Origin of the sequence: Streptomyces sp. NBC_01803 (genome assembly GCF_035917415.1) — a bacterium.
Classification (GTDB): domain Bacteria; phylum Actinomycetota; class Actinomycetes; order Streptomycetales; family Streptomycetaceae; genus Streptomyces.
Genome location: NZ_CP109073.1, coordinates 5,365,918 through 5,421,095, shown reverse-complemented (window position 1 = coordinate 5,421,095; position 55,178 = coordinate 5,365,918). Strand labels below are relative to the sequence as shown.

General features: G+C 73.2%; 54 protein-coding genes and 2 pseudogenes (1 of these 56 running past the window's edge). 23 read left to right on the top strand and 33 right to left on the bottom strand.

Translation table 11 applies throughout. The features are described from left to right. On the top strand, positions 1–253 hold the 3' portion of the coding sequence (locus OIE51_RS24760; protein WP_442812011.1) for a hypothetical protein. 218 nt of this gene lie to the left of the window's left edge; 253 of the gene's 471 nt are visible here — the last part of the coding sequence; its start codon lies beyond the left edge, outside the window; the stop codon is at positions 251–253. A 30-nt stretch (positions 254–283) separates the two neighbouring features. On the opposite strand, the gene OIE51_RS24755 is transcribed toward OIE51_RS24760, so the two are convergent. Together OIE51_RS24755 and OIE51_RS24750 are read right to left on the bottom strand one after the other, a co-directional pair. After that, positions 284–784: a GNAT family N-acetyltransferase gene (locus tag OIE51_RS24755; protein WP_326600056.1), complete on the bottom strand. Its 501-nt coding sequence runs from the start codon at positions 782–784 to the stop codon at positions 284–286. Between the two features lie 187 nt (positions 785–971). Beyond that, positions 972–2,141, bottom strand: coding sequence for a glycerophosphodiester phosphodiesterase (locus tag OIE51_RS24750; protein ID WP_326600055.1), 1,170 nt, complete (start codon positions 2,139–2,141; stop codon positions 972–974). Between the two features lie 237 nt (positions 2,142–2,378). Between OIE51_RS24750 and OIE51_RS24745 the strand changes: the two genes are divergently transcribed. Next, the gene (locus tag OIE51_RS24745; protein ID WP_326600054.1) at positions 2,379–3,059 is read left to right on the top strand and encodes a lysophospholipid acyltransferase family protein; all 681 of its coding nucleotides are present in this window, start codon (positions 2,379–2,381) and stop codon (positions 3,057–3,059) included. A gap of 287 nt (positions 3,060–3,346) precedes the next feature. Here the strand turns inward: OIE51_RS24745 and OIE51_RS24740 are convergent, their stop codons facing one another. Next, positions 3,347–4,321 carry an aldo/keto reductase gene (locus OIE51_RS24740; RefSeq protein ID WP_326600053.1) on the bottom strand — a complete coding sequence of 325 codons (975 nt, stop codon included), beginning with the start codon at positions 4,319–4,321 and terminating at the stop codon, positions 3,347–3,349. 332 nt (positions 4,322–4,653) lie between these two features. Between OIE51_RS24740 and OIE51_RS24735 the strand changes: the two genes are divergently transcribed. The 3 genes from OIE51_RS24735 to OIE51_RS24725 are packed head-to-tail and all read left to right on the top strand — an operon-like array spanning position 4,654 to position 8,028. Beyond that, positions 4,654–6,213 (top strand): circularly permuted type 2 ATP-grasp protein, encoded by a 1,560-nt coding sequence (locus tag OIE51_RS24735; RefSeq protein ID WP_326600051.1) that lies wholly within the window; start codon positions 4,654–4,656, stop codon positions 6,211–6,213. A gap of 14 nt (positions 6,214–6,227) precedes the next feature. After that, positions 6,228–7,178, top strand: coding sequence for an alpha-E domain-containing protein (locus OIE51_RS24730; RefSeq protein ID WP_326600787.1), 951 nt, complete (start codon positions 6,228–6,230; stop codon positions 7,176–7,178). A gap of 4 nt (positions 7,179–7,182) precedes the next feature. After that, positions 7,183–8,028 (top strand): transglutaminase family protein, encoded by an 846-nt coding sequence (locus tag OIE51_RS24725; RefSeq protein WP_326600049.1) that lies wholly within the window; start codon positions 7,183–7,185, stop codon positions 8,026–8,028. Here the strand turns inward: OIE51_RS24725 and argH are convergent. Both argH and OIE51_RS24715 read right to left on the bottom strand, forming a co-directional pair. Further along, positions 8,025–9,449 carry an argininosuccinate lyase gene (gene argH / locus OIE51_RS24720; protein WP_326600048.1) on the bottom strand — a complete coding sequence of 475 codons (1,425 nt, stop codon included), beginning with the start codon at positions 9,447–9,449 and terminating at the stop codon, positions 8,025–8,027. The two genes, OIE51_RS24725 and argH, sit on opposite strands and share 4 nt — an antisense overlap. Further along, on the bottom strand, positions 9,446–10,642 hold the full coding sequence (locus OIE51_RS24715; RefSeq protein WP_326600046.1) for an argininosuccinate synthase: 1,197 nt from the start codon (positions 10,640–10,642) through the stop codon (positions 9,446–9,448). Before OIE51_RS24715 ends, argH begins: the two co-directional genes overlap by 4 nt. A 94-nt stretch (positions 10,643–10,736) precedes the next feature. On the opposite strand from OIE51_RS24715, the gene OIE51_RS24710 reads away from it, so the two are divergent. The 4 genes from OIE51_RS24710 (at position 10,737) to OIE51_RS24695 (ending at position 13,598) form a co-directional block, all read left to right on the top strand. After that, positions 10,737–11,339 (top strand): pyridoxamine 5'-phosphate oxidase family protein, encoded by a 603-nt coding sequence (locus OIE51_RS24710; RefSeq protein WP_326600044.1) that lies wholly within the window; start codon positions 10,737–10,739, stop codon positions 11,337–11,339. A gap of 14 nt (positions 11,340–11,353) precedes the next feature. Then, complete coding sequence (locus tag OIE51_RS24705) at positions 11,354–12,202, top strand: TIGR02452 family protein (RefSeq protein WP_326600043.1); 849 nt, start codon at positions 11,354–11,356, stop codon at positions 12,200–12,202. 197 nt (positions 12,203–12,399) lie between these two features. After that, positions 12,400–12,540 carry a hypothetical protein gene (locus tag OIE51_RS24700; RefSeq protein WP_326600041.1) on the top strand — a complete coding sequence of 47 codons (141 nt, stop codon included), beginning with the start codon at positions 12,400–12,402 and terminating at the stop codon, positions 12,538–12,540. Beyond that, a complete protein-coding gene (locus OIE51_RS24695) occupies positions 12,537–13,598 on the top strand; it encodes a polyprenyl synthetase family protein (protein ID WP_326600040.1) in 1,062 nt (353 codons plus the stop codon). The genes OIE51_RS24700 and OIE51_RS24695 overlap by 4 nt, the downstream gene beginning before the upstream one ends. On the opposite strand, the gene OIE51_RS24690 is transcribed toward OIE51_RS24695, so the two are convergent. After that, positions 13,595–14,116, bottom strand: coding sequence for a hypothetical protein (locus OIE51_RS24690; protein WP_326600039.1), 522 nt, complete (start codon positions 14,114–14,116; stop codon positions 13,595–13,597). The two genes, OIE51_RS24695 and OIE51_RS24690, sit on opposite strands and share 4 nt — an antisense overlap. A 245-nt stretch (positions 14,117–14,361) precedes the next feature. Further along, a complete protein-coding gene (locus OIE51_RS24685) occupies positions 14,362–15,177 on the bottom strand; it encodes a phosphotransferase enzyme family protein (RefSeq protein ID WP_326600038.1) in 816 nt (271 codons plus the stop codon). Between the two features lie 158 nt (positions 15,178–15,335). Here OIE51_RS24685 and OIE51_RS24680 point away from each other — a divergent pair. The 4 genes and pseudogenes from OIE51_RS24680 to OIE51_RS24665 all read left to right on the top strand — a co-directional run. Continuing rightward, positions 15,336–15,476 (top strand): annotated as a pseudogene (locus OIE51_RS24680) (NF041680 family putative transposase); the annotation flags it as partial. Between the two features lie 716 nt (positions 15,477–16,192). After that, positions 16,193–16,597, top strand: a complete 405-nt coding sequence (locus tag OIE51_RS24675; protein WP_326600037.1) for a hypothetical protein — start codon at positions 16,193–16,195, stop codon at positions 16,595–16,597. A 501-nt stretch (positions 16,598–17,098) separates the two neighbouring features. After that, the gene (locus OIE51_RS24670) at positions 17,099–17,413 is read left to right on the top strand and encodes a hypothetical protein (RefSeq protein ID WP_326600827.1); all 315 of its coding nucleotides are present in this window, start codon (positions 17,099–17,101) and stop codon (positions 17,411–17,413) included. A 145-nt stretch (positions 17,414–17,558) separates the two neighbouring features. Then, on the top strand, positions 17,559–18,260 hold the full coding sequence (locus OIE51_RS24665) for an ATP-binding protein (RefSeq protein ID WP_326600036.1): 702 nt from the start codon (positions 17,559–17,561) through the stop codon (positions 18,258–18,260). A gap of 85 nt (positions 18,261–18,345) precedes the next feature. On the opposite strand, the gene OIE51_RS24660 is transcribed toward OIE51_RS24665, so the two are convergent. From OIE51_RS24660 to OIE51_RS24635, 6 genes are all read right to left on the bottom strand, one after another. Beyond that, positions 18,346–18,915: an arginine repressor gene (locus tag OIE51_RS24660; protein WP_326600035.1), complete on the bottom strand. Its 570-nt coding sequence runs from the start codon at positions 18,913–18,915 to the stop codon at positions 18,346–18,348. A 16-nt stretch (positions 18,916–18,931) separates the two neighbouring features. Continuing rightward, the gene (locus OIE51_RS24655; RefSeq protein WP_326600034.1) at positions 18,932–20,248 is read right to left on the bottom strand and encodes an acetylornithine transaminase; all 1,317 of its coding nucleotides are present in this window, start codon (positions 20,246–20,248) and stop codon (positions 18,932–18,934) included. Then, positions 20,245–21,183, bottom strand: a complete 939-nt coding sequence (gene argB / locus OIE51_RS24650; RefSeq protein WP_326600033.1) for an acetylglutamate kinase — start codon at positions 21,181–21,183, stop codon at positions 20,245–20,247. Before argB ends, OIE51_RS24655 begins: the two co-directional genes overlap by 4 nt. Before the next feature lie 32 nt (positions 21,184–21,215). Beyond that, on the bottom strand, positions 21,216–22,367 hold the full coding sequence (gene argJ, locus OIE51_RS24645; protein WP_326600032.1) for a bifunctional glutamate N-acetyltransferase/amino-acid acetyltransferase ArgJ: 1,152 nt from the start codon (positions 22,365–22,367) through the stop codon (positions 21,216–21,218). Beyond that, entirely contained in the window at positions 22,364–23,392 is a 1,029-nt protein-coding gene (gene argC / locus OIE51_RS24640; RefSeq protein WP_326600031.1) for an N-acetyl-gamma-glutamyl-phosphate reductase, read from the bottom strand. Before argC ends, argJ begins: the two co-directional genes overlap by 4 nt. 109 nt (positions 23,393–23,501) lie before the next feature. After that, positions 23,502–24,947 (bottom strand): phytoene desaturase family protein, encoded by a 1,446-nt coding sequence (locus OIE51_RS24635; protein ID WP_326600030.1) that lies wholly within the window; start codon positions 24,945–24,947, stop codon positions 23,502–23,504. A 141-nt stretch (positions 24,948–25,088) separates the two neighbouring features. Between OIE51_RS24635 and OIE51_RS24630 the strand changes: the two genes are divergently transcribed. Next, complete coding sequence (locus OIE51_RS24630; protein ID WP_326600029.1) at positions 25,089–25,598, top strand: DinB family protein; 510 nt, start codon at positions 25,089–25,091, stop codon at positions 25,596–25,598. A gap of 12 nt (positions 25,599–25,610) precedes the next feature. Here the strand turns inward: OIE51_RS24630 and OIE51_RS24625 are convergent, their stop codons facing one another. Continuing rightward, positions 25,611–26,171: a histidine phosphatase family protein gene (locus OIE51_RS24625; RefSeq protein ID WP_326600028.1), complete on the bottom strand. Its 561-nt coding sequence runs from the start codon at positions 26,169–26,171 to the stop codon at positions 25,611–25,613. A 182-nt stretch (positions 26,172–26,353) separates the two neighbouring features. On the opposite strand from OIE51_RS24625, the pseudogene OIE51_RS24620 reads away from it, so the two are divergent. Further along, positions 26,354–26,619 (top strand): annotated as a pseudogene (locus OIE51_RS24620) (hypothetical protein); the annotation flags it as partial. Between the two features lie 103 nt (positions 26,620–26,722). Continuing rightward, positions 26,723–26,923: a DUF1918 domain-containing protein gene (locus OIE51_RS24615; protein WP_326600027.1), complete on the top strand. Its 201-nt coding sequence runs from the start codon at positions 26,723–26,725 to the stop codon at positions 26,921–26,923. Positions 26,924–27,466: 543 nt separating this feature from the next. Here the strand turns inward: OIE51_RS24615 and OIE51_RS24610 are convergent. Beyond that, a complete protein-coding gene (locus tag OIE51_RS24610; RefSeq protein ID WP_326600026.1) occupies positions 27,467–28,741 on the bottom strand; it encodes a glycoside hydrolase family 10 protein in 1,275 nt (424 codons plus the stop codon). Between the two features lie 257 nt (positions 28,742–28,998). Between OIE51_RS24610 and OIE51_RS24605 the strand changes: the two genes are divergently transcribed. Next, positions 28,999–29,868, top strand: a complete 870-nt coding sequence (locus OIE51_RS24605; protein ID WP_326600025.1) for a 3-hydroxybutyryl-CoA dehydrogenase — start codon at positions 28,999–29,001, stop codon at positions 29,866–29,868. 234 nt (positions 29,869–30,102) lie between these two features. Here the strand turns inward: OIE51_RS24605 and ku are convergent, their stop codons facing one another. Then, positions 30,103–31,107: a non-homologous end joining protein Ku gene (gene ku, locus OIE51_RS24600; protein ID WP_326600024.1), complete on the bottom strand. Its 1,005-nt coding sequence runs from the start codon at positions 31,105–31,107 to the stop codon at positions 30,103–30,105. Between the two features lie 30 nt (positions 31,108–31,137). On the opposite strand from ku, the gene ligD reads away from it, so the two are divergent. Further along, positions 31,138–32,025 (top strand): non-homologous end-joining DNA ligase, encoded by an 888-nt coding sequence (gene ligD, locus OIE51_RS24595; protein WP_326600022.1) that lies wholly within the window; start codon positions 31,138–31,140, stop codon positions 32,023–32,025. Positions 32,026–32,104: 79 nt separating this feature from the next. Here ligD and pheT read toward each other — a convergent pair whose 3' ends face one another. From pheT to infC, 7 genes are all read right to left on the bottom strand, one after another. After that, positions 32,105–34,630, bottom strand: coding sequence for a phenylalanine--tRNA ligase subunit beta (gene pheT / locus OIE51_RS24590; protein WP_326600021.1), 2,526 nt, complete (start codon positions 34,628–34,630; stop codon positions 32,105–32,107). Further along, positions 34,630–35,754, bottom strand: coding sequence for a phenylalanine--tRNA ligase subunit alpha (gene pheS, locus OIE51_RS24585; RefSeq protein WP_326600020.1), 1,125 nt, complete (start codon positions 35,752–35,754; stop codon positions 34,630–34,632). Before pheS ends, pheT begins: the two co-directional genes overlap by 1 nt. 125 nt (positions 35,755–35,879) lie before the next feature. Beyond that, a complete protein-coding gene (locus tag OIE51_RS24580; RefSeq protein WP_326600019.1) occupies positions 35,880–36,959 on the bottom strand; it encodes a sensor histidine kinase in 1,080 nt (359 codons plus the stop codon). Positions 36,960–37,032: 73 nt separating this feature from the next. Next, on the bottom strand, positions 37,033–37,884 hold the full coding sequence (locus tag OIE51_RS24575) for a TrmH family RNA methyltransferase (RefSeq protein ID WP_326600018.1): 852 nt from the start codon (positions 37,882–37,884) through the stop codon (positions 37,033–37,035). A 124-nt stretch (positions 37,885–38,008) separates the two neighbouring features. Continuing rightward, positions 38,009–38,395, bottom strand: coding sequence for a 50S ribosomal protein L20 (gene rplT, locus OIE51_RS24570; RefSeq protein WP_326600016.1), 387 nt, complete (start codon positions 38,393–38,395; stop codon positions 38,009–38,011). A gap of 115 nt (positions 38,396–38,510) precedes the next feature. Continuing rightward, positions 38,511–38,705, bottom strand: coding sequence for a 50S ribosomal protein L35 (gene rpmI, locus OIE51_RS24565; RefSeq protein ID WP_326600014.1), 195 nt, complete (start codon positions 38,703–38,705; stop codon positions 38,511–38,513). Positions 38,706–38,764: 59 nt separating this feature from the next. Beyond that, the gene (infC, locus tag OIE51_RS24560) at positions 38,765–39,397 is read right to left on the bottom strand and encodes a translation initiation factor IF-3 (RefSeq protein ID WP_326600785.1); all 633 of its coding nucleotides are present in this window, start codon (positions 39,395–39,397) and stop codon (positions 38,765–38,767) included. A 340-nt stretch (positions 39,398–39,737) separates the two neighbouring features. Here infC and OIE51_RS24555 point away from each other — a divergent pair, with 340 nt between their 5' ends. Further along, positions 39,738–40,085, top strand: a complete 348-nt coding sequence (locus tag OIE51_RS24555) for a DUF1844 domain-containing protein (protein WP_326600012.1) — start codon at positions 39,738–39,740, stop codon at positions 40,083–40,085. Here the strand turns inward: OIE51_RS24555 and OIE51_RS24550 are convergent. Both OIE51_RS24550 and OIE51_RS24545 read right to left on the bottom strand, forming a co-directional pair. Next, on the bottom strand, positions 40,063–40,791 hold the full coding sequence (locus tag OIE51_RS24550) for an MIP/aquaporin family protein (RefSeq protein WP_326600011.1): 729 nt from the start codon (positions 40,789–40,791) through the stop codon (positions 40,063–40,065). The two genes, OIE51_RS24555 and OIE51_RS24550, sit on opposite strands and share 23 nt — an antisense overlap. A gap of 122 nt (positions 40,792–40,913) precedes the next feature. Continuing rightward, entirely contained in the window at positions 40,914–41,639 is a 726-nt protein-coding gene (locus OIE51_RS24545; protein WP_326600009.1) for an SseB family protein, read from the bottom strand. A gap of 132 nt (positions 41,640–41,771) precedes the next feature. Between OIE51_RS24545 and OIE51_RS24540 the strand changes: the two genes are divergently transcribed. After that, complete coding sequence (locus OIE51_RS24540; protein ID WP_326600008.1) at positions 41,772–42,722, top strand: serine hydrolase; 951 nt, start codon at positions 41,772–41,774, stop codon at positions 42,720–42,722. Here OIE51_RS24540 and mycP read toward each other — a convergent pair. The 6 genes from mycP to OIE51_RS24510 all read right to left on the bottom strand — a co-directional run bounded on the left by mycP (position 42,682) and on the right by OIE51_RS24510 (position 49,695). Further along, positions 42,682–43,917 carry a type VII secretion-associated serine protease mycosin gene (mycP, locus tag OIE51_RS24535; protein ID WP_326600007.1) on the bottom strand — a complete coding sequence of 412 codons (1,236 nt, stop codon included), beginning with the start codon at positions 43,915–43,917 and terminating at the stop codon, positions 42,682–42,684. The genes OIE51_RS24540 and mycP overlap by 41 nt on opposite strands. Beyond that, positions 43,914–44,765, bottom strand: coding sequence for a hypothetical protein (locus OIE51_RS24530; protein WP_326600005.1), 852 nt, complete (start codon positions 44,763–44,765; stop codon positions 43,914–43,916). The genes mycP and OIE51_RS24530 overlap by 4 nt, the downstream gene beginning before the upstream one ends. A 132-nt stretch (positions 44,766–44,897) precedes the next feature. Then, positions 44,898–45,893, bottom strand: a complete 996-nt coding sequence (locus OIE51_RS24525; protein ID WP_326600003.1) for a DUF2510 domain-containing protein — start codon at positions 45,891–45,893, stop codon at positions 44,898–44,900. 105 nt (positions 45,894–45,998) lie between these two features. Next, complete coding sequence (locus OIE51_RS24520) at positions 45,999–46,784, bottom strand: 3-oxoacyl-ACP reductase (protein WP_326600002.1); 786 nt, start codon at positions 46,782–46,784, stop codon at positions 45,999–46,001. A 143-nt stretch (positions 46,785–46,927) separates the two neighbouring features. Further along, complete coding sequence (locus tag OIE51_RS24515) at positions 46,928–48,328, bottom strand: aldehyde dehydrogenase family protein (RefSeq protein ID WP_326600001.1); 1,401 nt, start codon at positions 48,326–48,328, stop codon at positions 46,928–46,930. Next, a complete protein-coding gene (locus tag OIE51_RS24510; RefSeq protein ID WP_326600000.1) occupies positions 48,325–49,695 on the bottom strand; it encodes a glutamine synthetase family protein in 1,371 nt (456 codons plus the stop codon). The genes OIE51_RS24515 and OIE51_RS24510 overlap by 4 nt, the downstream gene beginning before the upstream one ends. A gap of 74 nt (positions 49,696–49,769) precedes the next feature. Here OIE51_RS24510 and OIE51_RS24505 point away from each other — a divergent pair, with 74 nt between their 5' ends. From OIE51_RS24505 to OIE51_RS24495, 3 genes are all read left to right on the top strand, one after another. Then, complete coding sequence (locus OIE51_RS24505) at positions 49,770–50,531, top strand: FadR/GntR family transcriptional regulator (protein ID WP_326599998.1); 762 nt, start codon at positions 49,770–49,772, stop codon at positions 50,529–50,531. A gap of 103 nt (positions 50,532–50,634) precedes the next feature. Next, entirely contained in the window at positions 50,635–52,077 is a 1,443-nt protein-coding gene (eat, locus tag OIE51_RS24500) for an ethanolamine permease (protein ID WP_326599997.1), read from the top strand. Between the two features lie 21 nt (positions 52,078–52,098). Then, positions 52,099–52,800, top strand: coding sequence for a gamma-glutamyl-gamma-aminobutyrate hydrolase family protein (locus OIE51_RS24495; RefSeq protein WP_326600784.1), 702 nt, complete (start codon positions 52,099–52,101; stop codon positions 52,798–52,800). A 456-nt stretch (positions 52,801–53,256) separates the two neighbouring features. On the opposite strand, the gene OIE51_RS24490 is transcribed toward OIE51_RS24495, so the two are convergent. Beyond that, positions 53,257–53,988, bottom strand: a complete 732-nt coding sequence (locus OIE51_RS24490; protein ID WP_326599996.1) for a helical backbone metal receptor — start codon at positions 53,986–53,988, stop codon at positions 53,257–53,259. After that, positions 53,985–55,157, bottom strand: coding sequence for a cation:proton antiporter (locus OIE51_RS24485; RefSeq protein ID WP_326599995.1), 1,173 nt, complete (start codon positions 55,155–55,157; stop codon positions 53,985–53,987). Before OIE51_RS24485 ends, OIE51_RS24490 begins: the two co-directional genes overlap by 4 nt. Between the last annotated feature and the right edge of the window lie 21 nt (positions 55,158–55,178).

Below are 55,178 nucleotides of genomic sequence, written 5' to 3'. Positions count from 1 at the left end.
GGTGTACGCCTTCATCACGGTCTGCCTGGTGCGCGGCGGCGAGGGGGCGCGGCGGATCGCGCTCGTGTGCTGCGCGGCGGAGCTGACCGGCGTGCTGGCGGTCGGCACCTGGACGCTGGCCGACCCCTCGGCGTTCCCGGACGCGACGGTGTGGTCGGACTACGGCGTCGGCTATCTGTTCCTGCCCCTCGTGCTCCCGGTGACCGGCCTGCTGTGGCTGCGCCGGTCGCGCCCCGCCGCCGCCCGGGCCTGAACCGGACGGCGTGCTCGGCGACGGGCCCCGCTACGCGCTCGCGGCGAGGTCGCGGGAGATCTCCTTCTCCATGGTGACCAGGCTGAGGTGGCGGGAGACCTCCTCGGTGCTCACCGGCGCGTAGCCGAGACGGCGGTACAGGCGCAGGTTGCCCACGCTGCGGTGCCCGGTGAAGAGGCGGTAGCGGGCGGCGGCGCGCTCGGCGGCCAGCCGCGCCTCGATCCCGGCCAGCAGCCGGCCGCCGAGGCCGTGGCGCTGCATCCGGGGGTGCACGAAGAGCCTGCCGATGCAGGCCGTGCCGTCGGCGTCGACCGATCCCCGTACGGAGCCCACGACTTCGGTGCCGAGCCTGGCCACCAGCACGGTGGTACCGGCCATTTCGGCGCGCAGGGCTTCCAGGGACTGGGTCAGCGGATCGATCGCGTAGTCCCCGTACAGCTCCGCCTCGGACTGGTAGCAGAGGTACTGGAGCTTCAGGATCTGCTCGGCGTCCTGCTCCGCCGCCCTGTCGATCGTGACGCTCATGCCCATGTGCACACGCCTCCCAAGCGAGGTGTCGGACCGGCCCGGCGTGCGGTGAGGGTCGCGGGTCCGGCCGACGATTGCCCTGACGGCGCAGGTCAGCCCCGCGCCGTCAGCATTGTGCAAGGGAGCCGGGACCCAGGGCTACGGCCCTGGGCCAACTGCGTTGTGAGATTCCCGACTCGCGCTCCGGGTGTCAGCGGCGGAAGTCCGCCGCGGCGAGCAGCGCGGTGTCGGGCTGATCGGCGAAGACTCCGTCGATACCGGTCTCGAAGTAGGCGCGGAGCGCGCCGAACACGTCGCCGTATCCGTTGGGCGAGTCGCCCCGGCGGAAGTCGGCGGGCAGGTACCGGTTCTCGTTCCGCGCGGTGTACGGGTGGATCAACAGGCCCGCGTCGTGGGCGTCGTCGACCAAGGTGGTGGGCGTGCCCAGCGTGCCGTCCGGGCGGCGCGGGATGACCAGGTCGAGGGTGGGGCCGATGCCCTGCGCGTACCCGGCGATCTCCCGGAGCCCGTCGCGGGTGATGAGGTCGGCGACGGTGCGCGGGTCGTCCGAGTCGGTGAAGTCGTAGGGGCGGGAGCCCGCCGAGGAGAGGAGGACGACCCGCGGGGTGTCCACGAGACCGGCCAGGCGTTCCATGCTGGACGGCTCGAACGACTGGAGCAGGACACGGGAGTTGGCACGGTGCAGGCCGTGCTCGCGGAGCAGGCGGGCCAGGGGCTCCTCCAGGCCGAGACCGACGGAGCGGAAGTACGTCGGGTGCTTGGTCTCGGTGTAGAGCCACACCGGCTCGTTCCGCTTACGGCCCTGGTCGGCCGCCCAGCGCAGCACCTCTTCGTACGTGGGTATCGTCCAGCGCCCGTCGTACAGCGTGTTGTCGGGCCGCTGGTCGGGCACCCGCTCGATGGCGCGCAGGGTCTTGAGCTCGGCGAGCGTGAAGTCCTCGGTGAACCAGCCGGTGATGGACTGCCCGTCCACCGTCTTGGTGGTGCGGCGGCCGGCGAACTCGGAGTGGTCGGCGACGTCGGTGGTGCCGCCGATCTCGTTCTCGTGGCGGCAGACCAGGTGCCCGTCGCGGGTGGGCACGAGGTCCTGCTCGATGACGTGCGCGCCGAGGTCCAGACCGAGCTGGTAGGAGCCCAGGGTGTGCTCGGGGCGGTAGCCGGAGGCGCCCCGGTGGGCGATCACCGTCGGCCTGGGCAGCTCGCGGGCGGCGGCGCCCGCGGCGGGTCGGCCCGCCGCCTGGCCCGCGGGGGCCGCGGCCCCGAGAAACGTGGCGGCTCCGGTGCCCGCCACCGCCACGCCGAGCACGGCCCGTCTGCCGGGTCGCGCCGATTCCCCGCCTGCCGCCTGCTGAGCTGCCATGGTCCACTCCGTAGGGCTCGTTGCTGTGGGCCCGCGCGGTCCTCGCGGGCCGGCCGATAGCGTCCCGATCCTGGTGGGCGGCCCTGTACACACCGGTACGGGCGAGGAAACGCATGAGGAATCCGCGTCAAAACTGAGTATCGGTGGTGTGAACCCGGTGCGCGACGCGAAGGAAGGGACGAGTATCGTCCCTAGACGTACGGGCGCACGCATGCCCATGACCGACCGGAGGGGAAGTTGTCCCGATTCGTGCTGCTGAAGGTGCTGGTCGGCCCCTTGCTGAAGCTCTTCTTCCGCCCACGGGTCGAGGGAGGCGAGCGGATTCCGGGCGACGGGCCGGTCATCCTGGCCGGCAACCATCTCACGTTCATCGACTCGATCATCCTGCCCCTGGTCATGGAGCGGCAGGTGTTCTTCATCGGCAAGGACGAGTACGTCCGGGGCCGCAGCCTCAAGGGCCGGCTCATGGCGTGGTTCTTCACCGCCGTCGGCATGATCCCGGTGGACCGGGACGGCGGGCACGGCGGCGTCGCGGCGCTGATGACCGGGCGGCGGGTGCTGGAGGAGGGCAAGGTCTTCGGGATCTACCCCGAGGGCACCAGGTCACCCGACGGACGCCTGTACCGGGGACGCACCGGCATCGCGCGGCTGACGCTGATGACCGGGGCGCCGGTGGTCCCGTTCGCCATGATCGGCACCGACCGGGTCCAGCCGGGCGGCCGGGGGCTGCCGCGGGTGGGTCCAGGCCGGCGGATCACCGTCCGTTTCGGGGAGCCGCTGGACTTCTCGCGGTACGAGGGCATGGACCGGGACCGCTATGTGCTGCGGGCCGTGACCGACGAGGTGATGACCGAGGTCATGCGACTGTCCGGCCAGGAGTATGTGGACATGTACGCGACCAAGGTGAAGGCGGCCTAGCCGGCCGGGGCCCGGCCCTCCCCCGACGGACGCGCCGCCCGTGCCCCGAGCCACCCCCGCGCGGGCCGCGCAGCCCCGCCGCCCCACCACCGCGAAGCGCCGCACAGCCGCGCCGCCGCCACCGAACGTGACGGCTCCGGCCGGGAGCAGGCCACCCCCGCGCGGGCCGCGCAGCCCCGCCGACCCACCACCGCGAAGCGCCGCACAGCCGCGCCGCCGCCACCGAACGTGACGACTCCGGCCCGCGCGACACCGCCGGGACTCCGTCCGCGCGGGTCGGCGTGGGCTCACTGCCAGGGGAGTGCGGAGCGCTGTCGCCAGTAGGCGGCCGGGGGCTCCGCGAGGGCCGCCAGGGCCGCCCGCGGGGTCTCGTCCAGCTTCAGGGTCGCCGCGGCGAGGTTGCCGTCGAGCTGCTCGACCGTGGCCGCGCCGGAGAGCACGACGCCCGCCCACGGCTGGTGGAGCACGGCGGCCAGCGCCACGGCGTCGGGGCCGGTGCCCGTCTGTGCCGCGATCCGGCGCAGCGCGGGCGGGGCGGTGTCGGCGGCCAGCCGGCCGTTGGCCATCGCCTCCTTGACGATGACGGCCAGCCCGGCCGCGTGCGCCTGGGCGAGGGCCGGGCCGGCGGAGGTCTCCAGCACGTTGAACGTGGACTGCACGGTCCGGAACAGCGGTCGGCCGTCCACCGTGACCTCCAGGGCGGCCCGGATGGCGGCGGCCTGCGCCGGGCCACTGGTGGACAGCCCGACGCTCACGCCGGACGCGGCGAGCCGGGCCAGCCGGCCGAGCACCTCCGGGTCGGTGAGGGCGGGGCTCTCCAGGGTGACGGAGTGGATCTGGTAGAGGTCGAGCCGGTCGCCGAGCAGGGCCCGGCTCTCGGCGTACTGGCGGTCGAACGTGGCCGCGCCGTGGTCCTTGACCTCGTGCGTCTCGGCGTCGGACCGCCAGTCGGCGGTGTAGGTGTAGCCCCACTTACTGCCGACGACCATGTCACCGGCGGCGTCCGGCCGGTCGCGCAGCCACGCGCCGAGGAACTCCTCGGCCCGCCCGTATGACCGGGCCGCGTCCACGTACCGCACGCCGCGCGCGTGGGCGGCGTCGAGCAGCTGGTGCGTCCGGTCGCGCAGTGCCTCCCGCGTGCGGTCGGCGGGCAGGTCGCGCGCCCGGCCGAGATTGATGTACCCGGGCCGCCCGACGGCGGCGAGGCCGAGTCCGACACGGGCGGCGGGGGTGGCCTCGGGGTGGAAGCGGGAGAACGGCATACGGGGACCTCTGGGCATGTCGTACGGGGTGGAACGGCCCTCACCGTACCGGGCGTGACCGGCACGGCGGCCGGCCGCGGCGGCCCCGGTCCTGTGAAGACGTGCCCGGATGCGGTGGCGACGGGCTCGCCGGGGAAGGCTGTTGCCGAGCGCGGGGCCGTGGCCCGGCGAAGGCCAGGCCGGGCGGGGCGACTTGAGCGCCGCACGGCCGGGCGTGGGCCGCGATCGCGCAGGTCCACGCCGTTCCGGCGCACCGCGGACGGACCAGGGGAGGCAAGTTTTTGAAGCACTGGCGACATGACGACGAAACTCCTCACTCATACGGTCAGGACATGGCGGACGTTTTCGACTCGTACACGATGGCGGACGCGTGGGACGAGATGTTCGAGAGACCAGGGGTGGTCCGTGCCCCGTATGAGCCAGTTTTCGCCGCTTTGCAGCCGCTGGACGCCGCGGAGTTGTCGTTCCGGGCCGAGCAGATGGCCCGGTCCTTCACCGACCGGGGGGTGACCTACGCGCACGCCGGGGAGGAGCGACCCTTCCCCCTGGATCTCGTGCCGCGCATCCTCGACGCGATGGAGTGGGACGCGATCACCCGCGGCGTCCGGCAGCGCATCCAAGCCCTGGAGGCGTATCTCAGCGACGCGTACGGCCGTTGCCAGGTCTTCGAGGACGGCGTGGTGCCCTACCGGCTGCTGCACTCCTCGCCGCACTACCACCGGGCGGCGAACGGCGTGGAGCCACCCAACGGGGTGCGCGTCCACATCGCGGGCATCGACCTGGTGCGCGACGTGGACGGGGGATTCCGGGTGCTGGAGGACAACGTCCGCATCCCGTCGGGCGTTTCGTATGTGATCGAGAACCGGCGCGCCATGACCCGGGTCTTCCCCTCCCTCTTCGCGGAGGCCCCGGTCCGGCCGGTGGACGAGTACCCGCAGCGGCTGCTCGCCTCGCTGCGGGCCGGGGCGCCCGAGGGCGTGCACGACCCGACCGTCGTGGTGCTCAGCCCCGGTGTGCACAACGCCGCCTACTTCGAGCACGCGCTGCTGGCACGGCTGATGGGCGTGCAGCTCGTGGAGGGCCGCGACCTGGTGTGCTCGGGGAACCGGGTGCGGATGCGCACCACGCGCGGCGAGGTCCCGGTCCACGTGGTCTACCGCCGCGTCGACGACGACTTCCTCGATCCGCTGCACTTCCGGCCGGACTCGGTGATCGGCTGCCCCGGCATCATGAGCGCGGCGCGCGCCGGGCGCGTCACGCTGGCCAACGCGGTGGGCAACGGCATAGCCGACGACAAGCTGCTGTACACCTATGTGCCCGACCTGATCCGCTACTACCTCGGTGAGGAGCCACTACTGCCGAACGTCGAGTCCTACCGACCGGAGGAGCCGGGGCAGTTGGAGGCGGTGCTCGACCAGCTCGACAAGCTGGTGATCAAGCCGGTGGACGGCGCGGGCGGCGCGGGCATCGTGATCGGGCCGCGCGCGGACCGGGCCACGCTGGACGCGGTGCGCGAGCGCCTCATCGCCAACCCGCGCGGCTGGATCGCGCAGCGGCCGGTCATGCTGTCCACCTCCCCCACCCTGACCGAGGGCGGCGTCGCGCCGCGCCACATCGACCTGCGGCCGTTCGCGGTGAACGACGGCTCGGACATCTGGCTGCTGCCCGGCGGCCTGACCCGGGTGGCGCTGGGCGAGGGCAATCTGGTGGTCAACTCCAGCCAGGGCGGCGGCTCGAAGGACACCTGGGTGGTGCCCAGACACCGCACGCGCGGCGAGGGCGGCCCGTCCATCCTGTCCGCGATCGCCGCCGGGGAGACGCTGCCGCCGGCCCGGGGCGTCGCCCCGCGTCAGCTCGGCCCGGCCGCCGAGCAGCAGGGAGACCAGCAGTGACGGCCACCGACGTCATGCTCTCGCGGATCGCCGAGTCGCTGTTCTGGGTGGGCCGCTACGTGGAGCGCGCCGACGACACCTCGCGCATCCTCGACGCCTATCTGCACCGGCTGCTGGAAGACCCCTGGAGCGATGAGGACGCCGCCTGCCGTTCCCTGCACGCCATTCTCGGCGTCACGCCGGACCCGGAGTTCTCGTGCGACATCGACCAGGTGCTGGAGCACCTGGCGTTCGACCGGACCAGCGGCGGTTCCATCGACGGCGCGATCGGCGCCGCCCGGGAGAGTGCCCGCCGGGCCCGGGAGGTGGTCTCCACGGAGATGTGGGAGTGCCTGAACTCGACCTGGCACAGTCTGGCCGAGCACCGCGCCGCCGCCCTCCGCACCGGGCCGCACTCCTACCTGGGGCTGGTCAGACGCCGGGCCGCGCTGTTCTTCGGGCTCGCCGACTCCACGATGAACCGGGACGACGGCTGGCGGTTCGTGGTGCTGGGCCGCAGCCTGGAGCGGGTGGACATGACGGCCCGGCTGCTGGCCGTCCGGGTGCTGGCGGCCGTGCACGCCCCGGACTGGCCGACGCTGCTGAACGCGAGCGGCGCCGACGAATCGTTCCTCCGCGCCCATCGCGGCGCGGGCGACTCGGCGAGCGTCGCCGGATTCCTGCTGCTGAACCGGGACTTCCCGCGTTCGGTGCTGCACGCCCTGGCCACCGCCGAGGAGTGCCTGGCCGCGCTGGCCGACCACGGCGGACGCGGTCGCGGCCCCTACGGGCGGCCCGACGCGACGCTGCTGCCCATCGGCCGGATGCGCACGCGCCTGGAGTACCTCGATCCCGAGGTGCTGCGCAGCGGGCTGCCCGGCCTGCTGCGGGACCTCCAGGAGGCGTGCACCGAGTCGGCCGCCGCCGTGGCCGCGCAGTACTTCCCGTACGACGGACCGGTGTCGTGGTCCCAGGAAGGAGTCTGAGCCCGTGCACGGACGCAGACTGAAGATCTCTCATGAGACCCGGGTCGTCTACCAGGGTCCGGCCATCTCGTCGCACAACGAGCTGCGCATGACGCCGCTGACGCTGCCCGCGCAGACGACGCTGGACTCCCGGATCGCGATCAGCCCGACCGCGCAGACGTGGAGCTACTGGGACTACTGGGGCACGCAGGTGACGACGTTCGACCTGATGGAGCCGCACGAGTCGCTCAGCGTGGTCGCCACCAGCCTGGTGGAGACCTCTCCCCCGGCGCCGCTGCCCGCGGAGCCGGACTGGGGGACGATCCGGGCGCGACTGGAGAACGGCCGGCTCGCCGAGTTCGGCCTGCCGACGCCGCTCACCACGGTCACGGACGAGACGGTCGAGGCGGCCCGCGCGGCGGCGGACGGGCTCGGCCCGCACGAGGCGGCGCTCGCGGTGGCCGGGCTGGTCCGGGACCGGGTGGACTACATCTCCGGAAGCACCGGCGTGCACACCGGCGCGCAGGAGGCGTGGGAACAGGGCGCCGGGGTGTGCCAGGACATCACCCACCTCACCGTGGCCCTGCTGCGCCGGATCGGGCTGCCCAGCCGGTACGTCTCCGGCTATCTGCACCCGGACCCGGACCCGGCGCCGCACGAGAAGGTCGCCGGGCAGAGCCACGCCTGGGTCGAGTACTGGGCGGGCGGCTGGGTCGGGTACGACCCGACCAACCGCACCCGCGCCGGCGAGTCGCACGTGATCGTGGGCAAGGGCAGGGAGTACGGGGACGTCGTACCGCACAAGGGCGTGTACCACGGCGCCCCCAGCGGCTCCCCGCAGGTGGAGGTGGAGTTCACCCGGGTGGCCTAGCCGGCCACCCAGGCGCGCTGGCGAGCCAGGCCCGCCTTCGCCTCGGCGAGCTGGACGGCGACCGCGGCGGGCGCGGTGCCGCCGCGGGCGTCACGGGCGGCCAGCGAGCCGGCCACGGTGAGGACGCCGCGCACCTCGGGGGTGAGGTGCGCGGAGATCTTCCCGAACTGCTCGTCGGTGAGCTGGTCGAGCTCGATGCCCTCCGCCTCGCAGACCTTGACGCACTCGCCGGCGACCTCGTGGGCCACCCGGAACGGCACCCCGCGCTTGACCAGCCACTCCGCGATGTCGGTGGCGAGGGAGAAGCCGGCCGGGGCCAGCTCCGCCATCCGCTCCGCGTTGACCGTGAGGGTGGCGAGCATGCCGGTGAACGCCGGGAGCAGGACCTCCAGTTGGTCACAGGAGTCGAAGACCGGCTCCTTGTCCTCCTGGAGGTCGCGGTTGTAGGCGAGCGGCAGCGCCTTGAGGGTGGCCATGAGGCCCGTCAGGTTGCCGATGAGCCGGCCGGACTTGCCCCGGGCCAGCTCCGCGATGTCCGGGTTCTTCTTCTGCGGCATGATCGAGCTGCCGGTGGAGAAGGAGTCGTGCAGGGTCACGAAGGAGAACTCCTTCGTGTTCCAGATGATGATCTCCTCCGCGATGCGCGAGAGGTCGACGCCGATCATCGCCGTGACGAAGGCGAACTCGGCGGCGAAGTCGCGCGCCGCCGTGCCGTCGATGGAATTGGCCGACGAGCCGCCCTCGAAGCCGAGGTCGGCCGCCACCGCCTCCGGGTCGAGGCCGAGCGAGGAGCCCGCGAGCGCGCCCGAGCCGTAGGGCGAGACGGCCGTGCGCGCGTCCCACTGCCGCAGCCGCTCCGCGTCCCGGGCCAGGGCCTGGACGTGGGCGAGGACGTGGTGGGCGAACAACACCGGCTGCGCGTGCTGGAAGTGGGTCCGGCCCGGCATGGCGACGCCCGGGTGGGCGTCGGCCAGGGCGATCAGCGCCTCCTGGAGGTCCGCGATCAACCCCGCGATGATCCGCGCGTGATCCCGCAGATACATCCGGAAGAGGGTGGCCACCTGGTCGTTGCGCGACCGGCCGGCCCGCAGCTTGCCGCCCAGCTCGGGACCGAGCCGCTCCAGCAGGCCGCGTTCGAGGGCGGTGTGCACGTCCTCGTCGGCGATGGTGCCGGTGAACGAGCCGTCCGCGACATCGGCCGCGAGCCGGTCGAGGCCCTCGGTCATCCGGCGCAGCTCGTCCGCGGTCAGCAGCCCGGCCCCGTGCAGGACGCGGGCGTGGGCGCGGGAGCCGGCGATGTCGTAGGGCGCCAGCCGCCAGTCGAAGTGGACGGAGGCGCTGAGCCTCTCCAGGGCCTCGGCCGGTCCGTGCGCGAACCGGCCGCCCCAGAGGCGCACGTCCCGCTTGTCGTCGTCACTCACTGGGCGAGGTCCCGCCGGGCCGCGATCTTGCTGGACATGGCGAAGATGTCGATGAAGCCCTTGGAGGCGGACTGGTCGAAGGTGTCGCCGGTGTCGTAGGTCGCGAGGTGGAAGTCGTACAGCGACTGCTCGGAGCGGCGCCCGGTGACGACCGCCCGGCCGCCGTGCAGGGTCATCCGGATATCGCCGCTGACGTGCTGGTTCGCCTCGTCGACGAAGCCGTCCAGGGCGCGCTTGAGCGGGGAGAACCACAGGCCGTCGTAGACCAGCTCGGTCCAGCGCTGCTCGACCTGCCGCTTGTACCGGGCGAGCTCGCGCTCGACCGTCACGTTCTCCAGCTCCTGGTGGGCGGTGATCAGCGCGATGGCGCCGGGCGACTCGTACACCTCGCGGGACTTGATGCCCACGAGCCGGTCCTCGACCATGTCGATGCGGCCCACGCCGTGGGCGCCGGCCCGCTCGTTCAGCTCCTGGACGGCCTGGAGCATGGTGACGGCCTTGCCGTCGATGGCCACCGGGACGCCCTGCCGGAAGGTGATGACGACCTCGTCGGGCTCGCGCGGCGTGGCCGGGCTCTGCGTGTACTCGTAGATGTCCTCGATCGGCGCGTTCCAGATGTCCTCCAGGAAGCCGGTCTCCACGGCGCGGCCGAAGACGTTCGCGTCGATGGAGTACGGCGACTTCTTGGTGGTGGCGATCGGCAGGCCCTTGGTCTCCGCGAAGGCGATGGCCTTGTCCCGGGTCATCGCGTAGTCCCGGACCGGGGCGATGCACGTGAGGTCGGGGGCGAGGGAGGCGATGCCCGCCTCGAACCGCACCTGGTCGTTCCCCTTGCCGGTGCAGCCGTGGGCGACGGTGTCCGCGCCGTGCTTGCGGGCGGTGGCGGCCAGGTGCTTGACGATCACCGGCCGGGAGAGGGCGGAGACCAGCGGGTACCGGTCCATATAGAGGGCGTTGGCCTTGATCGCCGGCAGACAGTACTCCTCGGCGAACTCGTCCTTGGCGTCCACGACCTCGGCCTCGACCGCGCCGCAGGCCAGTGCGCGCTTACGGATGACGTCCATGCTCTCGCCGCCCTGGCCGACATCGACGGCGACGGCGACGACCTCCGCCCCGGTCGCCTCGGCGATCCAGCCGATGCAGACAGAGGTGTCCAGGCCGCCGGAGTAGGCGAGTACGACGCGCTGGGTCACGGTGTCTCCTTAGGATGCATGCACTGACTGGAATAAGTATGCAGGGCTCCGCATGGTTCGTCAATCCGGTGGCACGCGCGGGATACTTTTTGTCATGGGCAAGACTTACGACCGCATAGACGGCAGGCTCAGGACGTTCATCGAGGAACAGCGCGTCTTCTTCACGGCCACCGCCCCGCTCGCGGGGGACGGCACCGTGAACCTCTCCCCCAAGGGCCTCACCGGCTCGCTCGCGGTGCTGGACGAGCGCACCGTCGCCTATCTCGACTTCGCCGGCAGCCACGCCGAGACCATCGCCCATCTGCGGGAGAACGGCCGCGTCACGCTCATGTGGTGCGCCTTCTCCGGGCCGCCCACCGTCGTCCGGGTGCACGGGCGCGGCGAGCCGGTCTTCCGGGACGACCCGCGCTGGGCCGGGCTGCTGGCGCACTTCCCCGCCATCGACCCGTCCGACCACGGACTGCGGGCCATCGTCGTCGTGACCGCCGAGCTGATCCGGGACTCCTGCGGGTTCGCCGTGCCGTATCTGTCGTACGAGGGCGACCGCCCGCTGCACGGCTCCCGCTTCGGGCGCGAGACGGACGAGACGTTGGACGCCTACTTCCGCGCCCGGACGCACAACGGGACCAGCATCGACGGTCTGCCGGGCCTGCCCCTCCCCCTGCCGCCGACCCCGCCCACGACGTCGGGGGTCTGACCGGCGTGCGGAGCATGTGGGAGAGACCAGGGCTGCGCGAGGCCGCGGCCGGCAACGAGCGGATCGTCGCCGCCGGGTGGTACACGGCGCCCGGCGGCGGCCGGGTGGAGATCGGCGCGGCCGTCGCGCGCGCGGCGGCGGGGAGCGCGCTGTTCGGCCCGGAGCCGGTACCGGGGGTGTCGGACGCGGCGGCGCCGGGTGGCCCCGGCGCGCGGCCGGTGTTCGAGGTGACCGGGGAGACCAGCCTGGCCGCCGCGCGCCGGCTGGCCGGGGCGGCGGGCGGGCCGGTGGCGGTGCTGAACTTCGCCTCGGCCCGCAATCCGGGCGGCGGATATGTCAAGGGAGCCAAGGCACAGGAGGAGGACCTGTGCCGGGCCTCCGCCCTCTACACGTGTCTGCTGCGGGTGCCGGAGTTCTACGCGGCCCACCGGGCGGCGGGCGACCCGTTCTACAGCGACCGTGTGATCCACTCGCCGGGTGTGCCGGTCTTCCGCGACGACGCCGGGACGCTGCTCGACGAGCCCTACGAGGCCGGGTTCCTCACCGCCGCCGCGCCCAACGCGGGCGTCGTCGCCGAGCGCGCGCCCGGCCGCGCGCCGGACCTCCCGGCGGCGCTGCGCACGCGGGCCGAACGGGTGCTGGAGGTGGCCGCCGTCACGGGCTACCGGCGGCTGGTCCTGGGGGCGTGGGGCTGCGGCGTCTTCCGGAACGACCCGGCCGTGGTGGCCGGGGCGTTCCGCGCGCTGCTGACCGGCGTCGGCCGGTTCGCCCGGCACTTCGACCGGATCACCTTCGCGATCCTCGACCGGCACGATCCCTCGCCCACCAGAAACGCCTTCACCGCCGCGTTCCCCGCCGCATAGAGGGTGATCGCGTACCGCGTCACCCACACGAGTGATTGGGGCCGCGTGACCCGGTGCCCGCGATCCTTTGGCCAGAGCGGAACTCCTGGTCAACCGCAGTCCCTTGAAAGGCCACCGCGCAGGGGGCGCGCGGCGGGCGCACGGAAGAACGGGGTCGCGCCGTTCCAGTGCCCCGCTGGGACGGCCAAGCTGAGCGCATGATCAGCGACCCGTCCACGACCACCACCACGGCCCTGACGGCCCTGACCACCCTGCCGACCCTGCCGACCGTGCCGACCCTGCCGACCCCGCCGGTGACCGCCGGCGCGGCGCCCGGCGGAACGGGAGCGGCGACATGACCACGGTCTCCGACACGGCCGACGAGCAGCGCACCGCCCGGGAGGCCCTGCGCCGGGCCCGCGCCCTGCTCGACCCGGCGCTGCGCGACTGGGTGCGGCGCCTGCCCGCGCCGATCGCGCGCGTCGCCTCCTACCACTTCGGCTGGACGGACAGCGCCGGCCGCCCCGAGAGCGCGCCCGGCGGAAAGGCCCTGCGGCCCGCGCTCGTCTTCGCCTGCGCCGAGGCCGTCGGCGCCCCGGCCGAGGCCGCGCTCGCCCCGGCCGTCGCCGTGGAGCTGGTGCACAACTTCTCACTGATCCACGACGACATCCTGGACGGCGACGCGACGCGCCATCACCGGGCCACCGCCTGGCGGGTGTTCGGCTCCTCCAGCGCGCTGCTGGCCGGCGACGCGCTGCTCATCCACGCGACGCGGGTGCTGACCGAACAGCACGGGCCGGACATGGCGGCCACCGGCGTCCGCTGGCTGAGCGAGGCCACCACCCAGCTCATCGAGGGAGAGTACACCGACCTCGCCTTCGAGGAGCGCTCCCATGTCACGCTCGCAGAGTGCCTGGCCATGACGGAGCGGAAGACCGCCGTGCTGCTGGCCTGTTCGTGCGCGCTGGGCGCCCTGTGGGGCGGCGGCTCCCCGCAACGGACGGAGGCGCTGCGGCGGTTCGGCACCCACCTCGGCATCGCCTTCCAACTCGCCGACGACCTGCTCGGCATATGGGGCGACCCGGCGGTCACCGGCAAGCCGGCCGGGGCCGATCTGACGGTCCGCAAGAAGTCCCTGCCGGTCGTCGCCGCGCTCGACTCGGGCACGGACGCCGGGCGCCGGCTGGCCGAGCTGTACGGCGGGCCGGACCGGCCGGACCCGGCCGCCCCCGACCCGGCCGAGACGGCGCGGCTGACCGCGCTCGTGGAGGAGGCCGGGGGCCGGGCCTGGGCCGAGGAGACGGCCGGGGAGCAGCTGCGCCTGGCCCTGGACTGCCTGCGCACGGCGGACATCCCGCCCCCGGCCGCCGCGCCCCTGGCCGCCCTCGCCCGGCTCGCCTCGCGACGGGACCACTAGCGACCTCGTGCATGGTTGGGGTGGAGTCGTCTCGGTCGAGGACTTGGCCGACGGTTCATTCCAGTTGTCCGGGCGGGAGTGCGGCAGCAGTGCGGGTGGTTGTCTGCTGACTGGACAGAAGTGCGGCGACGGCTCGGACGGTGTCGGGCAGTTGCTCTCGCCGTCCGTGGTGGCGGGCTGGGGATCGCCAGTTTTTCAGATGCGCGATGCCGTGCTCGACGGGGATGCGGGCGGAGGAGTGGGCGAAAGCGTGCTGCTTGGTGGTGGGCCATGAGCCACTGAAGATGTTCGAGGTGCTTGCCTCGGCGTTCGCGTGGCGGGGTGACCACCTGACCGCAGGTCTGGCCGCCAAGCCCTTGATAGCCGGCATCGGCCAGGATCCGCAGGTGGATGGTGTCGGCGAGCAGGTCGACCAGGCCCGCCTGCCGGGCCTGGGTGATGTCGGCGCAACTGCCGGTCCGTGCCTCGCCGCCAAACAGCAGTCGGCCGGAAGTGTCCGTGAGGACCAGGGCTTTCACGGCGTTCTGCTTGCTCTTGCCGGACCGGGCGCCCGGTGACGCGGCCGGTCCAGCAGCTTTGCATCGTGCCGGGCCTGCCACACCGGGCCCACCTCCGCGACCAGCTCGCCAATCACCTCAGGCGACAGCCCTGTGATCCGCCGGTCCGCCACGATCACCCGACGCGCATCAACCCCCACCACGAACCGGTCAACGAGTAGCAAGCCCATCAGCCACGGCCAACCATGCACGAGGTTGTTAGCCAGTCATCCCAACAGGGCAGCCGTGAACATCCCGTGGTGAGCCATCAGCCACTCCTGGATGCGGTCCCAACGCTGCCAACCACCGCGCTCGGACAGCGCCTGGGTGTAGACGGGGTCACCGTCGGCCATTCGGTCAGCGACGAAGGCCCGGCAGGATGCGGTGGCCTGTTCGATGACGCCGGGCAGTTCAGCCCGCTCCCGCGGGGAGAGGCCGTAGCTGTCGGCGAGGATCCGCAGTCGGGCCGGGGCGTCCAGCCCCGCGGGATAGAGAACTGCCGCGGACATGGGATCGAGCATGGGAATCCAGTAGCGGGCGGTCATGGCGACGTCCCATACGGCTCGGCCGGGGGCCGCCAGGTCGAAATCGATCAGGGCTGCGGCATGGCCGTCGCGGAAGACGACGTTGTCCGGGCACACATCGTTGTGGCACAGCATTGTTCCTCCCGCCGGGTCGGCCAGGGATCGGGGCCACTCGACGCATGCGTCAACCGCGATGGCGGCGCTGGCGTCGTGCAGGCGTCGCAGCAGGCTCCCCACCGATCTCAACGCGGCCTCGGTCATCACCCAGCGCGGAAACGGCGGTAGAGCGACGTTGCCGGGGATGAAGGTCAGCTGCTCGCGGCCGTCTGCGGTGAGACGGATCGGCCTCGGAGCCGCGTCGAACCCGTGCTCTTTGAGCGCGAGGAGATGGACATGGAGGGTGCGCGCGGTGCGCGGCGCTGGGCGTTCCACCAGGGCACCGTGGCGGAAGACCGCGCCCGCGTTCACCATGCCGCCGACCAGGGCTTCACCCTCTGCCTTCTCGCCCTCAGCCGTCATGTCGATCACGCTACCGCCAGGTCGGTGTCGCGTGTGGGACGGTCCCGAAATGCGCTTCGAACCAGGTCGCTCACCTGGGCATTCGCCAGACGCTGAGGCGGCCTTCGTCTGATCATGTGCTCCGACCAAGGACACACGTGACCACAACGAAGGCCGTGGTGAGTTTGCTGCCTGATCATGTTCCGGGGGAAGCGTTCACGAAAGCGTCACGCTGCCGGGAGGACTTATTCGACTGTCTGACCGCGCGCGGGGACGAACTGTTCGACCTCACGGATGCGTCGCTGTGTGCGGACGGACCGGCCTTTCTCAGCCTCGCCGCCGCCATCTGCTGCTACAAGCGCCTCCGCCGACTCACCATGGCACGGACGAGTTCCGTCGGGTAACCTGCTGTAGCCTCGCGGATCACCGCGGGGAACGATGCGGTTCTCTTCAGCGGGAGGGGTAATGAGCGGAGAGAATTCCAGGAGTGGGCAGGGCCGGGCGCTTCTCTTATGCTTGGCGCTGCTGTTGTTCGCCTGGCACCGACGGCTGCCTCAGCGGCAGATGGAGGACAAGATCAGGCGAGTTCAGAGCCCGATGATGGCTACTTCGCACCGGTCTCCGCATTAGTGAACGAGGAGGTCACGCCGATGGGGACGTCTGGCCCCATTACTGCAGGCAGCTGCCGGTACCAGCAGGCGAATGACAACGTTCATATTTCGAGCGGGGATGTGTCGACGCAAGGCTGGTGGCTGCATTATTCCGGCACTTGCCCGGCGCGGGCAAACGTCGACATCCACCTTCAGGCGGTTAGGTGCTCCTCTAGCGGAAGCTGCGGCTGGGTAACCGTCGATACGGACAGCGGGGACTATGCCGCAGGCGGGGGGCGTGGTCGGAGGGCCACCGCCAGGGAGTCATGCGCAGATTCCCGGACCGTCGGGTATCGGTCGTTCGTTGACGTCGAGCTGATAGATGCGTCAGATCCCTCTGGATACACGTACTCGACGCCCGTCGACCGGAACTGCTACCCGTCATCATGAGCACCCAGGAACAGCTGCGGGTCGTCGCTCTGGGCGCGATCTGCGATATCGGGGAGCCCTCCCTCGATAGAGGGTCCCAAAATTTCATCGTCAGCGAGTTCGCGTTGTTGGAAGACGGTCGTCGTCTGATTCTTCATGCGGAACGCGGGTTTACCGTGGGCTGGGGCGGGGGGAGTGGAGACGAGCCCATTCTCGCCACCGCGAGCGTGGAGTCCATCACACACAACGTCCTCAACGTGGTGCTGCCCGACGACGATGACTATCCAGGTGACCATCCGTGGGAGTGGCTTGCCGAACTTTCGCAGGCCAGGGGCATTGCTGTCTCAGCCGACGATCTTCGCGAACTGCCCTACGAGGTTGTCCTATCGGATCGACTGAGGGATGCACTGCCGACCGTGTGAACGTAGAAGGCTGCCCGGACGAGTGTCCGGGCAGCCTTCTATCGGAGTGCCCATCACCCGGTGGTCTCGTCCGGACGGGGCCGAACGCCCGTCTGCAGCGCGGGTGTGAGATCGGCCAGTCGGCAGCCTCTTCCACGGTGCGTAGAGTCCGGGTGGCCTTGTCCGTCTTGGTGCGAGGTCCATCCGCGGTCGAAGCCGTCGAACACTTCGACTACCGCGACACCCGCTTGGCGTGTGCGGTTAAGGGTGCCGGCGTTGTAGGGACGGCCGACTTCGCCAAGGTCGCGGCCTCCGCCCAGGCGCGTACCGGAACACGGGCACCGTTTCGGTAGACGACGTGCGTCAGCCCATGCTTGGAGAGCAACCGGTCGGCGAGGTTCCTCGCGGCCTGCTTCCCGGTCATGTTCCCCGCGGCCAACAGCGGCACCTCACGCCGGGCGGCCACCCGAACCGCCCGTTGATCCAGCCTCGGATGTCGCGTTCCGGCTCGGTGACGCTGCGGTGGGCGGAGCGGCGGAGTTTGCGGGTGGTCAGTTCGGCGAACCAGCGCTCGAAGCCCAGAACGAGTTCACCTCCCTGCCCCATATGTGGGGGCAGATCGCGTGCCGGGCGATGCGGGGTGCTGCGGCGGCCGCTGCCGGACACCCCGGTGTCGCCCGGCTGAGGCTGGAAGAGGCGCTGCGGCAGCTCCAGGACACGACCCTGCCCGGCCACGAGCAGCTCCACGACGCCCTGGCCCGTCTGGAACGTGCCCGGTCCCGGGGTGAGAAGACCGTTCCCGGCCTGCTTCCCCTGCCGGTGTGTGAGCAGTGGTGACCGGCACGACGCCCGGGGGCGAAGCTGCCAACGAGGTCGGCGGCCTGGTGCGGGCCGGGAGCATCACCGGCGATGTCCACCCGCACGCCCCCCGAACGCCGGTGCTGCGGGTGCCGGCCAACTGGACGCGCAACCGGTGGCGTGGGTGGACCGCGACAGTGCCCTGGCGGACCTGGAACGGGTACGGGCCGCACGCCACGGGGCCGGTGCCCGTGGCGTGGTGATGCTCCACGGCCCGGCCGGGAGCGGCAAGAGCGCGCTGGCGGCCCGCTGGCTCGGGCAGATCGCCGACACCTACCCCGACGGACAGCTCACCACCGACCTGTCCTACGCCACCGCGCCGGGGGATGTGCTGGGCGCGTGGCTGCGCGCCCTGGGCGAACCCGTCCCCGGCAGCACCGCTGGCCGCATGGCGGACTGGCGCAGCGTCACCGCCACCCGGCGCCTTGCCATCGTGGTGGAAGGCACCGTCGACGCCGGCCGGGTGCGGCCGCTGCTGCCGACCGGTACCGGCTGCCTGACCGTGGTCACCGGCCGGGACCCGCTGCCCGCCCTCGACGCGGCCGGCGCCGCGTTCTACCGGGTCGGCCCCCTCGACGAAACCGCCGCGCGGGACCTGCTCACCCACGGCCTGGACCCCGACCGGATCGACGGCGGCGGACGCGACGCTCCCCGGGCCACAGCGGTCGGTCCGCCCGGCTCCGTCCCCACACCGCGCGCGGGGCCGCGTTTCCGGTGCGGGAGCGCGGTCCTACGCGGTGAGCCGGTGCGCGCGGCCGGTGTGACCACGCGCGCCGGACCACAGCGCACGGCGTCTCACGGCTCGTCCGTGCCCGCACGCGCGTGACGTGGCGACGCGGCGAGGCGCGGTGCCCGGGATCCGGCGGGCCCCGGCCGGTCGACCACGCGCCGCCCGCGGGGCAGTGGCGCGTTCAGTTCTCCTCGTCCTCCTCGTCCTCCGGGAGCTCCTTCTGCTTCTGTGCCAGCCGCAGCAGATGGTCCGCCAGGGACTGCCCGCCGGTCGGGTCCCTGCTGATCAGCAGCAGGGTGTCGTCCCCGGCGATGGTGCCCAGGATGTCGTGCACCTCGGCCTGGTCGATGGCCGAGGCGAGGAACTGGGCGGCCCCGGGCGGGGTGCGCAGCACGACCAGGTTCGCGGACGCCTCGGCGGAGGTCAGCAGCTCCCCCGCCAGCCGGGCCATCCGCTCCTCCTTGGCGGACTCCCCGAGCGGCACCCGGGGAGTGCGAAAGCCACCCTCGCTGGGCACGGCGTAGATCAGCTCTCCCCCGGTGTTGCGGATCTTCACCGCTCCCAGCTCGTCCAGGTCACGGCTGAGCGTCGCCTGCGTGACGTGCAGCCCGTCGTCGGCGAGCAGCTTGGCGAGCTGGCTCTGGGACCGCACCGCCTGTCTGTTGAGGATCTCGACGATCCGGCGGTGCCGGGCCGTCCGCGTCTGGGGCACGGCCGGGCCGTTTCCGGCCGGGTGCCGCTCGTCGGTCATGCTCTCTCCCCGGTGGTCATCGTTCTCCGGCTGACGTGTCCACGGTGTCGAGAACGCCCGGGAGCGCCGCGAGGAGGGCGTCCACCTCCTCGTCGCCCACGATGAGCGGCGGAGCGAGCCGCACCACGTCGGGAGCCACGGCGTTCACCAGAAGTCCGGCGTCCTGAGCCGCCTGCTGCACGCGCGGTGCCAGGGGCTCGGTGAGCACGATACCGAGCAGCAGCCCGGCGCCCCTGACCCGGTCGACCAGCGGGTGGCCCAGGCGCCAGACGCCGTCCCGCAGCCGCTCGCCCGCGTCCTTGACCCGCTGGAGCAGATCCTCGGACGCGATGGTGTCCAGGACGGCGAGGGCGGCGGCGCAGGAGACGGGGTTGCCGCCGAACGTGGAGCCGTGGGCGCCGGGGGTGAGCAGCCGCGCCGCCTCGCCGAACGCCATCGTCGCGCCGATGGGCAGCCCCGCCGCCAGGCCCTTGGCCAGGGTCACGATGTCGGCCTCGACGCCCTGGGCCTGCCCGGCGAACCAGTGACCGGTGCGGCCGATACCGGTCTGCACCTCGTCCAGGACCAGCAGCGTGCCGGTGGCGCGGGTGATCGCGCGGGCCTCGGCGAGATATCCCTCGGGCGGCACGATCACGCCGTTCTCGCCCTGGATCGGCTCCACGATCACCAGCGCGGTGTTCGTGGTGACGGCCGCGCGCAGCGCCTCGGCGTCGCCGTAGGGGACGTGGGTGACGTCACCGGGCAGCGGGAGGAAACCCTCGTGTTTCTTCGGCTGCCCGGTCAGGGCGAGGGCGCCCATGGTCCGGCCGTGGAAGCCGCCGTGGGTGGCCACCATGTGGCGGCGGCCGGTGAGCCGGCCGATCTTGAACGCGGCCTCGACGGCCTCGGCGCCCGAGTTGCAGAAGTAGACCCGCCCTGGTCGGCCGGCCAGGGCGAGGAGCCGTTCGGCGAGGGCGACGGGCGGTTCGGACAGGAAGAGGTTGGAAACGTGGCCGAGCAGGGCGATCTGGTCGGAGACCGCACGCACGACGGCCGGGTGTCCGGTGCCGAGCGAGTTGACGGCGATGCCGCCGACGAAGTCCAGGTACTCCTTGCCGTCGGCGTCCCACAGCCGCGCGCCCTCGCCGTGGGTGATGGGCACCCGGGGGGTGCCGTAGTTGTCCATCAGGGCGCCCTGCCAGCGGGCGGTCAGCGAGGCGTTGCCCGTGACAGCGTCGCTCGTGGCGGAGGTGCCCGTGACAGCGTCGCTCGTGGCGGAGGTGCCGGTGACAGCGTCGCTCGTGACGGCGGTGCCCGTGGCGGAGGTGCTGTCGGTATGCGTCTCGGCGTTCATGTCGGCTCTCCCTTGCCGGCCCCGTCGGGCACGACCATCGTCCCGATTCCCTCGTCGGTGAAGATCTCCAGCAGGATGGCGTGCTGGACCCGGCCGTCGATGACGCGCGCGGTGCGCACGCCGTTGCGGACGGCGTACAGGCAGCCCGCCATCTTCGGCACCATGCCGCTGGCCAGGTCGGGCAGCAGCTTCTCCAGCTCGCTCTCCGTCAGCCGGCTGATGACCTCGTCGCTGGCCGGCCAGTCGGCGTACAGGCCCTCGACATCGGTCAGCACCATCAGCGTCTCGGCGCCCAGCGCGGCGGCGAGCGCGGCGGCGGCGGTGTCGGCGTTGACGTTGTAGACGTGGTCGTCGTCGGTGCTGCGGGCGATCGAGGAGATCACCGGGATGCGGCCGTCGTCGAGCAGCGCCAGCACGGCGCCGGGGTCGATGCCGGTGATGTCGCCGACGCGGCCGAGGTCCACACGCTCGCCGTCGATCCGGGCGTAACGCTTGGTCGCCGACATCAGGCGGGCGTCCTCGCCCGTCATGCCCACGGCGAGCGAGCCGTGCCGGTTGAGCTGGCCGACCAGGTCGCGCTGCACCTGACCGGCCAGCACCATCCGGACCACGTCCATGGTCTCGGGCGTGGTGACGCGCAGCCCCGCCCTGAACTCGGAGGTGAGACCGAGCCGTTCGAGCTGCGCGTTGATCTGCGGGCCGCCGCCGTGCACCACGACCGGGCGCAGCCCCGCGTGGCGGAGGAAGACGACATCCTGGGCGAACGCGGCCTTCAGCGCGTCGTCCACCATGGCGTTCCCGCCGAACTTGATGACCACGGTCTTCCCGTGGTGACGGGTGAGCCAGGGCAGGGCCTCGATAAGGATCCGCGCCTTGGGCAGAGCGGTGTGCCTGCGGGTGGCGGGCACGGGTCCTGATACGTGATTGTCCGTCATGACCGGCTTTCGCGGAGGGCTCGTCGGAGGGATCAGGAGGAGTAGGCGCTGTTCTCGTGGACGTAGTCGGCGGTCAGGTCGTTCGTCCACAGCACGGCGGACTCGGCGCCGGCGGCGAGGTCGGCGGTGATGACGACCTCGCGGTGGCGCATGTCGACCAGGTCGCGGTCCTCGCCGACCGAGCCGTTCTTGCAGACCCAGACGCCGTTGATCGCGACGTTGAGCTGGTCGGGATCGAACGCGGCGGAGGTGGTGCCGATGGCGGCGAGCACCCGGCCCCAGTTGGGGTCCTCGCCGTGGATGGCGCACTTGAGGAGGTTGTTGCGAGCGATGGAGCGGGCGACCTCGACCGCGTCGTCCTCGGTGGCCGCGCCCACGATCTCGACCCGGATGTCCTTGGAGGCGCCCTCGGCGTCCTTGATGAGCTGATGGGCCAGGTCGTCGCAGACCACGCGGACGGCCTCGGCGAACTCCGCCTCCTCCGGGACGGCGCCGGAGGCACCGGACGCCAGCAGCAGCACCGTGTCGTTGGTGGACATGCAGCCGTCGGAGTCGATCCGGTCGAACGTGGTCCGGGTGGCGGCGCGCAGCGCCCGGTCGAGGGCGGGGGCGTCGAGGTCGGCGTCGGTGGTGAGGACGACGAGCATGGTGGCCAGGCCGGGGGCGAGCATCCCGGCGCCCTTGGCCATGCCGCCCACCACCCAGCCGGTCCCGCCGGCGACGGCGGTCTTGTGGACGGTGTCGGTGGTCTTGATCGCGATGGCGGCCCGCTCGCCGCCGTGCGCGGAGAGCTCCCCGGCGGCCGTCTCGACGCCGGCCAGCAGCTTGTCCATCGGCAGCCGGATGCCGATGAGGCCGGTGGAGGCGACGGCCACCTCGGCGGCGCTGTGGCCGAGGACGTCGGCCACCTTCTCGGCGGTGGCGTGGGTGTCCTGGAAGCCGAGCGGTCCGGTGCAGGCGTTGGCGCCGCCGGAGTTGAGGACGACGGCCGAGATCCGGCCGCCCCGCAGGACCTGCTCGGACCAGACCACGGGGGCGGCCTTGACGCGGTTGCTCGTGAAGACGCCGGCGGCGGCGGTGCGCGGCCCCTGGTTGACGACGAGCGCGAGGTCGGGCCCGCCGCTCTCCTTGATCCCCGCGGCGATGCCCGCCGCCGTGAATCCCCGTGCTGCCGTGACGCTCATGGAGCCACTCCAATCGTCGACAGCCCCGTGTCCTCGGGGAGGCCCAGGGCGATGTTCATGCTCTGCACCGCGCCGCCCGCGGTGCCCTTCGTGAGGTTGTCGATGGCGCTGATGGCGATGAGCCGGCCGGCGGCCTCGTCCAGCGTGACCTGCACCAGGGCCGCGTTGGAGCCGGCGACGGCGCCGGTGGTGGGCCACTGGCCGGCCGGGAGCAGCCGGACGAACGGCTCGGCGGCCAGCGCCTTGGCGTACGCCTCCCGCAGCGCGGCCTCGGTCACGCCGGGCCTGGCCTTGGCGGAGCAGGTGGCGAGGATGCCCCGGGACATGGGCGCGAGGGTCGGTGTGAACGAGACGGTCACGCGCTCGCCGGCGACCGCCGACAGGTTCTGGACCATCTCGGGGGTGTGCCGGTGCGTGCCGCCGACACCGTACGGGCTCATGGCGCCCATCACCTCGCTGCCCAGCAGGTGCGGCTTGAGCGATCGGCCGGCGCCGGAGGTGCCGGAGGCGGCCACGATCACGGCCTCGGGCTCGGCCAGCCCCGCCGCGTAGGCCGGGAAGAGCGCGAGGCTCACGGCCGTCGGATAGCACCCGGGGACCGCGACGCGGGTGGACCCCCTGAGGGCGTCGCGGGCCCCGGGCAGCTCGGGCAGGCCGTACGGCCAGGTGCCGGCGTGCGGGGAGCCGTAGAACCGCTCCCAGTCCGCCGCGTCCCGCAGCCGGAAGTCGGCGCCGCAGTCGACGATCAGCGCGCTGTCGCCCAGCTGCTCGGCGACGGCGGCCGAGTGGCCGTGCGGGAGGGCGAGGAAAACGACGTCATGGCCGGCCAGCGCCTCGGGCGTGGTCGGCTCCAGCACCCGGTCGGCCAGCGGGAGGAGCTGCGGCTGAAGGGCTCCGAGCCGCTCCCCCGCGTTGGCGTTGCCGGTCAGGGCGCCGATCTCGATCCGTGGATGCTGGAGGAGGAGCCGCAGGATCTCCCCTCCCGCGTAGCCACTCGCTCCCGCCACCGCAGCGCGCACCGCCATCGCCTCCTCATGGGTGATGGCATGACTATACGTAGCGCGGCAGCTTTATGCAATCGGCCCCAAGGCCGGTCAGGGGTGGAGGCGTATACGTATCCGCTGGACGCGACGGTCAGCGGCGGATCCCCAGGGCGCGCAGCGCGGAGAGGGCCGCGTTGTGGCCGCTCATGCAGTGCGCCCCGGCGCCGGGCGGGGTGGCCGCCGAGCAGAGGTACACCCCGGGGACGCCGGTGCGGTACGGGTCGAGGGCGACGCGCGGGCGCATGGTGAGCTGGAGGGGGGTGTTGGCGCCCCCGACGATGTCGCCGCCGACGTAGTTGGCGTTGTCACGCTCCAGCTCGGCGGTCGACTTGGCGTCGGCGGCGACGATCCGCTCGCGGGTGCCGGGGGCGAACCGTTCGAACTGGTCGAGCATCGCCTCGGTCGCGTCGCCCGGCCAGCCGTGCGGGACGTGCGCGTAGGCCGAGACGGGGTGGACCTCGCCCGCCGACCGGTCGGGGTCCGCCAGGTACTGCTGGGAGATCAGCATGAACGGCCGCTCGGGCATCCGCCCCCGGCTCATCTCCGCCTCCGCCCGCGCGATCTGCTCGAAGGTCCCGCCCAGGTGCAGGGTGCCCGCGCGGCGGCACGCCTCGTCGCGCCAGGGCACGCCGCCCTCGACCGCGAGATCCAGCTTGAACGCGCCCGGGCCGTGCCGGAAGCGAGTGGTGTAGGCGCGGCGGACGCGCGGCGGCAGCCGGTCGCCGATCACCCCGGCGGCGGCGGCCGGGGCGAGGTCGAGCAGCACCGTGCCGGCCGGGGGCAGCTCGGCCAGGGAACGGACCCGGACGCCCGTCTCGATCCGGCCGCCCGCCTCGGTGAGCATCGCGGCCAGCGCGTCCGCGATGGCCTGGGAGCCGCCCCGGGCGACCGGCCAGCCGAACCGGTGCCCGGCGGCGATGATCATCAGCCCGACCGAGGCGCCGACCGGCTGGTCCAGCGGACCGAACAAGTGCGCCGCCACCCCGCCGAACAGCGCCCGCGCCCGCGCGGTGCGGAAGCGGCGGGCGACCAGGGACGCGGGCTGGAGCGCGCGGAGGCCGAAGCGGGCGAGGCGGAACGGGTGCCGGGGCACCTTCAGCATCGGCCGCATCACCTCGTCGGTCAGCGCCTCCGCGTCGGCGGCCAGCGGCCCGAACAGCCGCCGCCAGGCCGGGCCGTCCTCGCCGAGACCAGCCGCCGTCTCCTCCACCGACCGGTACAGCGCCCCGGCACCGGCGCCCCCGTCCAGCGGGTGCGCCAGGTCGACCTCGGGCCAGGCCCACTCCAGGCCGTACCGCTTGAGGTCGAGCGAGCGCAGGAACGGCGAGCCGGCGCCCATGATGTGCGTCGAGGAGCAGTGGTCGAACAGCACGCCGGGCACGGTCAGTTCACCGCTGCGGGTGCCGCCGCCTATCGTGTCGGCCGCCTCCAGCACGGTCACCCGCAGCCCGTGCCGGGCCAGGGTGACGGCGGCGGCCAGCCCGTTGGGACCGGCCCCCACCACGATCGCTTCGTCCTGCCCGGTCCTCGTCGTCATGGGCCTAGCATGCCAACCCGGCCGGGGCGGCGCATCGTTGCCCGCCCCGGGGCGCGGCGCCCGGCGCCCACCGGCCCGCTCGCCCGGCCGTCCCGCCCCGTTCCGCCGGGCGTTGTCGGACCCGGCTGTTACGGTCCCCGCATGACGAAACGCGTGCCGTTCACCGGCGGTGAGAAGGAAAGCCTGCGGGCCGCTCTGGACCGCCACCGCGACGTGGTCCTGTGGAAGCTCGACGGTGTGGACGACGAGACGGCGCGGCGGCCGATGACGCCGTCGGGGACGAGCCTGCTGGGGCTGGTGAAGCATCTGGCGGCCGTCGAGTACGCCTGGTTCTGCCAGACATTCGGCCGCGAGACGGAGCCGCTGCCGTTCGACGACGAGGACGAGAACGCCGACCTGCGGCTGGAGCCGCACGAGAAGCCGGGGGACGTTGTCGCGTTCTACGGCCGGGCGCGGGCCGCCGCGGACCGGGTGATCACCGAGACCGACGTGGAGGACCTCGGCACGGCGTGGTCCGGGGACGCGGTGTCGCTGCGCTGGGTGCTGATCCACATGATCGAGGAGACCGCGCGGCACGCGGGCCACATGGACATCCTGCGCGAGCTGATCGACGGCGCGACCGGCGACCACCCCGGGCGGGACGAGGAGTGACGCGCGTCGACCTCAGCCGAGACGCAGGCTCCAGCCGCCGCGGAAGCCGCTGAGATTGACCACGGAGAGCGGGCGGACCTCGGTGCGCCAGTACGACTGCGGGGGTGCCTTGAGCGCGTAGAGCGTGGCCGCGCGGATCACCGAGGACTCGGTCACCGCGACGATCCGCCCGTCGTTCGCCATGGGCCGGGTGTCCAGCCAGGCGCCCACCCGGGAGACGAATGCCAACAGCGGCTCCCCGCCGTGCGGCGCCGACCGGGGATCGGCGAACCAGGCGTCCACGGCCTCCGGCTCCCGGCCGGCGACCTCCTGGAGAGTCATGCCGTGCCATCGCCCCATGTCGCACTCGCGCAGCGCGAGCTGGGACAGCGGCGAGAGCCCGAGGGCGTCGCCCGTCTGCCTGCTCGACAGGGTCGGCGAGCAGTAGCGGAGCTCGGCGGCGGCCAGCGGCAGCAGCATCGGGATGGCCCGCTCCAGTGCCCGCCAGTCCCCGGGATCCAGTGGACGGTCATCACCGAAACGCGCGTCGAGAACGGGCGTTCTGCGGGCTGCGGCGATCAGCGTGACCAGCATGGCGCGATCGTACGAGCACTCGAATAGCGGCACCACTACCGCGGTGTCATCAGCAGCCCGGTCACCGAGGATTCCCGAATCAGGTGGCGCCGGGGCCGAACACCTCCTCGCCCGTGCGGCGCAACCGCCGCACCCCTTCCACGATCTCCGCCGTGCCGGAGGCCGGGGCGAAGCTGAGCCGGATGTTCGGCGCGGGCCGCTCGGCCGGGAAGTACGGCCGGCAGCGGGTCGACCCCGACGTCCGCGGCGGTCTCGTCCTGGCCGCCCTCGGCGTCCCGCCTTCTCCCTCACCTTCCCGGCCACCGTCTGGGCACTCGACGGCTTCGGCCCCTGGACGGTGACCGCCGCGCGTACGGTGCTCGCCGCCCCCATCGCGGGCTGCTGTCTGCGGGCCGCGCGGGTCCCGTTGCCCGGCTGCCCCCCGCCGCCCCGGCGGCGGCGGTGGGCGTGCTGGTCTGCGTCGCCGTCACCCAGCGCGCCCGGGGATGAGGGCCGTACGCTGGGAGACGAGTGACGCACATCACCACACGAGGCGACAGGAGGCACTCCTGATGCGAGCCAAGACCGGAGACCGGGTCGTGACACATGGCCGGACCGTGGGACAGCCGGACCGGGTGACCGAGATCGTGGAAGTGCTCGGCCGGGACGGCGAACCCCCGTACCGGGTCCGCGCCGAGGACGGCCACGAGAGCGTGGTCTCCCCCGGCCCCGACTCGACCGTGACCCCCGCCGGAAAACGCCGCCGCCGCTGAGCGCTCCGGCCCGGAGCATCCCGGGGCCCGTGACATCGCGAGGTCCAGCGGGTCCCAGCCGGGGTCTCGCACCCGCACGCGGGTGGGCGACCCCGGCCACGGCTCGTACGCCGACGGCCGGAGCGCGTGGCTCCTCGGCTTCGCCCTCGTCCGGCGAGGGCCCCGGCTTGTCCGGCCCGTCGGTGTTCGCCACCGTCGCGATCACCACCGGCCGACTGTCCGGCGACACCAGCGGGGTCCGGGTCCAGGCCCGTAATCGGGATCGGGATCGGGGCCGGGATCGGGGCCGGGATCGGGATCGGGGCCGCGATCGGGATCGGGATCGGGGCCGCGATCGGGATCGGGATCGCGTCGAGCGTTCGCGTCGCTGCGTCCGGTCGGCATCGGGGCGTACGCCCCGACCGGAGCCCGGGTCGGCTGTCCCGCGCGATCACCGGCCCAGCGAGCTCCGCGCGGCTCCGCGACGTCGTTCCCCCGACCACGACCACGACCACGACCACCGGCGCGACGCCACGAGGTCCGCGCCGGGGCCGGCTTCCCGCCCTACGGCCGCCCCCCGAGCCCGGTGGGCTGGGCGGACCGCGCCGCCGTCGTGTCGTAGTGATCCGCCACCACCCGCGACATGGCACCGATGGGATCGGAGACGACCTGACCGGCCGAGTAGAAGATGTTGCCGCCGACCTGCGGATGCTCGCCGCACAGCGTCAGATGGCGGGACAGCTCGGCCGGGTCCTGCCAGGCGTCGGGCTGCGCCGGGTCGCCGGCCTTGTAGAGGGCCTCACCGATGTACAGATCGACCCCGGTGCCGTCGGCCACGTCCGCCCACCACGCGACCACGGTCTCGTAGTCGGCCGCCTCGTTCCCGATGTGCCAGTACGCCTGCGGGACGACGTAGTCCAGCCAGCCCTCCCTGACCCAGGTGCGCACGTCCGCGTACAGGTCGTCGTACGTCTGGACGCCGGCCCGGGTGTCGGAGCCGAGCGGATCCGTCTCCTTGTTGCGCCAGACGGCGAACGGGCTGACGCCGAACGGGAGGCCGGGCTTCGTCGCGCGCACCCGGTCCCGCATCTCCCGCACCAGCAGGTCGATGTTGTGCCGCCGCCAGTCGCCGCGGTCGTCGAAGTCCCCGCCGTACGCCGCGAAGGCGTCGTCGTCGTCGAACTCCTCGCCCGCCACCGGGTACGGGTAGAAGTAGTCGTCCCAGTGCACGCCGTCGATCTCGTAGGACTCCACCGCGTCCGCCATCGCGTCCTGCACGAAGGCCCTGACCTCGGGAATCCCCGGGTTGTAGTACAGCCGCCCGCCGTAGGACACCACCCACTCCGGGTGCCGCCGCGCCGGGTGCTCCTCGGTCAGCCGGTCCGGGTCGTCGTGCGTGGCGACGCGATACGGGTTGAACCAGGCGTGCAGCGCGAGCCCGCGCGCGTGCGCCTCGCGCACCGCGTAGTCCAGCGGATCCCAGCCGGGGTCCTGCCCCTGCACGCCGGTGAGCCACTCCGACCACGGCTCGTACGGCGACGGCCAGAGCGCGTCGGCCGTCGGCCGCACCTGGAGATACACCGCGGTCAGCTTCCGCTCGACCGCCGCGTCCAGCAGCGCGGACAGTTCGGCCTTGCCCTCGTCCGGTGACAGCCCCGGCTTGTCCGGCCAGTCGATGTTCGCCACGGTCGCGATCCACATGCCGCGCGTCTGCGACGCGGCCACCATCGCGTACCGCCGCGGCCGTGGCCCGGACGCCGACGCCTGGTTGAGCGTCAGCACCCCGGCGAACGTGCCCACGGCGGCGACGGCCAGGCCCCTGCGGCTGATCCGTCCCATATTCGACCCCCTGCCGTACCTCTACGTTACGCATACTCGGCACAGCGTGACGGAGTCCTCACCGTTACGCTTCCGTGACACGCCGTGCGGCGGGGACGCGGGCCAGTTAACACCATCGCCCCACACGCCCCGCCCACCCGGCCGGTTCCGCACTCGGCACCCCGGGCGCCCCCGTGTCACAGCGGCGGAGGTACCGTCGAGAGCAGGATGATCGATCACATAGAGGCCGAAGAACCGAAAGGACGAAGGTGCGAGGTGTGACCGATATCGAACGGGTGGGAGTCGTCGGCTGCGGCCAGATGGGCGCCGGCATCGCCGAGGTGTGCGCCCGGGCCGGGCTCGACGTGCGGGTGGCCGAAACGACTGGCGAGGCCCTGGAGTTCGGCCGCACCCGGCTGGCCAACTCGCTCGGCAGGGCCACCGGGCGCGGCAAGATCACGGAGGCGGAACGGGACGCCGCGCTGGAGCGGATCACCTTCACCACGGACCTGGGCGAGCTGGCCGACCGCGATGTGGTGATCGAGGCCGTGGTCGAGAGCGAGCCGGTCAAGATCGAGATCTTCCAGGTCCTCGACCAGGTCGTGACCCGCCCCGACGCGATCCTCGCGTCCAACACCTCGGCCATTCCGCTGGTGAACCTGGCGGTGGCGACTTCCCGCCCCTCCCAGGTGCTCGGCGTTCACTTCTTCAACCCGGCGCAGGTCCAGCGTCTGGTCGAGCTGGTCCCGGCGCTGACCACGTCCGAGAACACGGTCGAACGGGTCGAGCTGCTGGTCACCCAGGTGCTGGGCAAGGAGGCCATCCGGGCCCAGGACCGTTCCGGCTTCGTGGTCAACGCGCTGCTCGTGCCCTATCTGCTGGCCGCGATCCGGATGTTCGAGTCCGGCGCGGCGAGCCGGGACGACATCGACAACGGCATGGAGCTGGGCTGCGCCCACCCCCTCGGCCCGCTGAAGCTGGCCGACCTGATCGGCCTCGACACGGTCGCGTCGATCGCCGACTCGATGTACGCGGAGCTCAAGGAGCCGCTGTACGCCCCGCCGCCCCTGCTACTGCGCATGGTCGCCGCCGGCCACCTCGGCCGGAAGACGGGCACCGGGTTCTATCCGTACGACCGCGTCGGCTAAAAGGCTGTCCCGCAATCCAACGGCGCTGTCCCGCCGCACCGCCGTCGAGGACAGCGTGAACCGATGGGTGCCGATTCAGCCCGCGGGCGCAGAAGTCTCACGCAGTCTCAAGTCAGAGACGCATGTAGCGCGGTTCCACCATGGCGGGACAGCTCTGGGGACCTCTCCCGGCTCCCTCTCCCGGATGTCGCCCGGGAGAGCCGCGGACCCAGCCGGGCCCGGGCCGGGCCGGGGTCACGAGGCGCGCTTGCGGGTGGCCGACTTCTTCCCGGGCTCGGACTTCCCCGCCGTCTTTCTGGCCCCGGACTTCTTCGCCGCCGACTTCTTCGCGGCGGCCTCTTTCGCCGGGGCCTTCTTCGCGGCGGCCTTCTTCGCCGGGGCCTTCTTCGCCGGGGCCTTCTTGGCGGCCGTCTTCTTGATCGGCGTGACGGTCGCCTCCTCGCCCTCACCCGCCTCGCCGCGCGTTTGCCGGGCGCCGCGCACGCTGTCCTCCAGGGCGGCCATCAGATCCACCACCTTGCCGCCCACCGGAACGGCCTCCCCCGGCCGCTCGGGCGCGGTCCCGGTGAGCTTGGCGCTGACCAGGGCCTCCACGGCCTCCCGGTACTCGTCGTGCAACTCGGACATGTCCACCGAGCCGAGCGTGTCCATCAGGGTGTACGCGAGATCCAGCTCGGCGTCGCGGACCGTGACCTTCTCGGCGGGCGCGAGCCCGGCGGCCGACCGGATCTCGTCGGGCCACAGCAGCGTGTGCATGCCGAGCACCTCCTCGTCCTCCAGGGGTCGGACCAGGGCGAGGGTCTCGCGCCCGCGCATCGCGAGCTTGGCGATGGCCCCCTTGTCCGCGCGCCGCAGCGCCTCACGCAACAGGACGTACGGCTTGGCCGCGCCGGCGTCGGCGGTCAGATAGTAGGAGCGGTCGAGCTGATAGGGATCGATGCTGGAGACGGGCACGAAACCGAGGATCTCGACGGTCCTGGCGGTGGGCAGCGGCAGGGCGGCCAGGTCGTCGTCGGTCAGCTGGACGACGGTGCCGTCCGCTGTCTCGTACCCCTTGCCGATCGCGTCCCCCGAGAGCTCCTCGCCGTCGAGCTCGCACACCTTGCGGTAGCGGATCTTCCCGTCGTCGGCGACGTGGACCTGCCGGAAGGAGACCGCATGGTTCTCCGTCGCGCCGACGACCTTGACGGGGATGGTGACCAGGCCAAAGGATATGGCGCCCTTCCATATCGTTCGCATCATCTGCCCCTTTCGTGCCAGTCTCAGGGTATGCCTGTGGTCACCGTGGAGGGGCGTCGGCTGACGCTGTCGAATCTGGAGAAGGTCCTCTACCCGGACGGCACCACCAAGGGTGAGCTGCTCCACCACTACGCCGCCCACGGCGCCGTGCTCCTGCCCCACCTGCGGGACCGGCCGCTGAGCTTCCTGCGGTACCCGGACGGCCCGGAGGGCGAGCGGTTCTTCGCGAAGAACGTGCCGCCGGGCACCCCCGACTGGGTGAGGGTCGCCGAGGTGCCGCGCTCGGGCGGCGGCACGATGCGGCAGGTGGTGGTCGAGGACCTGGCCGGGCTGGCGTGGGCGGCGAACCTGGTCGTGGAGTTCCACACCCCGCAGTGGCGGGCCGCCGATCCCGGAATGGCGGACCGGCTGGTGTTCGACCTCGACCCGGGGGCGCCGGCCACGATCGTGGACTGCTGCGTGGTGGCGCGCTGGCTGCGCGACCGGCTGGCGGCCGACGGGCTGACGGCGTACGCGAAGACCTCGGGCTCCAAGGGCCTGCACCTGCTGTGCGCGCTGCGGCCCGCACCGTCGGCGGACGCCTCGGCGTACGCGAAGGCCCTGGCCACGGAGGCGGCGACCGCGCTGCCGGGCCTGGCGATCGCGGCGATGGCCCGCCATCTGCGCCCCGGCAAGGTGTTCATCGACCACAGCCAGAACGCGGCCCGCAAGACGACGGCCACCCCCTACACGGTCCGCGCCCGCGCCCGGCCCACGGTCTCCACACCGGTCACCTGGGAGGAGGTCGAGACGTGCGCCGACCCGGCCCGGCTCGACTTCCACCTCACCGACATCCCGCCCCGCCTGGCCCGCCACGGCGACCTGCTGTTCCCCCTGACCGACCCCGCCGACGCCGCCCCCCTCCCGGCGGCACGCTGACACCCGTCCGCCCCGCCGCCCGCGTGCGCGCGATGCGCGGGGACCGGCGGGGCGGACGGGTTCGGTGACGGAGGGCGGGCTAGGCGCCGCGCAGGGCCGCGCCCGCGCGCTCGACCGCGGCGGCCACCGCCGCCTCGCGGGCGGCCGACGCCTCCTCGGCCGTCAGGGTGCGGTCCGGGGCGCGGAACCTCAGCGCGTACGCCAGCGACTTCCGGCCCGCGCCGAGCTGTTCGCCGGTGAAGACGTCGAACAGCCGCAGCGATTCCAGCAGTTCACCGGCGCCGGAGCGCAGCGCGGCCTCCACCGCGGCGGCCGGGACCGACTCGTCCACGACCAGGGCGACATCCTGCGTGGCCACCGGGAACGATGAGATCGGCGGCGCGCTCGGGGGTCCGCCGCCGGCCCGCTCCAGCAAGTCGAGCTCGGCCTCCATGGCGCATGTCCTGGCCGGCAGGCCCAGCGCCTTGACGACGCGCGGGTGCAGCTCACCGGCGTGGCCGACGAGCGTCCTGTCGCCGTCCACGACCGCGTACAGCGCGGCGCACCGGCCGGGGTGCCAGGGCGCGTGCCGATCGTTCTCGATGGTCAGCTCCACGCCCGCCTCCCGCGCGACGGTCCTGGCCGCCTCGACGGCGTCCGCCCAGTCGGCCGGACGGCCGGGGCCCCACCACCCCGCCTGCTCGCGGTTCCCCGCGAGGACGGCCGCGACCCGGCGCGGCTGCCGGGGCAGCGAGGCGTTGAGCCGCTCGATCTCCTCGTCCGACGGCCGACCGGTGACCGGCAGCCGGACCGGCACCGCCTCGTCGCCGGTGGGGCGGAAGACGAGGCCGGTCTCGAAGAGGGCGATGTCCCCGGCGCCCCGCCCGTGGTTGCGGCGCAGCGCCTCCAGCAGCCCCGGCAGCAGCGTGGTGCGCAGCCAGGGCTCCTCGTCGGAGATCGGGTTGACCAGGCGCACGGTGCGGCGGCGGTCGTCTTCGGCCGGCAGGCCGAGGCCGTCCAGCGCGGCCCGACCGACGAACGGATAGTTCTGCGCCTCGACATAGCCCGCGCCGGCCAGGGCGCGGCCCGTCCGCCGATGCAGCCGCTGCCGCCCGGTCAGCCCGCGTCCGGCCGGCGGGCGCGGGAGGGTGGAGGGCAGCGCCTCGTAGCCCTCCAGGCGGATGACTTCCTCGGCGAGGTCGTTGGGGTCGTTGAGGTCGGGGCGCCAGCTCGGCGGGGTGACGGTCAGCTCGTCGGTCCCGGTGACGTCGCAGCCGACCTCCTGGAGCCGCCGCACCACCGTTTCCCGCCCGTACGTCACACCCGCCACCCGGTCGGGATGGTCGGCCGGGACGACGATGACGCGGGGCACGGCGGGGGCGGTGACCTCGGTGACGCCCGGATCGGCGGTGCCGCCGCCGAGCAGCACCAGCAGGTCGACCGCGCGCTGCGCCGCCGCCGCGGCGGCCTCCGGGTCGACGCCGCGCTCGAAGCGGCGGGCCGCCTCGCTGGGCAGCCGGTGCCGGCGGGCGGCGCGGGCCACGGTGACCGGGTCGAAGTGCGCGGCCTCCACGACGATCTCGCTGGTGCCGGGAACGACGCCGGTCGCGGACTCCTCGGCGGCGTCCGCGATCTCGGTGTCGGCGCCGCCCATCACCCCGGCCAGGCCGACGGGCCCGCCGCTGTCGGTGATCAGCAGGTCCTCGGGATCCAGGGCCCGCTGCACGCCGTCCAGGGTGGTCAGCTTCTCGCCCGGCTCGGCGCGGCGGACCCCGAGGGGCCCGGTCAGCCGGGACCGGTCATAGGCGTGCAGCGGCTGGCCGATCTCCAGCATCACGTAGTTGGTGATGTCGACGGCCAGCGAGATGGGCCGCAGGCCGGCCTTCTGGAGCCGCCGCTGGAGCCAGATCGGCGAGTGTGTCTCGGGCCGCAGGCCGGTGACGGCGCGGGCGACGAAGCGGTCGCAGGCCGCCGGGTCCCCGACCTCGACCGGGAAGCCGTCGCCGTTGGCCGCGGGCACGTCGAGCAGCGCCGGGTCGCGCAGCGGCAGCCCGAAGGCGGTCGCGGTCTCGCGGGCGATACCACGCAGCGACAGGCAGTATCCGCGGTCGGGGTTGACGGCGATGTCCAGCACCTCGTCGACCAGCTCCAGCAGCTCGACGGCGTCGGTGCCGGCCTCGTGCTCGGGCGGCAGCACGATGATGCCGCCGTGGTCGTCGCCGATGCCCAGCTCGCGCGCCGAGCAGATCATGCCCTCGGACACCTTGCCGTACGTGGGGCGCGCGGCGATCGCGAAGCCGCCGGGCAGCACGGCGCCCGGCAGCACGACGACGACCTTGTCACCGACGCGGAAGTTGGTGGCGCCGCAGATGATGTTCTGCGGTTCGCCGGTGCCGTTGGCGGTGCCGACGTCCACCTGGCAGTACCGGATGGGCTTCTTGAACCCGGACAGCTCCTCGATCGTCAGCACCTCGCCGACCACGAGGGGACCGGTGATGTCGGTACCGAGCCGCTCGACGGCCTCGACCTGGAGCCCGGCCGAGGTGAGCCGCGTCGCGACCTCCCGGCCGGTCACCGCGGTCGGCAGGTCGACGTACTCGCGCAGCCAGGAAAGCGGGACGCGCATCAGATCTCCATCCCGAACGGCCGGGTGAAGCGCACGTCACCCTCGATCATGTCTCGCATGTCCTCGACGTTGTGGCGGAACATCAGCATCCGCTCGATGCCGAAGCCGAACGCGAACCCGCTGTACCGGGCGGGGTCGATGCCGCAGGCCACCAGCACGCGCGGGTTGACCATGCCGCAGCCGCCCAGCTCGATCCAGCCCTCACTGGAGCAGGTCCGGCAGGGCCGGTCCGGGTTCCCCGCGGACTCGCCGCGGCAGCGGAAGCACACCATGTCCATCTCGGCGGACGGCTCCGTGAACGGGAAGTGGTCCGGGCGCAGCCGGGTCCGCATGCCCTCCCCGAACAGGGACTGGACCATGTGGTCGAGGGTGCCCTTGAGGTCGGCCATGGTCAGGCCCTCGTCGATGGCGAGCAGCTCGACCTGGCTGAAGACGGGCGTGTGGGTGGCGTCCAGCTCGTCGGTGCGGTAGACGCGGCCGGGACAGATCACGTAGACCGGCGGCGTGCGCTCCAGCATCGAGCGGATCTGCACCGGGGAGGTGTGCGTGCGCAGCACCAGCCCGGCGTCGGCGGACTCGCTCTTGGCACCCTCGACGAAGAACGTGTCGTGGGTGGAACGGGCGGGGTGGTCCGGGCCGAGATTGAGCGCGTCGAAGTTGAACCACTCGGCCTCGACCTCGGGGCCCTCGGCGACCTCGTAGCCCATGGCCACGAAGATGTCCTCGATCCGCTCGGACAGCGTGGTCAGCGGGTGGCGGGCGCCGGCCGGCACACGGTCGTGGGGCAGGGTGACATCCACCGCCTCCTCGACCAGCACGCGCTCGTCGCGCTCCGCCTCCAGCTCCTCCTGGCGGGCCGCGAGCGCCTTGTTGACCGCGCCCCTGGCCTGGCCGACCCGCTTGCCCGCGTCCGCCTTCGCGTGCGGCGGCAGGGCGCCGATCTCGCGGTTGGCCAGGGCGAGGGGCGAACGGTCGCCGGCGTGCGCGACCTTGACCTCACGCAGCGCGTCGAGGCTGTCCGCGACGGCGATCGCCGCGAGCGCCTCGCTCCGCACGCGATCGATCTCTTCCGGTTTCAGTGCCTCGACCTCGACAGGGTCGTACGACTTGTTGGGTGCCGACATCTCTTCCCGTGCTTCCGATTGGCTTGCGCCCCGCTGCGCGCCCCGGGGTGCCCGGGACCGAGTCTAAGGGGGCACACGTGACTGTTACGCATGCGGTGGGAGCCCGCGGGGCCTGCCGGAGGGCGTCAGGAGAGGAACGCCGGGGTGCCCGCGGGCAGGATAAATCGGAACCGGGCGCCGCCCCCGGCGGACCTGCCGACGGTGACGGTGCCGCCGTGGGCCTCGACGATGCCCTTGACGATGTACAGGCCGAGCCCCGTGCCGCCGCGGTCGCTACCGCGCCAGAAGCGCGTGAAGACCCGTTGCATCGCCTCTTCGGGGATGCCGGGTCCTTCGTCGCTCACGGTGACGGACATGCCTTCCTGTCGCGTTCTGCTCGGCGGTACACGGTCCATCTCGATGGTGACAGTCCCCGCGCCGTGCCGCACGGCGTTTTCCAGCAGGTTGACCAGCACCTGGTCCATCTTGTCCGGGTCCGCCCACAGGCCGGGCAGCGGCCCGGCGACGCACAGGTCGAAACGGTCGGCCGGGCAGCCGCCGTTGACCAGCGTCTCCACGTGGCGACGGACCGCCTCGTCCAGCCGGACCGGCTGGCGCCGGATCTCCAGCCGTCCCGAGTCGATGCGGGAGACGTCGAGCAGCTCGGTGATGAGGCGGGTGACGCGGTCGGCGTCGCCGTCGACGGTCTGGAGCATGAGCCGCTTCTGGTCGTCGGTGAAGCGCTCCCACTTGTCGAGCATGGTGGCCGTGAAGCCCTTGACGGAGGTGAGCGGGGAGCGCAGCTCGTGGGCGACGGTGGCGATCAGCTGGGCGTTGCTGCGTTCGGCGCGCTTCCTGGCGTCGGTGCCGCGCAGGGCGACGACGAGGCGGCGGACCGGCCCGCCGGGGCGGGTGCGGACATAGCGGGCGGAGACCAGCACCTCGCGCCCGCCGGGCAGCAGCAGGTTCCGCTCGGGCTGGCCGGAGCGGGTGGCCAGGCCGTGGTAGGGATCCGTGACCCGCCACCAGGGGTGGCCGTCGAGGTCCTCCAGCGGGAGCGCGTCCCCGATGGGGCGGCCGAGCGCGGCGCCCGGCGCCCGGCCGGTGAGCCGTGCGGCCTCGGCGTTGAAGCACGTGACCAGGCCGAGCCGGTCGGCGACCACAAGCCCGTCGGGAAGATCATCGGGCCGGAGGTCCAACTCCCCGGCGCCGGATGCCGTGTCCATCCCGTTCGCCCCTCTCCGCGTGCGCGTCAGCCTACTAGTGCTCGCCGGGTGCGACCGTCCCCGGCGGGGGCGGTCACCGTGCCGCGCGACAGCCGCCGGGCGCGCGCTGGGCGCGCGCCGAGGCGTAGAGGCAGACGGCGGCGGCGGTGGCGAGGTTCAGGCTCTCGGCCCGGCCGTGCAGGGGCACGCGGACGACCGCGTCGGCGAGCGCGCGCGTCGTCTCGGGCAGGCCCCACGCCTCGTTGCCGAAGATCCACGCGGTGGGGCCGCCCATGCGGTCCGCGTCCAGCTCGGCGTCCAGGTCGCGATCGCCGCCGCCGTCGGCGGCCAGCACCCGCACCCCGGCGTCGGCGAGGCCCCGCACGGCCCGCTCGACCGGCACGCCGACGGCCACCGGGAGGTGGAAGAGGCTCCCGGCGGAGGCGCGGACCGCCTTGGGGTTGTAGAGGTCGACGGAGGCGTCGGTGAGCACGACGGCGTCGGCCCCCGCGGCGTCGGCGCAGCGCAGCACCGTGCCGGCGTTGCCGGGGTCGCGGACGTGGGCGAGCACGGCGACCAGCCGGGGGCGGGCGGCGAGGATCTCGTCGAGCGGGCGGTCGAGGAAGCGGCAGACGCCGACGAGCCCCTGCGGCGTGACGGTCTGCGAGAGGCCGGCGAGGAGCTCCGGACCGGCCAGGTGGACCCGGGCGCCCGCCGCGTGCGCGGCCCCGACGACCTCCTCGTGCCGCTCGGCGGCCTCGGGCGTGGCGAAGAGCTCGACCAGCGTGGCGAGGCCGTCGGCGCGGTGGGCGACGGCCTCCCGCACCGCCTGCGGTCCCTCGGCGAGGAACCTGCGTTCCTTGCCCCGGAAGCCGCGACGGACCAGCCGCCTCGCGGCGACGGCGCGCGGGGAGCGCGGGGAGGTCAGCTCGGCGGCGGGACCCATGGCGGACGGCTCACTTCTGTGCGACGGCGGGCGGGGAGCGGCGGAGGCGGACGGCGGGGGAAACGCGGGACCCGCAGGCACGGGGCCTGCGGGTCCTGGTCGCGCTGGGACGTGGAGACGTCGCTCAGGCCGCGGCCCTGGGCGCGTTCACGTCGCTCGGCAGCGCCTTCTGCGCCGTCTCGACCAGCACCGTGAAGGCGTTCGGGTCGTTGACCGCCAGCTCGGCGAGCATCTTGCGGTCCACCTCGATCTCCGCGGCCTTCAGACCCTGGATGAAGCGGTTGTAGGTGACGCCGTTGGCGCGGGCGGCGGCGTTGATGCGCTGGATCCAGAGCTGCCGGAAGTCGCCCTTGCGCTTCTTGCGGTCGTTGTAGTTGTAGACGAGGGAGTGGGTGACCTGCTCCTTCGCCTTCCGGTACAGCCGGGAGCGCTGACCGCGGTAGCCGCTGGCCTGCTCCAGAATCGCCCGGCGCTTCTTGTGGGCGTTGACTGCGCGCTTCACGCGTGCCACGTGTGTACTCCTTGTTGCGGGGCCGCGGGATTCTCACGCGGCCCGGAAACGGATGGGGGGTCCGGTCGGCTGTCCGGCGCCCGCCGCCGGGAGTCGGCGTGCGGTCGCGGCCGGATCACTTGCCGAGAAGCTTCTTGATCCTCTTGGCGTCGGCCGGAGCCGTCTCCGTCGTGCCGGCGAGGCGACGGGTCAGCGTCGACGACTTGTGCTCCAGGTAGTGACGGCGACCGGCGCGCTGGCGCATCACCTTGCCGGAGCCAGTGATCTTGAAGCGCTTACCGGCACCGCTGTGCGTCTTGTTCTTCGGCATGTCGCCGTTCTCTCCTCGTCGTCTTCACTGTCCTGCGCCCGGCGGGGCGGCGCTCGGCGTCAGGCCGACGCCTTGCCCTGCTGGCGCTCGGCTTCCTGCTGGCGCTCAGCTTCCTGCTGGTGCTGGCGCTCGGCCTTGCGGGCGGCCTGTGCCTCCCGTGCCTCGGCCATCGCCTCGGTCTTCTTCTTGTGCGGACCGAGGACCATGATCATGTTCCGGCCGTCCTGCTTGGGGTTGGACTCGACAAAGCCCAGATCCTGGACGTCCTCGGCGAGCCGCTGCAGCAGCCGGAACCCCAGCTCGGGGCGGGACTGCTCGCGACCGCGGAACATGATCGTGATCTTGACCTTGTCCCCCTGCTTCAGGAACCGGACGACGTGACCCTTCTTGGTGTCATAGTCGTGCGGGTCGATCTTCGGCCGGAGCTTCATCTCCTTGATGACCGTGTGCGCCTGGTTCTTGCGCGCCTCACGGGCCTTCATGGCCGACTCGTACTTGAACTTCCCGTAGTCCATGAGCTTGCAGACCGGCGGGCGGGCGGTGGCCGCCACCTCTACCAGGTCCAGGTCATATTCCTGGGCAAGCTCCAGGGCCTTGGCAAGCGGCACGATGCCGACCTGCTCGCCACTGGGACCAACGAGTCGCACCTCGGGGACGCGGATCCGGTCGTTGATGCGGGGTTCGGCGCTGATGGGGCCTCCTCGGTTGCGCCGCGCGGATGTCTGGCGAACAGCCGCGCTGGATAGATCATGTGGACCGCCGCACGGCGGCGTCAAAAAACGCCCCGAACGGCACACAGGCGGGGCTCCACGCAGACCGGGAGCACCGCCACGGTGTCACCGCGGGGCGCGACCTGACCAGTGACCTGCCGACCCAGGGGCCGGGAGGTGGGAGTGCGGAGCCCTCCACTTGCGGGCCGGAACACACGAATGTCCGGCCGGTCGCTTTCCATGGTACATCAGCCTTGCAAGACCGCACGCCGTGCGCTAGCCGCGTGCCACCCGCCCATCCGCCCGGCATAGTCTGGGCGCCATGAGCGACACGAGTGACGACATCGGCGGCATGACCAGGGATATCGCGGACGTGCCCGCGGTGGAGCTGATCACGACGGTCGCGGTGCACTTGATGAGTTCCGCCGCGGTCAATCTCGGGCTGGCCGAGGAGGGCGACAGGCACAAGGATCTGGACGAGGCCCGCAAGCTGATCACCGCGCTGGCCGGTCTGGTGACGGCCAGCGCGACCGAGGTGAGCACCTACCACGCGGCCCCCCTGCGGGACGGACTGAAGTCGTTGCAGCTCGCCTTCCGGGAGGCGTCCGCCGTGCCGGACGAGCCGGGCCAGGGACCGGGTGAGAAGTTCACCGGACCGGTCCACGGCTGACGCCGGGCGGCGCGAGGACGACGCGGTGCACCAGCGCCGCGAGGGCCGCGCCGATCAGCGGCGCGAGGAGGAACAGCCACAGCTGCGCCAGCGCGTCCCCGCCCGCGAAGAGCGCGGGGCCGAGGCTGCGCGCCGGGTTGACCGAGGCGCCGGTCAACGGGACGCCGATCAGGCTGACCGCGCCCAGAGCCAGCCCGATCGGCACGCCGTCCAGGCCACGCGAGGTGACCTCGCGGGTCACCGAGAGGAACACGAAGACGAGCAGGAACGTCAGCATCACCTCGGTGACGAAGGAGCCACCGATGGACAGGCCGACGGCCGAGCGGTCGTCGTAGCCGTTGCTGCCGAACGCGTCGCTCGTCTCCAGACCCGGCACCTGATGGGCCACCAGGAAGAGCAGGGCGGCCCCGATGATGGCGCCGGCGAGCTGCGCCGCCCAGTACATCCCGGCCGCGCGCGGTCCCATCCGGCCCGCGAGCAGCATCGCCAGCGTCACCGCCGGGTTGACGTGGGAGCCGGAGACCGGCCCGAGGACGTGCACGAGCGCCAGCAGCGTGAACGCGAAGGTCAGCGCGATGCCGAGGGTGCCGATGTACTCACCGGCCAGCACGGCGGAGCCGACGCCGAAGAAGACGAGGAGCAGGGTCCCCAGCAGCTCGGCCGCGAGCGGCTGCGCGTCGGTCTCGCCGGACGTCTCGCTGGTCATGCGCCCTCCAGTGCCTGACGGGTGACTTGCTTCGCAGTCTTCGCCAGGCCCGCGCCGGACGCACTCCGGCGGTGCCGGTCGGGTGGCCCGCGCCCCGGGAGGCGCGGCGGCGGGCGGGGAGGTCAGCGGCGGTAGGTCGGCTCGCCCGGGAGGGTGCTGGTGGGAGGCAGGACCGCCAGGCGCAGGCCGCGCACCAAGTGGCCGCGCAAGGTCTCGTCGGCGGCCAGGGCGCGGGCGAGACGACCGGCCGCGTCGGCCGCGTCGGCGGTGGCGTCGAACGTCAGGGCCAGGGTGCCGTCCGCCTCGCCGCCCGGGACCAGGTGGGCGGCGGTCACCGCGGGCTCGGCCCGCAGCAGGTCGCGCACGGCCCGGACGACGGCGGGGTGCGCGGCGGGCGTGCCGCCGCCCGCGACGGCCCGCAGGGCGGCGCCGGCCAGCTCGTAGGTGACCGGCCCGGCGACGTCGAGGACCAGCGCGCCCGCGTTCTCCTGGACGGCGGCGCGCAGCGCCTGTCCGGTGGTGACCGCGACCGGGCGAGCGTCGGGGCGCCAGCGGGCCAGAGTCTGGGTGGCGGTGAAGACCGGCAGGGCGCGGCGGCCGTCCGGGAGGGCCAGGGTGAGCACCGCCATGTCGCTGCTCTTCTCGCGGCGCAGACCGTCCGGGCCGGTCTCCGCCTCGCCGAGGACGGCGACGACGGGGACCAGGAGGCGGGCCCCCGCGAGCGCCGTCAGGAGCCGGGGCTCGGCCGCCGGGTCGCGCGACCAGTCGGCGAGCGCCTGGGCGAGCGCGGGGTCCGCGGCTCCGTCGTCGTCCGCGAAGGCGGGCCGGGGGATGTTCTTGAGCGCCACCCGTCGAGGGTATCCGGCGCCCGGGCCCGGCCCGTCGGCGGCCGGCGGGGCCGCCGTTCCCGCGTCGGCTGTTACGTGTTCTTCATTCAACGGGCGATGACTATGGCACTACGGAGAGATAACGTGCTGATCATGAGTTTGCCGCGGCGGATCAGCCCAGCCGTGGTGGTGAACACCGCGCTCGCCACCACGCTGCTGGCCGTCCTCGCCGCCGGCGACGCGGGGCCGTTGGGGCTGACGCCGGACGACGTGGGGTCCTCGCTCGGCGCGGCGGACCCCGCGGCACCCGGGCCCGTGTGGGAGCGGGCCGGTGCCGCGCCGCGGTCGCTCCAGCCGCCGGACGGGGCGACCGCGCTGCTGACCGAGGCCGTGGCGCCGCTGATCGCCGAGGGTGACACCCGGCTGTCCGTCGCCGTGGTCTCCCTGGAGACCGGCGCGAGCGCCGCGTACGGCGACGACCTGTACGACACCGCCAGCATCGCCAAGGTGGACATCCTGGCCGTCCTGCTCCTCCAGGCGCAGGACGAGGGGCGGCAGCTGACCCAGGCGGAGCGGCAGAGCGCCGAGGTCATGATCCAGCGCAGCGACAACGCGGCGGCCGACGAGCTGTGGCGGTCCATAGGCGGCGCCCCGGGGCTGGACGCGGCCAACGAGCGGCTCGGCCTGACCGAGACGACCGGCGGCCCGGACGGCCACTGGGGTCTGACCCAGACCACGAGCGCGGACCAGATAGCCCTGCTGCGGGTGGTCTACGGCGACGACTCGCCGCTGGACGCCGCGTCGCGGTCGTACATACGGGAGCTGATGGCCGGGGTGGTGCCCGGCCAGCGGTGGGGGATATCGGCGGCGGCCGACGAGGCGTTCGAGCTGAAGAACGGCTGGCTGCCGCGGACCCGGACCGGCCTGTGGGACGTCAACAGCATCGGCCGCGTCACCTCGGGGGGAGAGGAGTATCTCGTGGCCGTCGTCTCCGACGGCCACCTCACGCACGCCGACGGCATAGCCGTCGTGGAGACCGCCGCCGTCGCCGCCGTGGACGCGCTCAGTACGGGAGCCCGGACCGGCCAGCGGCCTGGCGTCTGACCTTCCCCCGCAGGCGGGCGATCCCGCCGACCAGCGCCGCCGAGGCGCCCAGCAGCAGCACACCGAGCGCGCCCGCCACGGGCGCGAGCCACGCCACGCCGCCCGAGCCGGACTCCACCGGGCGCGGGCCGGGCCCGAAGTACTCCTCCGCGTAACTCTCCACCGCCACCGCCGAGTCGGCCGTGATCACCTCCGCCGCCGCCAGGGCCGCCGCCGGGTCGACGACGCCGCTGCCCAGCGCGTCGTCGCGGCCGGCCTCCGGCGGGTTCTGCGCGGTGTCGGTGAGGAGCCGCCGTACCTGGACCGGGGAGAGGTCGGGGTAGGCGGCGCACAGCAGCGCGGCCGAGCCGGAGACGAACGCCGCCGCCGCCGACGTTCCCCAGCCGGTGTAGTAGTCGCGGTCGGGGTCGGCCACGATGACGTCCTTGCCCGGCGCGCTGAGGGTGGCGTACCAGCGGCGGGTGGAGAACTCGGCGGGGCTGCCGCTCCGGTCGACGGCCGCGACGGCGATCACGCCGGGGTAGCCGGCCGGGTAGGAGACGGGGTCGCCGTTCTCGCCGCCGTTGCCCGCCGAGGCCACCACCACCGCGCCCTCGGCCAGCGCGTAGCGGACGGCCGCGTCCTCCTCGGGGTCGGGATGGGCGGACTCGCTGTCGTCGCCCAGGGAGAGGTTGATGACGTCGGCGCCGTGGTCGGCCGCCCAGCGGATGCCCTCGGCGAGCGCGCCCGAGCGCGTCTCCCGGGCCTCGTCGCGATCGGGGTCGTCGTCCTCCAGCAGCACCCGGACGGGCAGGATCTCGGCCTGGGGGGCGACGCCGAGCACGCCGTCGCCACCGTCGGCGCCGTGTCCGCGACCGGCGATGATGGCGGCCATCGCGGTGCCGTGCTCGGCCCATTGGGGGTCGCCGCGCTCGGCGCCCATGCCGACGAAGTCCTGTCCGTCCAGCACCGCGCCCGTCAGGTCGGGGTGGGAGGCGTCGACGCCGGTGTCGAGCACGGCGACGGTGACGCCGGCGCCGCGCGTGGTCTCCCAGGCGTCCGGGGCGTTGATCGCGTCCAGCGCCCACTGCTGCTGGTCGCGGATGGAGTCGGCGCTCGCGGGCGCGGTGCCGAGCGGCGGGCCGGCGGCGAGCAGCGCCCCGAAGGCGAGGGCGGCGAGCAGCTTGCGCGGGCGGCGCGGGCGGCGCGGGGTCATTGGGGCTCCTGGGCGGCCTGCCGGGCGGCCGTCGCGCGCAGGCCGCGCTCGACCCGGTCCGCGACGGCCTCGGCGTCGTGGCCGAGGCCGGCGAGCGCGATGGTGGTGTGGTGGCCGTCGGCGGTGGCCTCGGCGGCCGGCTCGGGCTCGGAGACGGCGCGGCCGTCGGCGAATCCAGTGACCGTGTAGGCCACGACGGGCAGTTCGGGGACGACCCGGATGCTCCAGGAGCCGCGCTGCGCGTCTCCGAAGTCCTCGGCGGGGGTCCCGGGAACGGGGAAGGGGCGGGGCATCAGATCGGGCCGGGTGGCCAGGCTGTCGGCGGTGAGCCGTTCGCTCAGCGCGGCCATGCCGGTGGTGTCCGCCTCGGTGAAGAGCAGTCCGACCGTGGTCACGTTGGTCGCGGTCTCGTCGGTGTAGGTGGCGCGGACCAGGCGGTGGCAGCCGACCGACGCGAGCGCGTCGGCGAGCAGCGGGTCGAACGCCCGGTCGCAGCCGCTGTCGGGGGCGACCGCCACCCGTATCCAGCGCCGGTCGGCGCCGCCCGGTCCGGCCTCCTCGGCGGCGAGCTCGGGCGGGAACAGCTCGTCCACGGGGACTTCGCGCCACAGCGCCCGGCCCTCGTCGAACGCGACCTGCGCGGCGGTGCGGTCGTCGCCGTCACCGGCCAGCCACGTTCCGGCGGCGGCCCCGCCGAGCAGCCCGGTGCCGAGCACAAGACAGATCACCGCGCCGATCAGCCGGGTGGAGGCGCTCACCGTGGCGGCGCGGGCGGTGAGGGCGGTGAGGGCCGCGTGGACCCGGACGGCCGGGGCGGGTCGGGGCGGCGCGGAGGGCCTCGGCGGCACGGGCGGGACCGGAGGCGTCAGGGGCGGAAGCTGTGAACTTCGCGGTCCCTGCTCGGTGTTCATCGGCACACTCCCCGGCCAGCCCGCGTCCCGCTGATCTCGCTCGACTGGGGTCACTCTACGGTCGCGACCTCAGACTTCGGTACCGGGTGCGCCGGAGACGGCCCGGGCGCCGAGCACCACACGATCCAGATCGGCCACCGGCGGAGCGTCGTCCCCGATGTCGAATCCGAGCCGGATCACGATCAGGTCGCCGGAGCCGTCGGGAGCGGGAAAGGCGACGGATTCCACGTACGCCCGGGTGCCCGCCTCGGTCTCGATCCGGCTCCGGACGCGGTAGCCCTCCTGCCCCGCGACGGTCACCTCCTCGGCGAGGACCCGCTGCGAGCCGGTGACGCCCCCGTACGCCTCGTCGTTGTAGGACTCGCGCTCGTTCTCGCCGATGTCGGCGGCCACGACCTCCTCGGCGGGGACGCTCGCCATCCCGGGCAGGACGAAGAGGAACGCGCCACCGCTGACGCACCGCAGGCTCTCGTCCCGGGGGCAGGGGTACGCCCCGGAGGTCACGGCGACGCCGTCGGTCAGCTCGCCCTCCGTCCAGCCGTCGAGCAGGGGCAGGGCGACGCCGCCGGCCGCCGCTTCGGTGAACCCGGCCGCGCCACCGCCCGGATCGCCGGACTCCCCGTCCGGATCCGGCCGTTCGTCGTCCTGGCCCGGCTCGTCCTCGGGCGTCCCGTCCCCGGGGGCGCCGCCGGCGTCGCCGGGATCCTCCTCCGCCGAGGCGCTCGGCCCGTCGGCGCGTTCGTCTCCGTCTCCGCCGCCGTCTCCGTCGCCGCCGCCGAGGAGCAGCACGGCGGTGACCGCCAGGGCGGCGGCCACGGCCACGCCGCCGGTCACGACCGCGGCGACCACGCCCCGGCGGCGCCCGGGCGGCGACGACGGCGAGGGCGGCGGCGGGCCGAACGGCTGGTATCCCGGGGGCGCCAGGGACACCGCGGGGGCCGCCGGGGAGCCGCCGCCGACGGCCCGGGTTTGACCGGTCCAGGCGGAGCCGTCCCACCACCGCTCCAGCGCGGGCCCGGCGTTGGAGTGGCCGGGGTCGGGGTACCAACCGGGCGGAGTCGTCATGCTCACCCGGTGAACCTCTCACAGCCGCGCCCGCCCCGGCCAGCACCGATCCGGCTGCGTCCGATCCCGTCCGGCCGTATCCGGCCGCTTCCCCTCGCGATGTGGCTACAAGGGCGTCACATACGCGCCCGAGATGCCGCCGTCCACCAGGAAGTCGGCGGCGTTGACGAACGACGAGTCGTCGCTGGCGAGGAAGGCCACAGCGGCGGCGATCTCCTCCGGCTCGGCGAACCGCCCCACCGGCACGTGGACCAGCCGGCGCGCGGCGCGCTCCGGGTCCTTGGCGAACAGTTCCTTCAGCAGCGGGGTGTTGACCGGCCCGGGGCACAGGGCGTTGACGCGGATGCCCTCGCGGGCGAACTGCACGCCCAGCTCCCGGGACATCGCGAGCACGCCGCCCTTGGAGGCGGTGTAGCTGATCTGGGAGGTGGCGGCGCCCATCACGGCGACGAACGAGGCGGTGTTGATGATGGAGCCCTTGCCCTGGCGGCGCATGTAGGGGATGACGGCCTTGCAGCACAGGAAGACCGAGGTGAGGTTGGTCCGCTGTACCCGCTGCCAGGCGTCCAGCCCTGTGGTGAGGATGGAGTCGTCGTCGGGCGGCGAGATACCGGCGTTGTTGAACGCGATGTCGACCGAGCCGTAGGTGTCGTGGGCAGCCTTGAACAGCGCCTCGACCTGCTCCTCGTCGGTGACGTCGGTCGGCACGTACCGGCCGCCGGTCTCGGCCGCGGCGGCCTCGCCCCGCTCGGTGTCCACGTCCGCGCAGACCACGTGGGCGCCCTCGGCGGCCAGCCGGCGGGCGGTCGCCAGGCCGATGCCGCTGCCCGCCCCCGTGACGACGGCGGTGCGGCCCACGAGGCGGCGGCATACGGCGGTGGTCTCGGTCACTGCGGTCCCCTTGTCGTTCGGTGCTCGGTGCTCGGTGCTCGGTGCTCGGTGCTCGGTGCTCGGTGCTCGGTGGTCGATGCCCGGTGCTTGGTGGTCGATGCTCAGTGCTCGGTGCTTGGTGGTCGATGCTCAGTGCTCAGTGCTCAGTGCTCGGTGTCGAGGAAGACGTTCTTGGTCTCGGTGAACGCGGCCAGGGCGTCCGGGCCCAGCTCGCGGCCGAGCCCCGACTGCTTGAACCCGCCGAAGGGCGTGGCGTAACGGACGCTGCTGTGCGAGTTGACCGACAGGTTGCCCGCGGCGACGGCGCGCGAGACGCGCAGCGCGCGGCCGACGTCCCGGGTCCAGATCGAGCCGGAGAGCCCGTAGTCGGTGGCGTTGGCCAGCCGGATCGCCTCCTCCTCGTCCGCGAAGGGGGTGACGACGGCGACCGGGCCGAAGATCTCCTCGGCGGCGGCCCGGTCGCCGGCCGCGCGCGCCTCCAGCACGGTCGCCGGATACCAGTACCCCGGGCCCGCCGGGACCTCACCGCGGATGGCGGCGGGCGCGTCCTCGGGGACGTAGGACCGCACGCGCTCGCGCTGCGCGGCGGAGATCAACGGGCCCAGGGCGGTGGCGGGATCGGCCGGGTCGCCGGCCCGGACGGCGTGCACGGCCGGCTCCAGCAGCTCCAGGAACCGGTCGTAGACGGCGTGTTGGACGAGAATACGGCTGCGGGCGCAGCAGTCCTGACCGCTGTTGTCGAGGAACGAGCCGGGCGCGGTGGCGGCGGCGCGCTCCACGTCGGCGTCGGCGAAGACGATGTTCGGGCTCTTGCCCCCGAGTTCGAGAGTCACGCGCTTCACCCGGGCCGCGCAGCGGGCCATGATGCCCTTGCCGACGGTGGTGGAGCCGGTGAACACCACCTTGGCGACGCCGGGATGGTCGACAAGGGCCGTGCCCGTGACCGGTCCGGCGCCGGGCAGCACCTGGAACAGGCCCGCGGGCAGCCCCGCGTCCAGGGCGAGTTCGGCCAGCCGCAGGGCGGTCAGTGGAGTGGTCTCGGCCGGTTTGAGCAGGACGGCGTTCCCGGCGGCGAGCGCGGGGGCGGTCCCCCAAGCGGCCACGGGCATCGGGAAGTTCCACGGGGCGATCACGGCGACGGTGCCGAGCGGCTCGTGGAAGGTGACGTCCAGGCCACCGGCGACCGGGATCTGACGGCCCGTCAGGCGCTCCACTCCCCCGGCGGCGTAGTCGAGCAGGTCACGGACGTTGCCCGCCTCCCAGCGGGCGTTGCCCAGCGGGTGACCGGCCTCCCGGACCTCCAGCAGCGCCAGTTCCTCGGCCGCCGTGTCCACGGCGGCGGCGAACCGGCGCAGCAGCCGGGCGCGGTCGGCGGGCGCGAGGGCGGCCCACCGCCGCTGGGCCGGCGCCGCGCGCCGGACGGCGGCGTCGACCTCGGCGGGGGTGGTCGCGGGGACGGTGGCGATCAGCTCCTCGGTGGCCGGGTTGACCACCCGGTGTTCGCGGACCTGCGGCTCGTCGTGCACGGCGATCGGTGTCCTCACATGCGCTCGAAGGAGCGGAACCGCTCCCAGTCGGTGACGGCGGAGTCGTAGGCGTCCTGCTCGACGCGAGCCATGTTGAGGTAGTGGTCCACCACCTCGTCGCCGAACGCCTCGCGGGCGAGCCGGCTACCGGCCCACAGCGCGGCGGCGTCGCGCAGGGTGGCCGGAACGCGGTCGGCGTCGCCCGTGTAGGCGTTCCCGGTCTCCGGCCCGGGGAGTTCGAGGCCGTGCTCGACGCCGTGCAGCCCGGCCGCGATCATGCCGGCCACCGCGAGGTAGGGGTTGACGTCCCCACCGGGGACCCGGTTCTCCATGCGCAGGGAGGGACCGTGGCCGACGACGCGCAGCGCGCAGGTGCGGTTGTCGGGGCCCCAGCCGACGGCGGTGGGGGCGAAGGAGCCGGCCCGGAAACGCTTGTAGGAGTTGACGTTCGGGGCGTGGAGCAGGCTCAGCTCGCGCAGGGCGGCGAGCTGTCCGGCGAGGAAGTGCCGCATCGTCGCCGACATGCCGCCGTACGGTCCGGCGGAGTCGGCGAAGACGGGCCGACCGTCCTCGTCGCGCAGCGAGAAGTGGATGTGGCAGGAATTGCCCTCGCGCTCGTCGTACTTGGCCATGAACGTCAGGGCCACGCCCTCCTGGGCGGCGATCTCCTTGGCGCCGGTCTTGTAGACGCTGTGCTGGTCGCAGGTGGTAAGGGCGTCGGCGTAACGGAAAGCGATCTCGTGCTGGCCCAGGTTGCACTCGCCCTTGGCGGACTCGACGGTGAGCCCCGCGGCGCCCATCTCGTTGCGGATACGGCGCAGCAGCGGCTCGACGCGGCCGGTGCCGAGCACCGAGTAGTCGACGTTGTACTGGTTGGCCGGGGTCAGGCCCCGGTAGGCCGCGTTCCAGGCGTCCTCGTAGGTGTTCTTGAAGACCATGAACTCCAGCTCGGTGCCCACGAAGGCGGTCCAGCCGCGCTCGGCCAGCCGGTCGAGCTGGCGGCGCAGGATCTGGCGGGGCGAGACGGCCACGGGCGAGCCGTCGTGCCAGGCGAGGTCGGCGGTGATCATGGCGGTGCCGGGGTGCCAGGGGACGCGGCGCAGGGTGGCGGGGTCGCCGTGCAGGGCGAAGTCGCCGTAACCGCGCTCCCAGGAGGACATGGCGTATCCGTCGACGGTGTTCATGTCGGCGTCCACGGCGAGCAGGTAGTCGCAGCCCTCGGTGCCGTGGGGCAGGACCTCGGTGAGGAAGAAGCGGGCGGCGAACCGCTTGCCCTGGAGCCTGCCCTGCATGTCGGTGAAGGCGAGGACGACGGTGTCGAGCTCGCCGAGGTCGACCAGACCTCTCAGCTCCTCGATGGACAGCGGGGGTGTGCGGATCGCCACGTCTGCGGCCTCCTGTCGCTTCAGCCGGAGGCCATAAGGTATCCACGCAGACCATTGATTGGGAAGTAGGTCCGATGGACGACGGCGTGGACGGCGGTGGCGGGGCGGCGGACGCGGCGGCCTGGCCGGCCGGGGTGCTGCGGCCGGTGCGGACGGGCAACGGGTTCGAGGAGGCGTTGCGGCAGATACTCCAGGTGCTGCGGCTCGGCCTGGTGCCCGGTGGTGGACGGCTGCCCGCCGAACGCGAGCTGGCGCCGCTGCTCGGCGTCAGCCGGGTCACGCTGCGCGAGGTGCTGAAGGTGCTCGCGGACGAGGGTCTGGTGGAGAGCCGGCGCGGCCGGTACGGCGGGACGTTCGTGCGCCGCCGCCCCGAGCCCGCGGGCGGCGGCGCCGGGGAGGAGGAGCTGCGGCGGCGGATCGCCGGGGCCGACGTGGAGGACACGCTGCGGCTGCGCGAGGTGCTGGACGTGGGCGCGGCCGGGCTGTGCGCGGCCGACGGGCTCGACGCGGGGGCGGCGGGGCGGCTGCGCGCGGCGCTGGCCGGGACGGGCGAGACACCGCTGACCGAGTACCGCCGCGCGGACACCTTGCTGCACCTGACGCTCGCGGAGCTGTCGGGCTCGCCGTCGCTGGCCGCCCAGTACGCGGCGGTGCGGGCCACCCTGAACGGCCTGCTGGACTGTGTCCCGCTGCTGGTGCGGCACCTGGAACACTCGCAGGCACAGCACACCGCCCTGGTGGCGGCGGTGCTGGCGGGCGACGCGGACAGGGCGCGCGCGGTGATGCGCGAGCACTGCGCCGGGACGGCGGCCCTGCTGCGCGGCTTCCTGGCGTGACCCGGGACGTAACCGCCGTCTTACGGGGGGGGTCTTGCGCTCGGGCCGCCGGGACGGCAAAGGTATGCCGCTAGACCATTGCGGCGCGAGGCGGGAGCGGCCCATGACCGAAGGCACCGAGTCCGGCATACCCGAGGGGGACGACGCCTATCTCAGCCGTCGGACCCTGCGCACCGGCAGCGCGGGCCCGCTGCTGCTGACCGGGCTCGGGGTGGCGTACGTCGTCTCGGGCGACTACGCCGGCTGGAACTTCGGCCTGGCCGAGGGCGGCTTCGGCGGGCTGGCGGTGGCGTCCGTGCTGATGGGCCTGATGTACACCTGCATGGTGTTCGCGCTGGCCGAGCTGGCGTCGGTCCTGCCGACGGCGGGCGGCGGTTACGGCTTCGCGCGCCGCGCGCTCGGCCCGTGGGGCGGCTTCCTGACCGGGACGGCCATCCTCATCGAATTCGTGCTGGCCCCGGCGGCGATCGCGATCTTCATCGGCGACTACGTCGAATCCCTCGACCTGTTCGGCCTGACCTCCGGCTGGCCGGTCTACTTGGGCTGCTTCGTGATCTTCCTCGCCATCCACCTGTGGGGCGTGGGTGAGGCGCTGCGCTTCAGCCTGGTGGTGACGGCGATCGCGGTGGCCGCCCTGGTGGTCTTCGCCTGCGGCGCGTTCACGGACTTCAGCGCGGACTCACTCAACGACATCCCGGTGGACTCCGACGCGCTCGGATCCAGCTCCTGGCTGCCGTTCGGGCTGCTGGGCATCTGGGCGGCATTCCCGTTCGGCATGTGGTTCTTCCTCGGCGTGGAGGGCGTCCCGCTCGCGGCCGAGGAGACCAGGGACCCGGCCCGGACCCTGCCGAGCGCGATGGCCTGGGCGATCGGCGTGCTGCTGGTGCTGGCGGCGGTGACGTTCCTGGCCGCGTCGGGCGCGCGCGGCTCGGACGCCGTGCGGGAGGCGGGGAACCCGCTGGTGGCGGCGCTGGAGCCGCACGGCGAGACGACGGCGCTGAGCCGTTTCGTCAACTACGCGGGGCTCGCCGGCCTGGTGGCCTCGTTCTTCTCGCTGGTCTACGCCGGGTCCCGGCAGCTCTTCGCCCTCTCCCGGGCCGGCTATCTGCCGCGCTTCCTGTCGCTGACCAGCCGCCGCAATGCCCCGTACCTGGGCCTGCTGATCCCGGGCGCGCTGGGCTTCGGCCTGGCCGCGACGACCGGGGACGGTGCGCGGATGCTGAACGTCGCGGTGTTCGGCGCGGCGATCTCGTACTGCTTCATGACGCTGTCGCACATCGTGCTGCGCCGCCGCGAGCCGGACCTGCCGCGTCCGTACCGGACGCCGGGCGGCGTGGTCACCTCGGGCGTGGCGTTCATGCTCGCGCTGTCGGCGGTGGCGGCGACGTTCCTGGTGGACCGGGACGCCGCGTTCATCGCGCTGGGCGTGTACGCGGTGGCCGTCGCGTACTTCGCCTTCTACAGTCGGCACCGGCTGGTGGCCGCCGCTCCCGAGGAGGAGTTCGCGGCGCTGGCCGAGGCGGAGGCCGAACTCGCCCGTGAGTGAGAGGAGATCGCCGTGAACAGCGTGCCGGGGAGCGAACCGCCGCTGATCGGTGTCAGCACCTATCTGGAGGCATCGGTCCGCTGGGGCGTGTGGGACCAGCCCGCCGCCCTGCTGCCGGCCGGCTACCACCGGCTGGTGCAGCGGGCGGGCGGCGTGGCGGTGCTGCTGCCGCCGGACGCCGCCCCGGCGGCGGCCACGGCGGTGCTGGCGCGCCTCGACGGCCTGGTGATCGCCGGCGGCCCGGACGTCGACCCGGCCCGGTACGGCGCACCCCGCGACCCGCGCACCGGCCCGCCCGCGCCGGAGCGGGACGCCTGGGAGCTGGCGCTGATCGACGCGGCACTGGCCCGGCGGATGCCGCTGCTGGGCGTCTGCCGGGGGATGCAGCTGCTGAACGTGGCCCTGGGCGGCACCCTCCACCAGCACGTGGACGGCCACACCGGCCCACCGGGCGTCTTCGCGGAACACGAAGTGACCCCGGTCGCCGGCACCCTGCTGGCCGATGCCCTCCCGAACCCGATCCGGGTCCCCGCGTACCACCACCAGGCGGTGGCCGGACTCGGCTCGGGACTGATCGCCTCGGCCCACGCACCGGACGGCATGATCGAGGCGGTGGAACTGCCCGCCGCCGACGGCTTCGCCCTGGCCGTGCAATGGCACCCGGAGGCAGGCCACGACATCTCCGTGACGCACGCCCTGATCACGGCGGCACGCACCCCCTGACCCCGAAGCCGACCGCGGTCACCCGCCCTCACGGCGGCCACCGCACACCGGCGCACCACGGTTCCGCGACTCACGAACAACCCGACGGGCCCATGGCCCCCGACCGGAATCACCCGCCCCGAACGAACCGGCCCCACGCATCGTGATCGCGCCCCCAGTCCCCAGTCCCCAGGCACCGGGGCACCGGGCAACCGACCGGGCCAGGTCGGGACTTCCCGCTCTGACCGGCGGCTGGGGGACCAGGATCACGGCACCGGCCACGCCGCGAAACCGGACGGAACGCGCATGCCGCGACCGGGCCGGGGCAGCACTCACCGCCGTGACGGTGACACGGTGACACGGTGACACGGCATCGCGACGCGGCCACCACCGCCAGACCGGACCCCCGCCCGGGATCATCGACCCGCCGCGATGCCCCGCTCCCCCGCTCCCCCGTCCGCCGGGCCGCCGGGCCGCTCAGCGTGCCGCGTCGAGTGCGGCGGACAGCGCCGCCGGGGCCTCGGTCAACGACGGGCCGTACCACGTCAGATGGCGTCCGCTGACCAGAGCCGCGGGCAGCGTGGGGAACGCCTCGGGTCCGTCGTCCCGGGTGAACGCGTACGGCTCGTCGGGGAGCACCACCAGATCCGCCCGGCCCAGGGCGGTCAACTCCCCCAGAGGGACCCGCGGATACCGCTCCGGATGTCCGTCGTAGGCGTTCCGTATGCCGAGCCGGGCCAGCACGTCGCCCGCGAACGTGTCGCGGCCCAGCACCATCCACGGCCGCCGCCAGACCGGCACCACGGCGACGCGCCCGGGCCTCCCGGCCCGCACCGCCGCCCAGGCCGACTCCGCCTCGGCCAGCCACCCGGGCCGCGCCAGCCCGCAGCCGGCGACCAGCACCCGTTCCAGCTCCGCGAACGCCTGGGTCAGCGACCGCACTTCGGTGACCAGCACCTCGATACCCGCCGCGCGCAGCGCCGCCAGATCCGGGGCCCGGTTCTCCTCCTCGTTGGCGATCACCAGGTCCGGGCGCAGCGCCACCACCCGCGCCACGTCCGGATTCTTGGTGCCGCCGATCCGCGCCACGTCCAAGTCCGCGGGCCACTCGCACCAGTCGGTCGCGCCCACGAGCAGCTCCCGCGCCGTCGCGGCCACGGCCTCGGTCAGCGACGGCACCAGCGACACGACCCGCCGCACGGCCGTCACCGTTCCACCCCCGTCCCCGCGCGCGACCACGCGCGACCGCCCGGCAGCACCCGGGCCAGCCAGTGCGAACGCCCGGCGGCCAGCGGCGCGATCACGGCGAGGATGAGCACATAGCCCGCGATGAACGGCGACAGCCGCTCGTCCAGCCCGGCCCCCGCCGCCATGGTGGCGAGGATCAGGGCGAACTCCCCGCGCGCGAGCAGCGTGGTGGCCACATGGGCGGACGGCTTCGGCCCGAACCCGTAGATCCGCCCGGTCAGCAGCCCCGCCAGCAGGTTCATCGAGACGGTCACGAGCAGCGCGATCAGCACCGGCCAGATGACCGTCGGCAGATCGCCGGGGTCGATGGACAGGCCGAAGGCGAAGAAGAAGATCGCGGCGAAGGCGTCCCGCAGCGGGTGCACCATGTGCAGGATCCGCTCCCCCGAGCCGGTGTTGCCCAGGATCAGGCCGACCATGAACGCGGCGATGGCGTCCGCCACCCCGAACTTCTCGGCCACCCCGGCGACGAGCACGGCCGCGCCGAGAAAGGAGATCACCAGCAACTCGTCGTCCTTCGTCGCGAACATCCGGCCGACGATCCCCGTTCCCCAACGGGCGGCGACCGCCAGCAGCAGCAGGAAGCCGAATGCCTTCCCGAAGTCCCACACCGTCGAACCCAGGTTGTCCGCACCGGAGATGACCGGCTGCAGGGCCGCCAGATACAGGGCGAGGAAGACGTCCTCCACCACGATGATGCCCAGAATCGGCCTGGTCTCCGGGTTGTTGATGCGATTCAGGTCGACCAGCACCTTGGTGACGATCGCGGACGACGAGATTCCGAGGACCCCGGCGAGGACCAGCGCCTCCTCGGTGCCCCAGCCCAGGCCGAAGCCGAACGCCAGCCCGGCCCCCACGTTCAGCGCGAGATACGCGCCGCCCGCCGCCGCCATCTTCCGGCCGCCGCTCTTCAGATCGTCGATGTGGAATTCGAGCCCGAGGTAGAACAGCAACAGCACGAGACCGAGCGCCGAGAGCATCTCCAGCTCGTGCGGGTCCTCCACCAGCACATACCCGGGGGTGTTGGGGCCGAGCAGGATCCCGGCGAGGATGAACAGCGGGATGGTCGGCAGCCCGATGCGGCTGCCGAGCCGGGCGAGGACGGCGGCAGCGACGAAGGCGCCGCCCATGGCGAGCAGGGTGTCCGCGTG

Excerpts from the sequence above, each read along its gene's own strand:
- OIE51_RS24730 (WP_326600787.1), top strand. The coding sequence starts at position 6,228 with ATGCTCTCGCGGATCGCCGAGTCGCTGTTCTGGGTGGGCCGCTACGTG.
- argJ (WP_326600032.1), bottom strand. The coding sequence starts at position 22,367 with ATGAGCGTCACGGCAGCACGGGGATTCACGGCGGCGGGCATCGCCGCG.
- ku (WP_326600024.1), bottom strand. The coding sequence starts at position 31,107 with ATGCGAACGATATGGAAGGGCGCCATATCCTTTGGCCTGGTCACCATC.
- OIE51_RS24505 (WP_326599998.1), top strand. The coding sequence starts at position 49,770 with ATGGACGACGGCGTGGACGGCGGTGGCGGGGCGGCGGACGCGGCGGCC.
- rpmI (WP_326600014.1), bottom strand. The coding sequence starts at position 38,705 with ATGCCGAAGAACAAGACGCACAGCGGTGCCGGTAAGCGCTTCAAGATC.
- OIE51_RS24625 (WP_326600028.1), bottom strand. The coding sequence starts at position 26,171 with ATGCTGGTCACGCTGATCGCCGCAGCCCGCAGAACGCCCGTTCTCGAC.
- OIE51_RS24525 (WP_326600003.1), bottom strand. The coding sequence starts at position 45,893 with ATGACGACTCCGCCCGGTTGGTACCCCGACCCCGGCCACTCCAACGCC.
- OIE51_RS24660 (WP_326600035.1), bottom strand. The coding sequence starts at position 18,915 with ATGACCGACGAGCGGCACCCGGCCGGAAACGGCCCGGCCGTGCCCCAG.
- OIE51_RS24610 (WP_326600026.1), bottom strand. The coding sequence starts at position 28,741 with ATGGGACGGATCAGCCGCAGGGGCCTGGCCGTCGCCGCCGTGGGCACG.
- argC (WP_326600031.1), bottom strand. The coding sequence starts at position 23,392 with ATGGCGGTGCGCGCTGCGGTGGCGGGAGCGAGTGGCTACGCGGGAGGG.
- OIE51_RS24750 (WP_326600055.1), bottom strand. The coding sequence starts at position 2,141 with ATGGCAGCTCAGCAGGCGGCAGGCGGGGAATCGGCGCGACCCGGCAGA.
- OIE51_RS24635 (WP_326600030.1), bottom strand. The coding sequence starts at position 24,947 with ATGACGACGAGGACCGGGCAGGACGAAGCGATCGTGGTGGGGGCCGGT.
- OIE51_RS24710 (WP_326600044.1), top strand. The coding sequence starts at position 10,737 with ATGGGCAAGACTTACGACCGCATAGACGGCAGGCTCAGGACGTTCATC.
- OIE51_RS24675 (WP_326600037.1), top strand. The coding sequence starts at position 16,193 with ATGAGCACCCAGGAACAGCTGCGGGTCGTCGCTCTGGGCGCGATCTGC.
- pheS (WP_326600020.1), bottom strand. The coding sequence starts at position 35,754 with ATGTCGGCACCCAACAAGTCGTACGACCCTGTCGAGGTCGAGGCACTG.
- OIE51_RS24575 (WP_326600018.1), bottom strand. The coding sequence starts at position 37,884 with ATGGGTCCCGCCGCCGAGCTGACCTCCCCGCGCTCCCCGCGCGCCGTC.
- pheT (WP_326600021.1), bottom strand. The coding sequence starts at position 34,630 with ATGCGCGTCCCGCTTTCCTGGCTGCGCGAGTACGTCGACCTGCCGACC.
- OIE51_RS24615 (WP_326600027.1), top strand. The coding sequence starts at position 26,723 with ATGCGAGCCAAGACCGGAGACCGGGTCGTGACACATGGCCGGACCGTG.
- OIE51_RS24735 (WP_326600051.1), top strand. The coding sequence starts at position 4,654 with ATGGCGGACGTTTTCGACTCGTACACGATGGCGGACGCGTGGGACGAG.
- OIE51_RS24550 (WP_326600011.1), bottom strand. The coding sequence starts at position 40,791 with ATGACCAGCGAGACGTCCGGCGAGACCGACGCGCAGCCGCTCGCGGCC.
- OIE51_RS24630 (WP_326600029.1), top strand. The coding sequence starts at position 25,089 with ATGACGAAACGCGTGCCGTTCACCGGCGGTGAGAAGGAAAGCCTGCGG.
- OIE51_RS24655 (WP_326600034.1), bottom strand. The coding sequence starts at position 20,248 with ATGAACGCCGAGACGCATACCGACAGCACCTCCGCCACGGGCACCGCC.
- OIE51_RS24485 (WP_326599995.1), bottom strand. The coding sequence starts at position 55,157 with ATGGGCGGCGCCTTCGTCGCTGCCGCCGTCCTCGCCCGGCTCGGCAGC.
- ligD (WP_326600022.1), top strand. The coding sequence starts at position 31,138 with ATGCCTGTGGTCACCGTGGAGGGGCGTCGGCTGACGCTGTCGAATCTG.
- eat (WP_326599997.1), top strand. The coding sequence starts at position 50,635 with ATGACCGAAGGCACCGAGTCCGGCATACCCGAGGGGGACGACGCCTAT.
- OIE51_RS24540 (WP_326600008.1), top strand. The coding sequence starts at position 41,772 with ATGAGTTTGCCGCGGCGGATCAGCCCAGCCGTGGTGGTGAACACCGCG.
- OIE51_RS24755 (WP_326600056.1), bottom strand. The coding sequence starts at position 784 with ATGGGCATGAGCGTCACGATCGACAGGGCGGCGGAGCAGGACGCCGAG.
- OIE51_RS24695 (WP_326600040.1), top strand. The coding sequence starts at position 12,537 with ATGACCACGGTCTCCGACACGGCCGACGAGCAGCGCACCGCCCGGGAG.
- mycP (WP_326600007.1), bottom strand. The coding sequence starts at position 43,917 with ATGACCCCGCGCCGCCCGCGCCGCCCGCGCAAGCTGCTCGCCGCCCTC.
- OIE51_RS24740 (WP_326600053.1), bottom strand. The coding sequence starts at position 4,321 with ATGCCGTTCTCCCGCTTCCACCCCGAGGCCACCCCCGCCGCCCGTGTC.
- OIE51_RS24700 (WP_326600041.1), top strand. The coding sequence starts at position 12,400 with ATGATCAGCGACCCGTCCACGACCACCACCACGGCCCTGACGGCCCTG.
- OIE51_RS24705 (WP_326600043.1), top strand. The coding sequence starts at position 11,354 with ATGTGGGAGAGACCAGGGCTGCGCGAGGCCGCGGCCGGCAACGAGCGG.
- argB (WP_326600033.1), bottom strand. The coding sequence starts at position 21,183 with ATGACGGACAATCACGTATCAGGACCCGTGCCCGCCACCCGCAGGCAC.
- OIE51_RS24685 (WP_326600038.1), bottom strand. The coding sequence starts at position 15,177 with ATGACGGCTGAGGGCGAGAAGGCAGAGGGTGAAGCCCTGGTCGGCGGC.
- OIE51_RS24580 (WP_326600019.1), bottom strand. The coding sequence starts at position 36,959 with ATGGACACGGCATCCGGCGCCGGGGAGTTGGACCTCCGGCCCGATGAT.
- OIE51_RS24555 (WP_326600012.1), top strand. The coding sequence starts at position 39,738 with ATGAGCGACACGAGTGACGACATCGGCGGCATGACCAGGGATATCGCG.